At 39.8% G+C, this 57671-nt stretch carries 46 protein-coding genes, 1 other RNA gene and 1 pseudogene (1 of these 48 running past the window's edge); 5 read left to right on the forward strand and 43 right to left on the reverse strand.

Annotation, left to right across the window (positions count from 1 at the left end):
* Positions 1-210, forward strand: a pseudogene (locus G586_RS26775) (IS1634 family transposase); the annotation flags it as partial.
* Positions 211-377: 167 nt separating this feature from the next.
* Here G586_RS26775 and nspC read toward each other — a convergent pair.
* Positions 378-1562, reverse strand: coding sequence for a carboxynorspermidine decarboxylase (gene nspC / locus G586_RS0102805; RefSeq protein WP_035772328.1), 1185 nt, complete (start codon positions 1560-1562; stop codon positions 378-380).
* Between the two features lie 32 nt (positions 1563-1594).
* Positions 1595-2311, reverse strand: coding sequence for a tRNA threonylcarbamoyladenosine dehydratase (locus tag G586_RS0102810; protein ID WP_026526477.1), 717 nt, complete (start codon positions 2309-2311; stop codon positions 1595-1597).
* A 151-nt stretch (positions 2312-2462) separates the two neighbouring features.
* Here G586_RS0102810 and G586_RS0102815 point away from each other — a divergent pair, with 151 nt between their 5' ends.
* On the forward strand, positions 2463-2828 hold the full coding sequence (locus G586_RS0102815; protein WP_026526478.1) for a response regulator: 366 nt from the start codon (positions 2463-2465) through the stop codon (positions 2826-2828).
* 91 nt (positions 2829-2919) lie between these two features.
* Here G586_RS0102815 and G586_RS0102820 read toward each other — a convergent pair whose 3' ends face one another.
* The 16 genes from G586_RS0102820 to G586_RS24565 all read right to left on the reverse strand — a co-directional run bounded on the left by G586_RS0102820 (position 2920) and on the right by G586_RS24565 (position 24180).
* Complete coding sequence (locus tag G586_RS0102820) at positions 2920-4182, reverse strand: saccharopine dehydrogenase family protein (RefSeq protein WP_026526479.1); 1263 nt, start codon at positions 4180-4182, stop codon at positions 2920-2922.
* 296 nt (positions 4183-4478) lie between these two features.
* Positions 4479-5342: a polyamine aminopropyltransferase gene (speE, locus tag G586_RS0102825; protein ID WP_026526480.1), complete on the reverse strand. Its 864-nt coding sequence runs from the start codon at positions 5340-5342 to the stop codon at positions 4479-4481.
* Positions 5343-5393: 51 nt separating this feature from the next.
* The gene (locus G586_RS0102830) at positions 5394-6842 is read right to left on the reverse strand and encodes an aminotransferase class I/II-fold pyridoxal phosphate-dependent enzyme (RefSeq protein WP_026526481.1); all 1449 of its coding nucleotides are present in this window, start codon (positions 6840-6842) and stop codon (positions 5394-5396) included.
* Positions 6843-7007: 165 nt separating this feature from the next.
* Positions 7008-8684 (reverse strand): HlyD family efflux transporter periplasmic adaptor subunit, encoded by a 1677-nt coding sequence (locus tag G586_RS0102840; RefSeq protein ID WP_196811538.1) that lies wholly within the window; start codon positions 8682-8684, stop codon positions 7008-7010.
* A gap of 130 nt (positions 8685-8814) precedes the next feature.
* On the reverse strand, positions 8815-10056 hold the full coding sequence (locus G586_RS0102845) for a DUF1015 domain-containing protein (protein WP_026526483.1): 1242 nt from the start codon (positions 10054-10056) through the stop codon (positions 8815-8817).
* Positions 10057-10070: 14 nt separating this feature from the next.
* Complete coding sequence (locus G586_RS0102850; protein ID WP_026526484.1) at positions 10071-11240, reverse strand: phosphoglycerate dehydrogenase; 1170 nt, start codon at positions 11238-11240, stop codon at positions 10071-10073.
* Positions 11241-11330: 90 nt separating this feature from the next.
* Positions 11331-12413, reverse strand: coding sequence for a 3-phosphoserine/phosphohydroxythreonine transaminase (gene serC / locus G586_RS0102855; protein WP_026526485.1), 1083 nt, complete (start codon positions 12411-12413; stop codon positions 11331-11333).
* 178 nt (positions 12414-12591) lie between these two features.
* Positions 12592-13656 carry a bifunctional glycosyltransferase family 2/GtrA family protein gene (locus G586_RS0102860; protein WP_026526486.1) on the reverse strand — a complete coding sequence of 355 codons (1065 nt, stop codon included), beginning with the start codon at positions 13654-13656 and terminating at the stop codon, positions 12592-12594.
* A gap of 25 nt (positions 13657-13681) precedes the next feature.
* Complete coding sequence (locus G586_RS24560; RefSeq protein ID WP_081674153.1) at positions 13682-15175, reverse strand: L,D-transpeptidase; 1494 nt, start codon at positions 15173-15175, stop codon at positions 13682-13684.
* 19 nt (positions 15176-15194) lie between these two features.
* On the reverse strand, positions 15195-16880 hold the full coding sequence (gene ilvB, locus G586_RS0102870; RefSeq protein WP_026526488.1) for a biosynthetic-type acetolactate synthase large subunit: 1686 nt from the start codon (positions 16878-16880) through the stop codon (positions 15195-15197).
* 26 nt (positions 16881-16906) lie between these two features.
* Complete coding sequence (gene ilvD, locus G586_RS0102875; protein ID WP_026526489.1) at positions 16907-18571, reverse strand: dihydroxy-acid dehydratase; 1665 nt, start codon at positions 18569-18571, stop codon at positions 16907-16909.
* Positions 18572-18580: 9 nt separating this feature from the next.
* The gene (locus G586_RS0102880) at positions 18581-20221 is read right to left on the reverse strand and encodes a glycosyltransferase family 39 protein (RefSeq protein WP_026526490.1); all 1641 of its coding nucleotides are present in this window, start codon (positions 20219-20221) and stop codon (positions 18581-18583) included.
* A complete protein-coding gene (leuB, locus tag G586_RS0102885; RefSeq protein ID WP_026526491.1) occupies positions 20202-21302 on the reverse strand; it encodes a 3-isopropylmalate dehydrogenase in 1101 nt (366 codons plus the stop codon). Before leuB ends, G586_RS0102880 begins: the two co-directional genes overlap by 20 nt.
* Positions 21303-21392: 90 nt before the next feature.
* Positions 21393-21758, reverse strand: coding sequence for a preprotein translocase subunit YajC (gene yajC, locus G586_RS0102890; RefSeq protein WP_330363223.1), 366 nt, complete (start codon positions 21756-21758; stop codon positions 21393-21395).
* Positions 21759-21832: 74 nt separating this feature from the next.
* Positions 21833-23014, reverse strand: coding sequence for a tRNA guanosine(34) transglycosylase Tgt (gene tgt / locus G586_RS0102895; RefSeq protein ID WP_026526493.1), 1182 nt, complete (start codon positions 23012-23014; stop codon positions 21833-21835).
* Positions 23015-23088: 74 nt separating this feature from the next.
* A complete protein-coding gene (locus G586_RS24565; protein ID WP_051204456.1) occupies positions 23089-24180 on the reverse strand; it encodes a M15 family metallopeptidase in 1092 nt (363 codons plus the stop codon).
* Positions 24181-24373: 193 nt separating this feature from the next.
* Here G586_RS24565 and aroC point away from each other — a divergent pair, with 193 nt between their 5' ends.
* A complete protein-coding gene (gene aroC, locus G586_RS0102905; protein WP_026526494.1) occupies positions 24374-25483 on the forward strand; it encodes a chorismate synthase in 1110 nt (369 codons plus the stop codon).
* Positions 25484-25544: 61 nt separating this feature from the next.
* Here aroC and G586_RS0102910 read toward each other — a convergent pair whose 3' ends face one another.
* The 17 genes from G586_RS0102910 to G586_RS0102990 all read right to left on the reverse strand — a co-directional run bounded on the left by G586_RS0102910 (position 25545) and on the right by G586_RS0102990 (position 47600).
* Positions 25545-26633, reverse strand: coding sequence for a lactonase family protein (locus G586_RS0102910; protein WP_026526495.1), 1089 nt, complete (start codon positions 26631-26633; stop codon positions 25545-25547).
* 44 nt (positions 26634-26677) lie between these two features.
* Entirely contained in the window at positions 26678-27760 is a 1083-nt protein-coding gene (locus G586_RS24570; RefSeq protein WP_051204458.1) for a class II aldolase/adducin family protein, read from the reverse strand.
* A gap of 23 nt (positions 27761-27783) precedes the next feature.
* The gene (locus tag G586_RS0102920; RefSeq protein ID WP_242831959.1) at positions 27784-29055 is read right to left on the reverse strand and encodes a glutamate-5-semialdehyde dehydrogenase; all 1272 of its coding nucleotides are present in this window, start codon (positions 29053-29055) and stop codon (positions 27784-27786) included.
* The gene (locus tag G586_RS21575) at positions 29048-31327 is read right to left on the reverse strand and encodes a 5-formyltetrahydrofolate cyclo-ligase (RefSeq protein ID WP_081674155.1); all 2280 of its coding nucleotides are present in this window, start codon (positions 31325-31327) and stop codon (positions 29048-29050) included. Before G586_RS21575 ends, G586_RS0102920 begins: the two co-directional genes overlap by 8 nt.
* Positions 31324-32550 (reverse strand): aminoacetone oxidase family FAD-binding enzyme, encoded by a 1227-nt coding sequence (locus G586_RS0102930; protein WP_207640716.1) that lies wholly within the window; start codon positions 32548-32550, stop codon positions 31324-31326. Before G586_RS0102930 ends, G586_RS21575 begins: the two co-directional genes overlap by 4 nt.
* Positions 32551-32559: 9 nt before the next feature.
* Positions 32560-34182, reverse strand: coding sequence for a hypothetical protein (locus tag G586_RS0102935; RefSeq protein WP_026526498.1), 1623 nt, complete (start codon positions 34180-34182; stop codon positions 32560-32562).
* 19 nt (positions 34183-34201) lie between these two features.
* On the reverse strand, positions 34202-34705 hold the full coding sequence (gene ybeY, locus G586_RS0102940) for an rRNA maturation RNase YbeY (protein ID WP_026526499.1): 504 nt from the start codon (positions 34703-34705) through the stop codon (positions 34202-34204).
* On the reverse strand, positions 34689-35975 hold the full coding sequence (locus G586_RS0102945) for a hypothetical protein (RefSeq protein WP_026526500.1): 1287 nt from the start codon (positions 35973-35975) through the stop codon (positions 34689-34691). The genes ybeY and G586_RS0102945 overlap by 17 nt, the downstream gene beginning before the upstream one ends.
* 3 nt (positions 35976-35978) lie before the next feature.
* Positions 35979-37007, reverse strand: coding sequence for a PhoH family protein (locus tag G586_RS0102950; protein WP_026526501.1), 1029 nt, complete (start codon positions 37005-37007; stop codon positions 35979-35981).
* Positions 37004-37483: a 23S rRNA (pseudouridine(1915)-N(3))-methyltransferase RlmH gene (rlmH, locus tag G586_RS0102955; protein WP_026526502.1), complete on the reverse strand. Its 480-nt coding sequence runs from the start codon at positions 37481-37483 to the stop codon at positions 37004-37006. Before rlmH ends, G586_RS0102950 begins: the two co-directional genes overlap by 4 nt.
* The gene (locus G586_RS0102960; RefSeq protein ID WP_026526503.1) at positions 37483-37971 is read right to left on the reverse strand and encodes a hypothetical protein; all 489 of its coding nucleotides are present in this window, start codon (positions 37969-37971) and stop codon (positions 37483-37485) included. The genes rlmH and G586_RS0102960 overlap by 1 nt, the downstream gene beginning before the upstream one ends.
* Before the next feature lie 228 nt (positions 37972-38199).
* Complete coding sequence (gene gltA, locus G586_RS0102965) at positions 38200-39588, reverse strand: NADPH-dependent glutamate synthase (RefSeq protein ID WP_026526504.1); 1389 nt, start codon at positions 39586-39588, stop codon at positions 38200-38202.
* 113 nt (positions 39589-39701) lie between these two features.
* A complete protein-coding gene (locus G586_RS0102970) occupies positions 39702-40577 on the reverse strand; it encodes a sulfide/dihydroorotate dehydrogenase-like FAD/NAD-binding protein (protein ID WP_026526505.1) in 876 nt (291 codons plus the stop codon).
* A 129-nt stretch (positions 40578-40706) separates the two neighbouring features.
* Positions 40707-42161, reverse strand: coding sequence for a chitobiase/beta-hexosaminidase C-terminal domain-containing protein (locus G586_RS0102975; protein WP_026526506.1), 1455 nt, complete (start codon positions 42159-42161; stop codon positions 40707-40709).
* 4 nt (positions 42162-42165) lie between these two features.
* A complete protein-coding gene (gene folD / locus G586_RS0102980; protein WP_026526507.1) occupies positions 42166-43023 on the reverse strand; it encodes a bifunctional methylenetetrahydrofolate dehydrogenase/methenyltetrahydrofolate cyclohydrolase FolD in 858 nt (285 codons plus the stop codon).
* Between the two features lie 29 nt (positions 43024-43052).
* Positions 43053-44729: a formate--tetrahydrofolate ligase gene (locus G586_RS0102985; RefSeq protein ID WP_035772337.1), complete on the reverse strand. Its 1677-nt coding sequence runs from the start codon at positions 44727-44729 to the stop codon at positions 43053-43055.
* A gap of 36 nt (positions 44730-44765) precedes the next feature.
* Positions 44766-47600, reverse strand: coding sequence for an FtsK/SpoIIIE family DNA translocase (locus tag G586_RS0102990; RefSeq protein WP_026526509.1), 2835 nt, complete (start codon positions 47598-47600; stop codon positions 44766-44768).
* 149 nt (positions 47601-47749) lie between these two features.
* Here G586_RS0102990 and G586_RS0102995 point away from each other — a divergent pair, with 149 nt between their 5' ends.
* Positions 47750-48328, forward strand: a complete 579-nt coding sequence (locus G586_RS0102995; protein ID WP_026526510.1) for a hypothetical protein — start codon at positions 47750-47752, stop codon at positions 48326-48328.
* 311 nt (positions 48329-48639) lie between these two features.
* Entirely contained in the window at positions 48640-49842 is a 1203-nt protein-coding gene (locus G586_RS0103000; protein ID WP_026526511.1) for an IS110 family transposase, read from the forward strand.
* Positions 49843-49979: 137 nt separating this feature from the next.
* Here the strand turns inward: G586_RS0103000 and G586_RS0103005 are convergent, their stop codons facing one another.
* The 8 genes from G586_RS0103005 to gpmI all read right to left on the reverse strand — a co-directional run.
* On the reverse strand, positions 49980-50534 hold the full coding sequence (locus G586_RS0103005) for a GNAT family N-acetyltransferase (RefSeq protein WP_051204460.1): 555 nt from the start codon (positions 50532-50534) through the stop codon (positions 49980-49982).
* Between the two features lie 2 nt (positions 50535-50536).
* A complete protein-coding gene (gene proB / locus G586_RS0103010; protein WP_035772338.1) occupies positions 50537-51349 on the reverse strand; it encodes a glutamate 5-kinase in 813 nt (270 codons plus the stop codon).
* An 18-nt stretch (positions 51350-51367) separates the two neighbouring features.
* Positions 51368-52183 carry a hypothetical protein gene (locus tag G586_RS0103015; protein WP_026526514.1) on the reverse strand — a complete coding sequence of 272 codons (816 nt, stop codon included), beginning with the start codon at positions 52181-52183 and terminating at the stop codon, positions 51368-51370.
* A 148-nt stretch (positions 52184-52331) separates the two neighbouring features.
* Positions 52332-52679: a transfer-messenger RNA gene (gene ssrA / locus G586_RS25510) on the reverse strand.
* 121 nt (positions 52680-52800) lie between these two features.
* The gene (gene smpB / locus G586_RS0103020) at positions 52801-53265 is read right to left on the reverse strand and encodes an SsrA-binding protein SmpB (RefSeq protein WP_026526515.1); all 465 of its coding nucleotides are present in this window, start codon (positions 53263-53265) and stop codon (positions 52801-52803) included.
* Between the two features lie 18 nt (positions 53266-53283).
* Entirely contained in the window at positions 53284-55752 is a 2469-nt protein-coding gene (rnr, locus tag G586_RS21580; RefSeq protein ID WP_051204461.1) for a ribonuclease R, read from the reverse strand.
* Between the two features lie 89 nt (positions 55753-55841).
* Positions 55842-56084 (reverse strand): preprotein translocase subunit SecG, encoded by a 243-nt coding sequence (secG, locus tag G586_RS0103030; protein ID WP_026526516.1) that lies wholly within the window; start codon positions 56082-56084, stop codon positions 55842-55844.
* An 85-nt stretch (positions 56085-56169) separates the two neighbouring features.
* Positions 56170-57671, reverse strand: the 3' portion of a protein-coding gene (gene gpmI / locus G586_RS0103035; protein ID WP_026526517.1) for a 2,3-bisphosphoglycerate-independent phosphoglycerate mutase. It continues 46 nt past the right edge of the window; 1502 of the gene's 1548 nt are visible here — the last part of the coding sequence; its start codon lies beyond the right edge, outside the window — the gene reads right to left on this strand; the stop codon is at positions 56170-56172.

A 57671-nucleotide genomic window follows, 5' to 3' on the forward strand; every position in this document is an offset into this window, starting at 1 on the left:
ATATATGATCTTGGTGACAAGTATGGGACTGAAGAAATCTTTGATTTCATCAGAGATTTCAGAGTAGCTCAAATATCCGAAAGGAAATATATAAACCTTACAAGGAATTCTGAGTTTATTAATGCTCTGGCGTCAGAAACAAGTCTTCCATTGACATCATATTTTCTTAATAACGAAGAAATAAAAAAAGTACTAAACCACAGATTTTAACATGTGGTTTAGCACTATAATTTTGCTTCAACTCCGAAAGACAGGTATCAGATGTATCATATTTGATAATCAGGAAAAAAAATACCGCCAAAAGTAGGTAATTTTGAAAAAAATTTTCGCATACTTACTTTTGCGGTATTTTAAATATATTAATACTTCATATAGATTTATAATCTCATTTTAAAATCATTGTAGCCAAAGGTTTTGACTACTTCACATTTTCCATCCACGCGGCGAATTGCTATATCTGGAAGCGGCATACCGTTGAAGGTATTATTCTTTACCATACTGTAGATAGCCATATCCTCAAATGTGAGTCTGTCTCCTATTTTAATTTCCTTAGCAAAGCTGTAATCACCTATCACATCTCCTGCAAGGCAGGTTCTGGATGATAATCTGTAGTTATATGCTTTTTCATTTAGCTCGCCGCTATCCTTAAGTGGCGGTCTGTAGGGCATCTCCAGAACATCCGGCATATGACAGGCTGCAGAAGTGTCGAGAATAAGCACCGGTAATCTGTCGGTTTTCACTATATCCATTACCGTTGTTATGAGATATCCGGCATCCAGTGCGATTGCTTCTCCAGGTTCCAGATAAACCTCAACAGCGTATGTATCTTTGATATATTTTATAAGCTTTATTAGACCTTCCCTGTCATAGTCAGGCTTAGTAATATGATGCCCACCGCCAAGATTTATCCATTTTAAAGCTGATTTATTTTCATGATCATTCTTATCCGGAAGGAATCTTTCGAACTTTTTCTCAAAGAATTCAAAGGTTTCCTTTAATGGTTCAAAGCCCTGTTCACAGAGAGTATGAAAATGAATTCCCTCAACGCCTTCGGGAAGCCTATCCGGCATGTCACATAATCTAATACCAAGTCTTGATCCTGGAGCACAGGGATCGTAGATCTCATGACCATCCTGCGTAGAGAATTCAGGATTTACCCTAAGACCTACAGATAGCTGACCTTTTGATACAGCCTTCTCCCATGTATGTCTATGATGCTCAAGCTGATTAAGTGAATTAAAAACTATATGATCTGCAATTTCACACAGCTCTATCATCTCTTCATCATGAAAAGCAGGCTCAAAAACGTGTACTTCCGGCTTATTTGAAGCTTCATTTTTTCTATGGAACTCTTCATATGCAAGTTTTGCCTCGTACAATCCTGATGCAGTAGTACCCAAAAGATACTCAGCAATTAGTGGATATGTGCTGTATGCTGAAAAAGCTTTCTGAGCAAGTAAAATGCGTGCTCCTGATCTGTCCTGTACACTTTTTAAAATTTCACAGTTCTCCCGCAGTTTCTTTTCATCTATCACGTAAACAGGTGTTTTTAAGTTGTTCATTTTATGTATTCCTCATTAACTAAAAGATTAAATTATTCAGCGATCAAATCACGTACAACTTCGCTGGCAATAACAAGACCGCAGGCAGCAGGTGTAAATGCTGTACTTCCGGGTGTTGATCTTCGTGAAGAATCACCTGAAGTATTTACCATATTGTCATTTTTTATTGGTTCCTCCTCAGAGTAAACCACTTTCAGTTCATCGATATTTCTTTTTTTCAGTTCTCTTCGCATTACTCTGCACAAAGGGCAGACCTTAGTATCATAAATATCAGCTACGCTGAACTTTGAAGGATCAAGCTTATTACCTGCACCCATGGCACTAATTACAGGAATGCCTATTTCCTTCGCTCTCATTATGATTTCAATTTTGGCGGTTACTGTATCAACAGCGTCAACAATGTAGTCATACTGGCTAAAATCGAAGTCATCCGCATTCTCGGGAAGATAAAAGCATCGGTGAACATTAACTGACACCTCCGGATTTATATCAAGCATTCTATCCCTCATAACATCCACTTTATATTTATCAATTGTGCTGTGAAGAGCTATTATCTGCCTGTTAAGATTACTTGTTGCAACTGTGTCGCTGTCAACAATATCAAATGTACCTATTCCGCTTCTAACTAAAGCTTCACATACATATCCTCCAACGCCGCCAACACCAAAAATGGCAACTCGTGATTTCTTAAGTTTTTCTACTGCAGCTTCTCCTATCAAAAGCTCAGTTCTCGAGAATTGTTCTTCCATATTCCAGTTCTTTCTTCATAATTGATTTTATTTTTTATTTATAGAATTGTAAGTCTTTTTTATTGGATATTGCCCAAATTTATTGTCATAATATTTATGTGAAATAGTTTTTAATACTAAAACAATAAAGAATTCCTATGCGGGGGTTATTATGCGTAAACGAATCCTTATAGCAGATGATACTACATTTATGAGAGAAATGCTAAAGTCAGCTTTGGACAAAGAAAAATATGAAATTGTAGGTGAGGCTACAACAGGAAAACAGGCTGTAGATCAGTTCAAGGAGAAAAAGCCTGATCTTCTCATACTTGACATTAATATGCCGGTTATGAACGGTATAGATGCGCTTACAGAAGTAATTGAATTTGATCCGAAAGCTAATGTCATCATGTGCTCTGATCAGAAACAAGAACCGATGATCGTGCTTGCCCTAAAAAGGGGAGCAAAGGATTTTGTAGTTAAGCCTTTCATGGCAAGTGATGTTGTCAGAGCCCTGGCAAAGGTTTTCAAAGAATAATTCTTTCCAGAACATAATTAAATCCTTAATTATATTTATATAAAAACAGAGAGTTGGTAATTTTACCACTCTCTGTTTTTCTATGTCATATTCAGTCGATCAGAGTAGGATTCTCTTCCACAACCCAAGGAAGTCCATACTCATTAAGCATCTCCATATATGGATCGGGATCGAACTCATCTGTAGTAAATACTCCGGGCTTCTTCCACTGTCCTGTTACAACAAGAGCTGTTCCTATCATTGCAGGAACACCGGTTGTATAGCTTATTGCCTGACTTCCAAGCTCTTTATAGCATTCCTGATGATCACATACATTATAAATGTATATTGTTCTCTCTTTACCATCCTTGATTCCGCGGAAAATACATCCAATATTGGTTTTTCCTACAGTTCTGGGGCCAAGGCTTGCGGGATCCGGAAGCAGAGCCTTTAAGAACTGAATGGGAACAATCTCTCTTCCCTCAAACATTACAGGGCTTGTTGAGAGCATTCCAACATCTTCAAGACATCTCATATGATCAAGATAGCTCTGGCCGAAGGTCATAAAGAAACGAATTCTCTTTACCTCAGGGAAATTTCTGCCAAGAGCTTCGATTTCCTCGTGATGAAGAAGGTACATATCCTTCTTACCTACCTGCGCAAAATCGTACTCTCTCTTGATTTCCATGGGCTTTGTCTCAACCCAGTGTCCATCCTCCCAATAGCTTCCGTTTGCAGAAACCTCACGAAGATTGATTTCAGGATTAAAATTGGTTGCAAAAGCATAACCATGATCGCCACCATTACAATCCATGATATCTATGTAATGAATTTCATCAAAATAGTGCTTTTTAGCATAGGCTGTAAATACGGATGTTACTCCGGGATCAAAGCCTGTTCCAAGAAGAGCGGTAAGTCCTGCTTCCTTGAATTTATCGAAATAAGCCCACTGCCAACTGTAATCAAAGTATGCAGTAAAGCCCTTCTCCTTACAGCGCTTCTCATAAATTTTTCTCCATTCGGGATCATCTGTATCCTCAGGCTCATAGTTAGCTGTATCGATGTAATCTACCTTGCACTCAAGACAAGCATCCATGATAGTGAGGTCCTGATAAGGAAGTGCCACATTCAAAACAGCATCCGGCTTATAATTCTCAATTACTCTTTTGATGTCTGCAACATCATCAGCATTTACAGTATCAGTAGTGATTTTAACGGTAGTTCCGGCCTTCTCAAGCTTTTCCTTAAGTGCATCACACTTGCTTACTGTTCGCGATGCTATGCACATCTCTGTGAAAACCTTATTGTTCTGTGCACACTTCTGAATTGCAACCTGTGCTACGCCACCGCAGCCAATTACTAATAATCTGCTCATTTTTTATCCTCCTTTAACCCTCATCCGTCAGCTTCGCTGACACCTTCCCCCTAAGGGGGAAGGCTTTAATATACTTGACTTCCCCCAGAGAAGGAAGACTTTAATTTACTTGCCTTCCCCCAGAGAAGGAAGACTTTAATTTACTTGCCTTCCCCCAAGAGAAGGAAGACTTTAATTTTCTTGCCTTCCCCCAGAGAAGGAAGACTTTAATTTTCTTGCCTTCCCCCAGAGAAGGAAGACTTTAATTTACTTGCCTTCCCCCTCTGGGGGAAGGTGCCCGAAGGGCGGATGAGGGGTTACCTCGACATTGCTTCTTCTTCCTGCAACAAATCCTCAACATACTTAGGAAGCATAAATGCTCCTTTGTGAAGGTGTGTTGTATAATACCAGGTTTTTATATTTCTCTCATCCCATCTGTCAGGATTAAAGTCCTTAAGCGGGTGATATTTCTTACTTGCAAATCCAAAGAGCCAATAACCGGCAGGACATGTAGGAATATGTGCCTGGTAAACTCTGTTTATAGGGAAAACCCTATAAGCCTTACGATGCATTGCTCTGCAGCTCTCTTCGTCCTCATCGTAGAAAGGACTACCATGCTGGTAAACCATGATTCCGTCATCATGAAGGGCCTTGTAGCAGCTGCCATAAAATTCCTTAGTGAAAAGTCCGGCCTCGTGTCCTAAAGGCTCAGTAACATCATTGATTATGAGGTCATACATATCATCACATTTACGGAGATATTTAAGTCCGTCCTGATAATAAATATGAACTCTGTCATCATCAAGACCACATGCATTGTCCGGAAAATACTGTTTGCAGACTTCCACAAACATGCTATCCGGCTCTACTACATCAATAACCTTAATCTCATCATAGTGGCTTAGCTCTCTGGCAACACCGCCATCGCCACCGCCAAGGACAAGTACTCTTTGTACCTTGGGATGAACAGCCATGGGAACATGAACTATCATCTCATCATATGTGAACTCATCCTTCTCGGAAAATATAATATTACCGTCTGAAGCAAGAAATTTACCAAACTCAGGAGAATCAAAAACATCAATCCTCTGAAACTCACTTGACCCTGAAAACAACTGCTTAGAAAGACGAATGCTTATCTTAACATTCTTGGTGTGCATATCACTGAACCAATAATCCATTTCAGCCATATCAAACCTCCTATTTTCAGATGGCTAATCCGCCATAATAATTTATTTAAGTACCTGAAGCTCTGATATATCCTCACTTTCAGGGCCCTGCATGGAGCAGCCCTTTTCCTTGGCTGTCTGGATATAATCAAGTATCTCTTTGGTAACTACTTCACCTGGAGAAATAATCGGTATTCCCGGAGGATAGCACATTACGGATTCAGCAGATATTCTTCCTACTGTTTCAATAATAGGAAGTGATTCCTTCTCGGCATAAAAAGCTTCCTGCGGCGTAGCTTTAACTATAGGAGTCACATATTCTGCTGAGAAAAAGCTCTGCTCAGGCTTTGCATAAAGTCTTCTGATATCTGCAAGAGCACCTGCAAGTCTCTCTATATCCTGAAGTCTGTCACCTATTGAAATATATGCCATGACATTTGACAGGTCCCCGAACTCCATCTGAATATCATATTCATCTCTTAAAAGATCATATACTTCTATTCCGGTGAGTCCTACACCTCTTACATTGACAACAAGCTTCGTCTCATCAAAATCGTAAATGCTACCGCCATTAATAAGTTCATGTCCGTATGCATAGTAACCGGGAATCTCATTTATCTCTTCTCTGGCATACTTGGCCATTCCTGTGACCTTCTCAAAGCTGTCTTTTCCGTGAAGAGCAAGATTCCTTCTGGAGATATCAAGGCTTGCTATAAGCAGATAGCTTGCACTTGTAGTCTGAGTCAGATTAACAATTCTGCTGATATATCCTATATTAGCATTTTTACCACAAAGCAGGATGGAGCTTTGTGTAAGGCTTCCACCTGATTTATGCATACTGATTGCAGCCATATCCGCTCCGGCCTTCATGCCGCAAAGGGGCAAATTGGGTCCGAAATACAGATGCGTACCATGAGCCTCATCAACCAAAGCCTTCATTCCATTCGCATGGGCAAGATCGACTATTGCCTGCAGATTTGAACAAATTCCATAATACGAAGGATTATTTATTAAAATTGCCTTCGCATCAGGATTCTCTTTTATAGCGGCTTCAACATCCGAAAGCTCCATGCCAAGTGGTATTCCAAGCTTTGTATCAACCTTAGGATCAATATATACAGGAACAGCTCCGCAAAGAATAAGAGCATTTATAGCACTTTTATGGACATTTCTTGGCATAATGATCTTCTCACCGTGCTTAACCGATGACAAAACCATAGCCTGAACGGCACTGGTAGTACCATTGACCATTAAAAACGCATGCTCGGCACCAAAGGCATCAGCCGTAAGTTCCTCCGCTTCCTTAATAACAGATACCGGATGACACAAATTATCAAGCGGCTTCATGGAATTAACATCTATTCCGACACATTGCTCCCCAAGAAAACGCACTAGTTCTGCATTTCCGCGTCCTCTCTTATGTCCGGGCACGTCAAAGGGCACAACTCTTTGTTTTCTAAATCTTTCAAGCGCCTCATAAACCGGCGCCTTTCTCTGACGATCCAGATCCAATTATCCATCCTCCGAATAAATATATAATGATAATAAAAGGGTGGTATGCTCATTCAGCATACTACCCTCTTTTCCATGCTTTTCAGGCACAATTATCTTATCATTAATGGGGGCAAAGTCAAGCAAAACACCACATGTATTTGCAACACTTTTTAAGCCCAAAACTTATTTTTTAACTCTAAGTTTTTTGCCCTCGTCATCACTGTTTATTTCTGTTGTTATTATTGTGTCATTTTCAGTAATTCCGTTTGTAATTATTGTATATCCGTTATCGGTTGTACCGGTTGTTACTATTCTCTTTTCTGCCATCCCATCATTTAAGACATAAACATATTCACTTTTATCATCTGAATGAACAGCCTTCTCTGATATGCTCAGTGTTGTCTTTTTAATATTGGACATAATTTCAATCTGTGCACCAATTCCGATTGTAGGATTTGCATTTTCATCATCAAGCGAGACAACAACCCTGACTCTAGGCTCGCCTTCCGAATCTGAGCTTGCAATCTGACCTATATCAGAAACCTGTCCATTGTAGGATTTATCTCCTATTTTTACCTTTGCTTTCTGTCCTGCCTTTACTCTGTCGAGTTCTTCTCTTGATAATAGAATTGAAGCTTTATATCCACTACTTGGCTGAATGACGAACAGAGGTGTTCCCATCTCGGTCACAGCTCCTTTATCAACCAATTTATCAATAATAGTCCCGCTAATCGAAGCCTTTATACCCTGTCTTGCTATTTCAAGATCTTTTTGTGCTGATTCCTGTTCTGCTTTTGCAAGAGCAGCTGAATCTTCATACTGCTTAAGCTTTGTATCACTAAGTATTTTATCTTCAGCAGCCTTCTGCTCTTCAAGGCTGGCATCCCATTCATTGTTAATTACATCAAGCTCCTTAGAGAGCTTCATATACTCTTCATATTGCTGACTCATGGTAGCTTGAAGCGACGTCGATGAAAGCACCTTCTTTTTATCAGCAAGATCGGTCTCAAGGCCTTCAACAGAACCTTCTGTTGTTTCTTTATTAGCTATCGTCTGATCAATTTGAAGTTCAAGATTTTCTTTTTCTCCCTTTTTCTCGTCCCTTTCATTCTTCAGTGATGTAAGGTTCTTCTTTTCACTCTCCATCAAAACCTTATAGCTTGAATATGCAGGAGAATCGGATCCGCATTTAGCCATCTCATCCTGATAGGATTCAATAAGTTCCTTTGATTCTTCAATTTTTACATTAAGGGAATCAATATCAGTTCCTAAATTTTCAAGCTTTTTCTGAGACTCCTCATAGTTTGTTGCTTCATTTGCAAGCTTTGAAGACTCAGAAGAAAGATTTTTTTCGATATTGCTAATCTCGCCTTCAATCTTTTGAATGCTCTGATTAAGGGTGCTTCTGTTAGCATTATAGGCTGCACTGATTTCATTCATTCTGTCAACAATCTCATCATATTTTACATTAAGACTGTTCGACTCACTTTTGGCATTCTCTGCTTTTTCTATATAATCTTCATTTTCCTTTAAAGCAGCAATATAACCGTCTTCATAATATGCTGCATTTAATTCGGCTTTATTATATCTTTCCTCAGCATCAGCAAGATCATACATTGCAAGAATATCTCCGGTATTAATAACATCATTTACACCGGATGTCACCTGTGCCAATTTACCTGAAATAGGCGCATAAACAGTTACAGGTTCATCTGCTTCGATCAAACCTGACTCTGTAATATTCTGACTTATTTCTTTTTTTACTACTTGTTCTACTTCAACGGGATTTGGCAGCATACTCAAGCCAAGAACACTTCCGGCAGCTGCAAGAACTATTGCCCCAGCAATTATATTTTTCATTACCCTCTTCATAAGCTTAATTCCCCATATCTCAAAAGATAAAAAAATTTTATCACAACAGACTGATATTGCAATAGATAAAAGGCTGTTATCCTTGAAATAACAGCCTTTTTATTGATGCCAATATAAATTATTCAGCTATAGCGTGAATGAATAAACCACTTAGAAGTTTAGGTTCAAACCAGGTGGATTTCGGAGGCATAAGCCTTCCCGCATCCGCAACCGCAAATAATTCATGAATATCTGTCGGATACATCGAAAAAGCCAGGACGCAATCTTTGCCACATCTCTTTTCAAGCTCTGAAAGTCCACGGATTCCACCGACAAAGTCTATTCTGGGATCATTCTTGGGATCACTGATATTAAGCAGCGGAGTAAGTACCTGATTCTGAAGTATGCTTACATCAAGACCATCTACCGCATCATTGCTGATAATATCATCATGGGCATTTAGTCTGTACCATTTATTGCCAAGAAGCATACCTATTTCGCATTTCTTCGAAGGCTTTACTGCTTCGGTTTCTTTAGCAACATCGAACTTCTCGGATATCTTTTGAAGGAATTCGTCCTCGCTCATCCCACCAAGATCCTTAATCACACGGTTATAATCCATGATCATAAGCTCACTATCAGGGAAAAGTACAGATAAGAAGAAATCATACTCCTTATTACCTGTTGCAGAAGGATCCTCAGCTCTTCTCTTCTTTGCTACCTTAACAGCTGAAGCGCATCTGTGATGACCATCAGCAATATAAATGCTGTCCATAGTACCGAAAGCATCAGCAATTGCTTTTATCTCATCGTCTCTGTTAACAACGAAAACTCTGCTCTTAATGCCTTCCTTTGTAACAAAGTCATATACAGGCTTCTCTTCTGCCTTAACTCTGTTTATGACACTTCTTATTGCATCATTTTCTCTATAGCAAAGGAAAATCGGTCCTGTCTGTGCATCACAGGAATCGACATGATGAATTCTGTCAGCTTCCTTCTTGGCAAGGGTGTTCTCATGCTTTTTTATTATGTTATTGTCATAGTCATCTACAGAGCTGCAAGCTACAATACCGGTCTGAACTCTGCCATCCATTGTCTGCTCATAAAGATAGTAACAAGGCTTATCTTCATGAATAAAGGTGCCGTTCTCAATTTTCTCCCAGAGCATATCATGTGCCTTCTGATAAACTTCCTCGGCGTACATGTCATAATCCTCAGGAAACTGCGTCTCCGGTCTGTCTATTGCAAGGAATGATAAAGGTTCACGTAAAACCTCGACCCTTGCCTCCTCTCTGTTATATACATCATAGGGAAGCGCAGCCACCCTTGATGCGACATCACTACCCGGACGATAGGCAGCAAAAGCCCTCACATCAGCCATAAATATTAACCTCTTTATACGTCTTTTCTTACTACGCGGACTCTGATTACACCATCGATCTTGCTTACATTTGAAACCAGCTCATCTGAAATTGCTGTTTCAACGTCGATGATTGTATAAGCATAGTCACCTCTTGATTTATTTGTCATGTTAGAAATATTGTAACCTGCATTTGCAAGAACCTGAGTAAACTGGCCGATCATACCTGAAACATTCTTGTGAATGATAGCAAGACGAGGTCCTGTGCAGATTCCCTGCTCGCAGCGAGGCATATTTACAGAGTTAACAATGTTACCATTCTCAAGGAAGTCCTTCATCTGAAGAACAGCCTTAACAGCACAGTTGTCCTCTGACTCCTCTGTTGATGCACCAAGGTGAGGAATTACGATACATCCGTCGTGACCTGCTGTTACAGTATTCGGGAAGTCAGTAACATACTTTCTGATCTTGCCGGAGTTAATTCCTGAAAGAACATCAGCCTCATTGCAAAGGATGTCTCTTGCAAGGTTGATAAGGATAACACCCTTCTTCATCTTAGCGATTGCTTCAGCATTAACCATGCCCTTTGTGCTGTCAAGAGCAGGAACATGGATTGTGATAATGTCACACTTTGAGAAGATATCATCAACATTAGTTACATGCTTAACATCAGAAGAGAGGCTCCAAGCAGCATCAACTGAAAGGTAAGGATCATATCCGTATACATCCATACCAAGATTTCTTGCAGCATTAGCAACTCTTACACCTATTGCTCCAAGACCGATGATACCAAGCTTCTTACCTGCAATCTCAGTACCTGCAAACTTCTTTTTTGTCTTCTCTGTGAGCTTTGCAATCTCAGGATCACCTGCATTTGCACTTACCCACTGAACACCACCGATGATGTCACGGGATGCGATAAGCATAGCAGCGATAACCATCTCCTTAACACCATTAGCATTAGCACCGGGAGTATTGAATACAACAATACCTTCATCTGCACATCTATCTACGGGGATGTTGTTTACACCGGCACCTGCTCTTGCAATTGCAAGAAGGTTATCTGAAAACTCCATCTCGTTCATGTTTGCACTTCTTACAAGAACACCATCAGCATCATCGATATTCTCAACTGCTTCGTAATCCTTTGTGAAATTATTAAGACCAACCTTTGCGATAGGGTTGAGGCACTTGTATTTAAACATTTTTATTCTCCTTATATATTCCCCTCATCAGTCAGCTTCGCTGACACCTTCTCCCCAAGGAGAAGGCTTGGATGTCAGTAATCTTTTTTATCAACCGTTAGTTTTCTCAAAGCTCTCCATGAAATCAACAAGCTTCTGAACGCCTTCCTTAGGCATAGCGTTGTAAATGCTTGCGCGCATACCGCCTACTGATCTGTGTCCCTTAAGGCTTACAAGACCATTTGCTGTCGCCTCAGCTATGAACTTAGCATTGAGCTCATCACTGTCAGTTACAAAAGGAACGTTCATAAGTGATCTGTCCTCAGGTCTTACAGTACCCTTGAACATCTTGCTGTTATCAAGGAAATCGTAAAGGATTGCAGCCTTCTCCTCATTTCTCTTCTTCATTTCTACAAGGCCGCCCTGCTCCTTAAGCCACTTAAATACAAGACCACACATGTAGATAGCCCAGCAGTTAGGTGTATTGTAAAGAGAACCGTTGTCAGCCTGAGTCTTCCACTTGAGCATGGTAGGAACGAAATCAGGAACATCATCTCTTATAAGGTCTTCTCTGATGATGCTGATTACAAGGCCTGCAGGACCTACGTTCTTCTGAACACCACCGTAGATTACGCCATAATCATTTACATTAACGGGCTCGGATAAGAAGCATGAAGAAACGTCTGATACAAGAATATGTCCCTTAGTATTGGGAAGCTTCTTAAACTTTGTTCCATAAATTGTATTGTTCTCACAGATGTATACATAATCTGCATCCTCAGGGATATCAAGATCAGAACAATCAGGAATATATGAGAAAGTTTTATCTGCACTTGATGCAACTTCTACAGCATCTCCGTACTTTTTAGCCTCAGCAAGAGCCTTCTTAGCCCACTGACCGGTAACAATATAAGCTGCCTTTTTATTCTGCATAAGGTTCATGGGAACTGCTGCAAACTGCTGACTTGCGCCTCCCTGAAGGAATAAAACTTTATAATTATCAGGAATATTCATAAGATCTCTGATATCCTGCTCAGCTGTCTGGATAACCTGATCGAATGTTTTTGATCTGTGACTCATCTCATTGATAGACATTCCGCAGCCGTTATAATCAAGCATTTCTGCTGCAGCCTGCTTTAAAACCTCTTCCGGAAGTACTGCCGGACCAGCACTAAAATTGTAAACTCTAGACACCACTTTTTCCTCCTGAACTTTTTCAAAAACCTCAAAAATATTTTTCCAGTTTTTGAATTTCGATTTTCAAATTGTTAATACCATTCTAACTACAAAATATTTTTTGTCAACTATATATTCCATAATTGATGTTATTTAATTATTTTACAAAAAAAATTGATGTTCTAAGACATCAATTTTATCTTTTAAAAACGAATCTCCTATTAAACTGATAAGCAACAAAAAATAGTACAAAGTCAGTAGGTATCTTGATTAGCACCTCTTCTCCGCCGACATATCTATGTATTGTGGAAACCAGAATCGCACTTATAAGCATTTGACAACCGGCCACAATAACGAACCTTTTAAATGTCTCTTTTTTACCATGTTTCTTTTTAAAAACAAAGCGATAATTAAAATTATACGACATTGTTGCTGATATTATTCTGGCAATTATAGTTGATATGTATATATAAATTTGGTGTCTGCCAAGTAAACTAAATCGTCCCAAAACAGTACACAGCAATGTGAATAAAATTATATCAACCAGTGTGGCCCATATTGATATCAGCATATATGTAGCGAAATTCACATATATGAAAAAGCTTTCACGCAAGGTTCTGTACTTTTCGGTCTTTTTGCGACTAGAAAAGGATGTCTCAAGGTCCGTTTCAATGACATCAATATGATAATTCTTTGTATATACAATTATATTTGTATCAAAGGAATAACCTTCTCCTATTACCTTAAGAAGCTTCTTCATGTATTTGGCGGGTATTCCTTTTAATATTGATTGAGAATCATTGACAGTGAGACCAAAAAGAAATCTGTATGAATATGTAAAAATAGTATTCGTGATCTTATTGGAAAGTTTAATTTCACTTTGAGATTTATCTCTGTTGGTTAATATCAAAGATTCCGGATTATCAGCAAGTAGTCTTGCACATTTACATATATCAGAAATCTTATAGATACCATTACAGTCACTTATAATGCATCCCTTTAAATCATCACAATTCAGAAGCGCATGATTAAAAGCTGTCTTTAAGCTTCTACCATAACCAAGATTGACGCTGTGATGGAGTATGGTGGCATTGAATTTTTGCTCAATATGCTCAAAAAAGCCTGCCATTTGCGGTCCATTACCATCATCAACAATAATAATCTTACTAAATCCATTTTCACTTAGATCACTTACCAGATTTATCAGATTATCATTTGGTTTATAAGCCGGTATTATTACCGGAATATCATTAAATATCATTCTATAGCTTTCCCGCATAAAAAAATTAATAATATAAAAGAACCGGTACCCCAACGTCTACAAGTTCGTAAAGGCGCTCCATCAGATCCAGAGGAGAATTGATACATCCATGGGAACCGGAGTGTTTATATATCTCGCCACCGAATTCCTTCCTCCAGGTTGCATCATGTATGCCAATGCCCTTGTTAACGCCAAGCCAGTAGTTTACATAAGAAGCATAATCAACACCTCTCAATATTGTGTGATATCTCTTATTGTAAACATGATAAAGGCCAACAGGTGTACCACGACCAAGAGATGTGTTGCCCGTAACAATATCGTACTGAATTGTAAGCTTACCATTCTTGTAATATCTGAGTTTTTGATTTCCCATGTCTACAAGAATGTACTCATCTCCAAGTTCATTTCCATCTACTGTAAACGACTTATTTGGTAATGCAATCTCATTCTCGGATGGTCCGATTCCTTCGATTGAATTGATAAAATCCTCGAACTCTTTCTTCTCATCAGCAAGCTTTCCATCTTTGCTTCCGCTTACGTAGATTGTCGCCTCTCCATCTTTCTGAAACTTTTCGATACAATTATTCGTATCAAGCTCTTCAAGACAGCCGTTTACAAAATCATATATTTGGGAACAGCTAAGGAGAATATTACCATCCTTATCCGTTACAAAGTTTTCTTCAATTTTATAATCTTTTGGAAATTGTATAGTCTTATTACCGGCAAGAAATAATCCTTCTCCAGGATTTTCTTCAGATAATTCCTCATCTTGTGCTTCACCAAGCTCATCTAAAGTGACCATCCATTCAGCAAAATCCTCAGATGCAGCAGCGAATTTCTTTTCGCCAATAACAAGAGCTGCCTGTATATTCTGAACTTCATCCACCTTATCATATACAGCTTTAAGCTCTTTATCACTTTCTGTAAGTGTCCTTATGTCATAGAACTGAATATCCTGGCTTAAATCAATCTCATACTCTTTATTTGATATAGCATTTTTGGCACAATCAAGGAATTTATTAAAATTTGGGATGGTTCGATCATCAACCTCAAGATAATATCCTTCTTCATTTCTCTTTAGCTCATAACAGTCACTGTTATCTTCATCGAATATTTTCCATTCCGCAAGAAGATTTCCGAGCTTTTCTTCATTAAAGGTAGGATTTCCCTGTATCTGTCGACTTCGCGAAGTCAAAAGATTGAGTCCCCATGCAAATGGGTTCTGTGACTCAAGCATATCCTTTAATTCATCATAATAATCGACTTTGAAATCGATATCATTGGCATCGATGAAACACTTTTGACCTTCCGCAGCAGTAATGAGCAAACCGCTGTAATATGAGTTTTTAACAAGGTCTCTATTAGCTTCTTCCGCTGTTTTACCTGTGCAGTAAATGTTATTGATCCAGGTTCCATAGGCAAAAGTGCCATTGTAATAAAAGCCCAGCATCAGATAAACTGCTACAAGCATACAGACGGAAAACGCCAATATAAGATATAGAATTCCCCTCTTTTTCATACCATTCCTCGGACAAATATTAAGCTCTGTCCTTACCCTCTAAATCTTTCTCATCAAAAGCTTCACTTATGGATCCACCGGGTGAAACCATAGGGAATACCTTTTCATCAGGATCCACGGCTATATCTATAAGAACCGGTCCTTTTGCAGCGAGCGCTTTCTTAAGCGCAGGTTCAACCTCATCTCTCTTCTTCACTCTGATTGCCGTACATCCAAGACCTTCAGCAACCTTACAATAATCAACCTTATCAGTAAGCACTGTATTTGAATAATGCTGATTATAATAAAGATTCTGCCACTGTCTTACCATTCCCAGAACCTGGTTGTTTATAACAATTTCTATTACATGAATATTATACCTGCTGGCTGTAGCAAGTTCATTCATATTCATTCTAAAGCATCCATCTCCGGCAATATTAACGACAGTTTTATCAGGCATACCAACCTTAGCACCGATTGCAGCTCCAAGTCCGTAACCCATAGTTCCAAGGCCACCGGAGGTAAGGAACATTCTAGGGCGCTTAAATCTGTAAAACTGAGCTGTCCACATCTGATGCTGTCCTACGTCGGTAGAAACAATAGCCTCACCATTTGTCAGCTTATCAAGAGTTTCGATAACATAAGGGCAGGTAAGTCCCTTCTTATCATAGCTCAGAGGGAACTTCTTCTCATATTCCTTTATATGAGCAATCCATTCTGAATGATTCTGCTGGGTAAGCTTATCATTGATCTTTGAAAGAACCTCTTTCAGATCACCAACTATAGAATAATCTGTTCTGATATTCTTGTTGATTTCAGCTGCATCAATATCAATCTGAAGGATTTTAGCCTTCTTAGCGAATGTCTTTGCATTACCGATAACTCTGTCTGAGAATCTTGCTCCAAGAGTAATAAGAAGGTCACACTCGCTGACACCGAAATTAGAAGTCTTAGTTCCATGCATACCGATCATGCCGGTGTAAAGACTGTGATGTCCGTTAAAAGCACCCTTTCCCATAAGTGTATCGCAAACAGGTGCCTGTATTCTCTCTGCAAGTGTAAGAAGTTCTTCATCAGCACCTGAAATAACTGCGCCGCCACCAACATAAATAAATGGCTTTTTAGCGTGCTCAATCATCTTTACAGCTGTTTTTATATCATCCTCTGTATACTTTACAGGCTTTTCCTTATGAATGGGCTTCTGTGGCTTATAATCGCATTTATTAGCGGTAACATCCTTTGTAATATCAACGATTACAGGGCCGGGTCTTCCGCTTCTTGCAATATCAAATGCTTTTCTAATAGTATCAGCAAGAGTCTTAACGTCCTTTACGATATAACCATGCTTTGTAATAGGCATAGTAATACCAGCAATATCGACCTCCTGGAAAGTGTCTTTTCCTAAAAGAGGCAGATTTACGTTACAGGTAATTGCTACCATCGGTACTGAATCCATATAGGCCGTAGCAATTCCGGTAACAAGATTAGTTGAACCGGGACCACTTGTTGCAAGACATACTCCAACCTTGCCTGTAGCTCTTGCATAGCCATCGGCTGCGTGCGAAGCGCCCTGTTCATGTGAGGTCAGAATGTGCTTAATCTGATCCTGCTGTTTGTAAAGTTCATCATATACGTTAAGGATTGTTCCTCCCGGATATCCAAAGACAGTATCTACTCCCTGCTCTTTAAGACACTCAAGAACAATCTGTGCTCCTGTAAGCTGCATAAAAAACTCCTTCTAACCCTTTTTAATTATTTTATTTCAAGTATTGCTCCCGTATTTCCGCTTGTAACCATCTTTTCATATCTTGCAAGATATCCTGTTGTTACCTTCGGCTGTCTGGGCTTCCATTCTGCCTTTCTCTTAGCAAGCTCCTCATCAGAAACCTTCATATCGAGCTTGTTGTTATTGATATCAATTGAGATGATATCTCCCTCTTTTACAAGTGCGATAGGTCCACCTACAGCTGCCTCAGGTGATACATGGCCTATAGAAGCACCACGGCTCGCTCCTGAAAAACGGCCGTCTGTAATAAGAGCAACTGAAGAACCAAGTCCCATACCGGCTATTGCAGATGTAGGATTAAGCATCTCTCTCATACCGGGGCCACCCTTAGGACCTTCATATCTGATAACAACAACGTCTCCTGAAACGATCTTACCGCCAAGAATAGCTGCGATAGCATCCTCTTCACAATCAAAGACTCTTGCAGGGCCTTCATGAACCATCATCTCAGGCACAACTGCTGATCTCTTTACAATACCTGTATCAGGTGCAAGATTTCCCTTAAGAACAGCAATACCACCATTAGGCATGTAAGGATTCTCAATAGGTCTTATAACCTCAGGATCAAGGTTATGAACACCTGCGATATTCTCTCCTACAGTCTTACCTGTGCATGTTATAAGATCTGTATGAAGAAGATTTTTCTTGGAAAGCTCGTTCATAACGGCATAGATACCGCCAGCTTCATTGAGATCCTCCATGTATGTAGGACCTGCAGGTGCAAGGTGGCAAAGGTTAGGAGTACGATCTGAAATCTCGTTTGCCATTTCCATATTTATCTCTATACCTGCTTCATGGGCAATTGCCGGAATATGAAGCATTGTATTAGTTGAGCATCCAAGAGCCATGTCCATAGCAAGGGCATTTTCAAATGCCTTCTCTGTCATGATATCTCTGGGACGAATGTTATTCTTAATAAGCTCCATTATCTGGTAGCCGGCTTTCTTGGCAAGTCTGATTCTTGCTGAATAAACAGCCGGAATAGTTCCGTTACCTCTAAGACCCATTCCGATTGCCTCTGTCAGACAGTTCATTGAATTAGCTGTGTACATACCTGAGCATGATCCACAGGTAGGACAAACCTTCTCCTCAAATTCAATAAGCTCATCATCAGTCATTTTTCCTGCAGATACGCTTCCTACTGCCTCGAACATTGAACTAAGTGAGCGCTTTTTACCATTAACGCGTCCTGCCATCATAGGACCACCGGAACAGAAAATGGTAGGAATATTAATTCTTGCGGCAGCCATAAGCATACCGGGAACACTCTTATCACAGTTAGGTATCATTACCATACCGTCAAAAGCGTGTGCCATAGCAAGACACTCTGTGCTGTCAGCAACAAGGTCTCTCGTTACGAGTGAATACTTCATTCCAATATGTCCCATAGCAATTCCATCGCAAACTGCAATTGCAGGAACAATAACGGGCATACCGCCGGCTTCAGCAACACCAAGCTTTACTGCCTGAGCAATTCTATCAAGTTCCATATGTCCGGGAACAATATCACTCTGTGAGCTAATAATACCAATAAGAGGCTTTTTCCTCTCCTCGGCTGTAAATCCAAGAGCATTAAAAAGGCTTCTGTGAGGGGCCTGTTGAAGTCCTTCCATTACGCGATCACTGTTCATAATAACCTCCTATCTTTTGTATAGAACAAAGTCTTCATTTTCATAAAAAATGTAGTAATTTGAATTTATATAATCCCAAGGGATTGTTTCATAAGTTACGTAAAATTTCCAACTGTCTTCTCCCGCAAAATCATCTGACATCATATCTCTGTCAACAAGAATATAATCACAGTCGGTCACATCTGTATTTTCACACTCAATATTCCAGCCAAATTTAAGCAAATACTGTTGATCACAATCCAGAACACATAAATGCTTCTTAGGCGAAGGATGGGCAATATAGAGAGCATTATAACAATTGGTCTCACGCTGTCCATATTGACTGTGATAATCAGGTCTTATCATCATAGAAGCTGAAAATATCAAAACAAATATGATAGGTACCCATTTTAAAAACATCAATAAAAAAGAGGCTTTTTCATGTCTTCTAAGCAAAAATCTTATCATTGCACTTACATGCCCGATGACATATGCATATGATATTGCAATAAGTACTCCCACATAAGAAAAAACTTTATAATATGGGAGTTTTGCCTGAATGATCATCATTATGGGATATCCCATTATGCTAAGGATCATCATTAAATTAAATATCGTTCTGCTATTTTCAAAGTGCCTTATACATTCGGTAATAAATAAAATAAGTACACTGATTGTAACAAATAAGGAAAGCGGAGCAAAACCCGGATACATCAGTCCGCTAAGGGCTTTTGCCCAGGAAACAAAATCAGCCAGATATGAAGTTCTGTTTACACCCTGAGCTGTTGACTTTGTAATCATATATGTGAAGCCTTTTGATAACGCCATGAATGGATGCGATATAATCAGCTTCAAATGTGGCATACCATAAAACGCACCTGCTTCATCCTTAACAATAAGATTTGCTCCTATAGCAAACCATATTATCAGGTATAAGCCAAGAAGAATAACCCCCGAAATGATTGCCGTTACAATGCAATTCTTCAGTCTTTTGAAATATCTGGTTTTCCAGATTGAATCACGGAAATCATAGGTTCTGTATCCATTTACCAAAAGGAATATAGCTGCTGCGAGGCATGCAGGAAATACCCAGTAAATGCTTGACGGTAATGTATATAATCCTAGAATAACTGCAACGCTTAAAGCGATATAATCATTAAGCTTGAAATCTTCTGATCTGCAAATGATTATCAGCTGCCTGAAAGTGATAATAAAGCATGTACATGCGAGGGTATAACCTCGTCCCTGAATTGACAGGTCATTTACAAGCATGCAGGAAAAATATAGCAGCATCGCACAATAGGCATACAAATCCTCAAGGAATCTCCTGCTCAATCTGTAAACAAGAAAAGGATTGAAAACAGCGCAAAGGAATGAGATTCCGCGAAGCCCAACATACGAATTGCCAAATGAATTGATAAGCGAGGATAAAACCGAATATCCTACATGATTATTTGCAAGCGGCCAGTGAATAGCTGAATATATCGGTCCCCTACTGATGAAATAGTAGTAAGTATATAATTCATCATACCAGGGTGTAAGATATGTCGCTCTCCAGATATAGTAAAACGCCATTGCTATGACCGTTAGCACGACAATCATATCTATCGGTTCCTGCGGCAGATAATCATATAAAGTTTTGTCTTCCGATTCAGTTGATTCTCGATGCAATTATATCTCCCATCTTAGAGCATCCGCATTTTTTATCTTCATCAATGCTCTCACTGGGGCGGATGAGATCTGTTGTGCGGTAGCCATCTTCAAGAGCTTTCTTTACAGCATTCTCAATACTGTCAGCTTCTTTTTCAAGCTTAAAGGTATATCTGAGCATCATAGCAGCAGAAAGAATTGTAGCAATAGGATTAGCTATATCCATTCCGGCTATATCAGGTGCACTTCCATGACTTGGCTCATATAGTCCAAAGGTTGATTCATTGAGAGAAGCACTGGGTAGCATACCAATTGAACCTGTGACCATGCTTGCTTCATCAGAAAGAATATCACCAAACATATTTTCAGTGAGAACCACATCAAATTGAGAAGGGTCCTTCACAAGCTGCATTGCACAGTTATCAACCAGCATATGTGAAAGCTCTACTTCAGGATAATCGGCAGCCACTTCCTCAACCACTTTTCTCCATAATCTTGAAGAATCAAGAACATTAGCCTTATCAACACTGATCACCTTCTTGGATCTTAACATTGCTACATCGAAGGCTTTAATTGCAATTCTTCTGATCTCACTCTCTTTATAAACAAGTGTATCAGTTGCAACAAGCTCACCATCTACTTCTTTAGTAAATCTGTCTCCAAAATAGAGACCACCGGTAAGTTCACGCATTATTAAGAGATCAAAGCCCTTTTCAGAGGTCTCTGATTTAAGAGGACATGCATCGCGAAGTTCCGGATACAAAAAAGCAGGTCTTAAATTAGCAAATAAATTCAAGGATTTACGGAGCCTAAGAAGTCCGGCCTCCGGTCTAAGAGATGGCTCAAGCTTATACCATGGTGAAGTGGAAGTATTTCCTCCTATTGAACCCATGAGAACAGCGTCAGCCTTTTTACACATTTCGATAGTTTCGTCAGTAAGTGGCGTGCCATAAGCATCGATAGAAGCACCACCCATTAAGACATCTGTGAATACAAATTCATGACCATATACAGAAGAAACCTTATTCAGAACCTTTTTAGCTTCTGCAACGATCTCCGGGCCTATTCCATCACCCGGAATACATGTGATCCCCATTTTCATAATTTTCTCCTCATATAATGATAGCCGGCAAAAATTAATGTTCCGCCGGCTGCCACTTTATAATGCAGACTTTAACAACAGTCTTCTTGTTTACTTGGACTTTTCTTCCTTAGTATTGTCCTTTACAGCATCCTCAGGCTTCTCAACTTCAACGATTGCTTCCTTAACCATGGGAATGCGGCAATTCTTGTTGTTACCGAACTCAACGATAACTGTTGATGACTCGTCATCAATATCGATAACTGTTCCGATAAAACCACCTGTTGTGCGAACGCTATCGCCAACAGCAAGCTGTGCGAGAAGCTGAGCTTTCTGCTTCTGCTCCTTTCTCTGAGGACGGAGCATAATAAAATACAGAACCGCAAAAATAGCAACATAAACGAGTATGATTAACATACCGCTTCCTCCGGTTGCTGCCCCAGTACTTTCAAGAGCCATAGTGTTAGCAAAACTCATATCAACCTCCAAATTTCCTTTTTAAACATATGAATAATCTTACAATTAATACAACTTTAAAACAAGTACAGTTTTTAACCCTTTTTCCATCCTTTAGCGATATCATAGCGCTCTATGGGCTCGTCCTTGTCAAATTCCTTCATGGAATCAAGCATTTCTTCTTTGAATTTCTTAAATCTGCCCTCATCCAGAGCTGTTCTGATATCCTCCATAAGATGATTGTAAAAATACAGATTATGAAGTACGCAAAGTCTCATTCCAAGCATCTCTCCTGACTTAAGAAGATGCCTTATGTAGCTTCGTGAATATCTTCTGCAGGCAGGACACTGACAGCCTTCTTCAATCGGTCTGTCATCAAGCTCATATCTGGCATTTAAAAGATTTATATGTCCGCGCTTTGTATAAAGATGACCATGTCTTCCGTTTCTGCTTGGATAAACGCAATCAAAGAAATCTATTCCTCTGTCTACAGCCTCGAGAATGTTGGCAGGTGTTCCAACCCCCATGAGATACGTAGGCTTATCCTTCGGAAGATGCTCTGTAACTATATCAAGAACATGATACATCTCTTCATGAGTCTCACCTACGGCAAGTCCACCTACAGCATAGCCGTCAAGATTCATTTCTGATATTCTCTTTGCATGCTCTATTCTCAGATCATCAAAAATAGCTCCCTGATTTATTCCGAACAGAAGCTGATTTTTATTAATAGTATCCGGAAGTGAATTAAGTCTGTTCATCTCCTTCTGGCATCTTTCAAGCCATCTAGTTGTTCTGTCAACAGACATCTTCACGTAATCATGATCTGCACGAGCAGAAGGACATTCATCAAAAGCCATTGCTATTGTGGATGCAATATGAGATTGAATTCTCATACTCTCCTCAGGTCCCATGAAAAGCTTATGTCCATCTATATGGGATCTGAAATATACGCCCTCTTCCTTAATTCTTCTGTTTTCAGAAAGTGAAAATACCTGAAATCCACCGGAATCAGTCAAAATAGGCTTATTGCAATTCATAAACTTATGAAGGCCGCCCATCTTATAAATAATATCATCACCGGGACGCAGATGAAGGTGATAGGTGTTTGATAAAACCACCTGAGTTCCTATCTGTTCAAGATCCTCTGTAGAAACAGCCCCCTTTATTGCAGCCACCGTAGCAACATTCATAAAAACCGGTGTTTCAATTTTTCCATGAACGGTTTCAAATGTGGCTCTTTTAGCCATTCCTTCCTGTTTTAATAATTTATACATTTAAATCCTCTCCAAATATTCTTAGATAACAAAAATGTGCTGTTGCATAATAATAATGCAACAGCACCAAATAATCAATCATATAAATACATATCCCAGAATTCTTCCAGACAAAGATTCTGTTCATACATTACTGTAGCTGCATCGATTCCTACAAATCTAAAATGCCAGGGCTCGTATTCAATTCCGGTAATATTTTCCTTACCTGCAAGATATCTGACAACAAAGCCATATTTGTAGCTATTCTCTGCAAGCCACTTACCTGCCTTAGTATCTCCAAAGCCCTCATCAAGACTGTAGTAAGAGCCACAGACAATATCAAAAGCAAGGCCTATCTGATGCTCTGAAGCACCGGGAACAGTAACAGCCTGAGAAGTAATATTATAAGCATCCTTATAGGAAAGTCCTGCATCCAGATAATTTTTTATCTTTCTGGAGAATAATCCCTCCTGACGCTCATCATTTCTATAAGGTGAGCAAATAGCAAGATTTATGCCATTATCGGCTGCATCCTTAAGCATAGTTTTTAAAGGTGCAAGCACCCTCTTATCGCAACGCATCGATTCATTTATATCACCAAAAGGAAATTCATATCCTTCGGGAATCGGATGCTGTTTGTTTACAAGAATAAGTTTCCAGTCCGTTTTATCAAAAGTTATGTCGCTTGATTCTTCGGTCTCATTATCTTCATCAACAGACTCACCAATATCTTCAATATCATCTGCGAGAACGAAACCTTCAGCAAGCTCCTGGTCTTCCGATACGCCTGTCTCTTCCTCTTCAATAATCTTATTCTTATCTACAGGAGTTATAGTAGCAAGCTGAGCCTCGGATGCGGTTGAAACAGCTTCGAGTGAATCTGAGGTATAATACTCTTCTGGCTCTTCTGATTTTTCAAAATCAGACACAAAGCTGACATTTAAAGTCAATGCCTCAGGATATGTAAAACTGCTACTTGAAATAAAGAAGAATAGTATGCTTGCAAGACATGTATACCTCTTAACATTGTGACAGAAATGCAGTCCGATGTTATAGAAGAACAAAACAACCATTGCATATAGCATTCCAAAAAACTTCAACTTCTTGTGCTTCCTGTTGAAAGAACGAACCCTATCCATCAGTTTGTCTCTGAAGGTGGGACCCATCTGCAAACTATTTGCACGCATTACAACTTAACCTCATAAAAAAAAATTTCATTTATATTTTATCACTTTTGAACTATTATTGCACAAAAAATTAAGAATAAATTAAGAATTACACATTTTTGTAATAAAATCAAGGTTTTTCGTTTGTAAACTTACGGAATCTGTGTAAAAATAGTGCTTAACATATTGACAAAATTAGAAAGGCATTAACTATATGAGCGGATCAGTATTTGGCAAGAACATTACCATGACAACCTGGGGAGAATCTCACGGAGCGGCTTTAGGAGTTGTCTTAGACGGCTTCCCTGCTGGACTTGAGCTTTCCGAATGTGACATTCAGATTTTTCTAGATAGAAGAAAACCGGGCTCCTCAAAAGTAACTACTCCCAGAAAAGAAGATGATTCAGTCAGAATTCTTTCCGGAGTATTTGAAGGGAAAACAACCGGAACTCCTATTTCACTTCTTGTTGAAAACACTTCACAGATTTCTTCGGATTATTCGGAAATCGCATCCTATTACAGACCGGGACACGCAGATTTCGGTTTTGATGAAAAATATGGTTTCAGAGATTACCGCGGTGGTGGCAGATCCTCAGGCCGTGAAACTATCGGCAGAGTTGCTGCCGGTGCTATCTGTCACAAGCTCCTTTCTCAGATGGGCATTGAGGTATGCGCTTATACAAGATCCATCGGAGATATAACCATTGATGATTCAAAATTTGATAATGATCAGATTCTGTCTTCAATAACAGCAATGCCCGATGCCGAGGCAGATAAAAAAGCAACTGATCTTATTGTTAAATGCCGTGAAAACGGTGATTCGATAGGCGGCGTTATAGAATGTAAGGTAACAGGTATGCCTGCAGGAATTGGCGAGCCTGTATTTGATAAGCTTGATGCTGTTCTTTCACAGGCCATCATGAGTATTGGAGCTGTAAAAGCTGTAGAAATAGGTGATGGAATTAAAGCCTCCACCTCGCTTGGTTCTGAAAACAATGATGCATTCGTAATGAGCGATGATAAAACTGTTTCCAAAAAGACAAATCACTCAGGCGGTATATTGGGCGGCATGAGTGACGGCTCAAAAATTGTTTTAAGAGCGCATGTTAAGCCAACACCGAGCATTTCTTCTACTCAGCAGACTGTAAACAAAAACGGCGAGAATATTGATATTAACATAAAGGGAAGACATGACCCTGTTGTAGTTCCCAGAGCTGTCGTAGTAGTTGAGTGCATGACTGCTTTTACAATTCTTGATCTCCTGATCTCGAATATGTCTGCTCGCGCGTCATACATAATGGATTTCTATAGTGAAAAACACTGAGTAATATAAAAAAGATCCCCGCTCATTTATTTGAGCGGGGATTTTTGTATGACATATTTTATTATCTTACTTTAATTCTTTCTCCAAGCTTATGGAAGACGATACAGTTAGGTCTGTCCACCTTCATCTCCGGTCCATTCATTACCAGAGTATTATTATCGAAGTTAATGTTGAAGAATGTCATTGTGCTTGATTCCTGGTTCAATGAAACAAGGTGCTTATTGTCAGGGAAAAGGCAGGCATCCTTCGGATATTCTCCGGAAATAGGAAGCTCAATCTTCTTAGTAAGAAGTCCGGTCTCCTTATCAACCTTATAAACAATAACGTTGTTCTCGCCTGCAACTGAGCTTACGAGATAATTGTAGTCATCTGAGAATTTTAAAGCACTACTTGCAACACCGATAGTATCCTGCTCATCGGAGTTCTGAACAGACTGGATTTCCTCAAATGAAGGAAGTCCCTTCTCCTCATTGTACTGATAAACATTGATACTGCACTGCTGCTCGAATACTACATAGAGGAATTTTCCGTCCTCGGAAAACTGCATATGTCTGGGAGAAGATTCCTGATCGCAATGAATCACATCAATATCGGAAATCTTACCATTCTCAGTATCAAACCTGTAAACATTTACGCGGTCCATACCAAGATCAGCTGCCAGAAGGTACTTGTTGTCCTTAGTAACCTTGATGCACTGAACATGAGGAGTATGGTTTCTTCCTGCTATGGTGCCAAGTCCCTTATGGAACTTTTCATCAGTTATGTCACCAATACTTCCATCCTTATTGAGCCTTAAGATAGTAACCTTACCATCATGATATCCGGCACATACAAGGAACTTGTCATGCTGATCCATATTTATATAACAACCACGCATGCCGTTGATTGATGCCTTATTAAGAATTGTAAGACTACCATCATCTTCTATATGATAAGCCTCAACACCTGCATCAGTGATTGAATATAATGTCTCTCTGCTGTGTGACAGAACAATATAAGAGGAGTTAGTTATTTTAACTTTTTCCTTCTCTGTCAGCCTACCGTTCTTCATATCTACATCGTAGATACGAATTCCGTAATTGTCTTTAGAACCTGAAGTATAACTCGCAACGTAAGCTACGTACGAATTACTTTTTGTTTCCTTCGCCATAACCTGTCACCTCGTGAATTTTTTATATATTAATATAATACATATCACTTTACCGATTTTGCAAGGACACTATAATTCTTTCTGTAGTTTCTGTTCATCTTGAAACAATCCTTCAAAGAGATGAATCTTCCTTCACCAAAACGTGTCACGGCAAGGTGAGCAATGCATCCCTTATCGAGCACGATAGCCGCTGATTTAGCGTCTTCTTCGGTATCTCCGAGACAATATGCTCCATCATTATATGCAAAAACAGTATTGATTTTTTTCTTCACAACAAGAGGTGCACCCTCCGCAGTTGGAATTCTGACACTGGTTCCGATTATCTGAGCAAAGTCATCAAGAAGTGGTCTCATATGATTTACTCTTCTGGAAATCGTCATGACTGCTTCCGACTTATTGTGGAAAATGCAGTGTACATCAGGCCTTTTGGCATATATCGTCTGATGAATAAGCTTAACTCTCTCCGGAGTATCGTTTCTTAGGTAAACTATTTTACCCTCTTCCAGTTTACTGCTAAATCCTTCTAAAATTTCATTTGAAGCATCAGTTTTGCATATATTGAAAATATATTTCTTTGCAGCCTTTTCAAGTTTAATGGCTTCCTTGACTGCCTCCTCGGCATTATGACCAAAGCATACAGCACCGTGATTGGCCATTATGATGCTTCGAGTCTCACTGTTCTTAGCTGCTGCACTCTTAACATTATCAGCAAGTGCTTTTGTTCCGGGGAGTGCATAATCAGCAACAGGGAAAATTATCTTTTTCTCCTTGTGTTCTGCCTTTAGCCTCTTTTTGCCAAGTGCACCGACACAAGTAGCATAAACCTGATGCGTATGAACAATAAACTCAGCATCATTTCTGGTTTTATATATTGCAGTATGAACCATAAACTCACTTGAGGGCTTATATTCACCCTCATATGAACCATCCTCTATAGAAACCAGAGGCAGCATATCTGGTTTTAAGTCCTCGTAACGAATACCGCTTGGTGTTATTAGATAATGTTTATCATCAATTTTTGCACTAATATTTCCCCAGGTTCTGACGATCAGCCCACTTTCCAACAGTGAAAGTGATACATCAATTATCTCTTCTCTAAGTTTCTGAATTTCTTCCTTTGTTTTCATTTCAGGTTATTCTTTCTATTATTTTATTTTCTTATCTGACCATCACCTGTGATATTGAATTTGTATGATGTCAGCTCCTTTAGTCCCATCGGGCCTCTTGCATGCAGCTTCTGTGTGCTTATTCCGATTTCTGCGCCAAATCCGAACTGGAAACCATCAGTAAATCTAGTTGAAGCATTGAGATAAACGCAAGCAGCATCAACACCTTTAAGGAATTTATCCGCAGCTTCCTTATCCTCAGTTATGATTGCTTCCGAGTGCTTTGTATTATATTTGTTAATATGCGCAATGGCTTCTTCCACGCTTTTTACTGTTTTTACAGAAAGAATATAATCAAGATATTCAGTGCCGAAATCTTCCTCAGTTGCGCTCTTAGCACCGGGTAAAAGCTTTATTGAAGCCTCATCAGCCCTGAGCTCAACACTGTTTTCTTTCATCGCTTCACTTAATCTTGGCAAAAAAGCATCCTTTATATCCTCATGAACAACCAGTGATTCGGCAGCATTACAAACTCCGATTCTCTGAGTTTTTGCATTTATGATAATGGTAATTGCCTTTTCAATGTCAGCGGCTTTATCTACATAAATGTGACAATTTCCACTGCCAGTTTCAATCACAGGGATTCTACTGTTTTCACAGACCATTCTGATAAGTCCGGCACTTCCTCTGGGAATCACAACATCGATGTACTCACGAAGAGAAAGCATCTCCTTAACAGCACTTCTGTCCGTAAAAGGAATAAGCTGAATAGCATTAGGATCAATGCCCTCATTTTCAAGTGCTTCTCTTATGACATCAGTAATTACCATATTGGAATTAATAGCATCGGAACCGCCTTTTAGAATAACGGCATTACCGGTTTTAAAAGTAAGACTGAATGCATCAGCTGTCACGTTCGGTCTTGACTCATAAATGATTCCTATTACGCCAAGAGGAACGCTTATTTTCTTTATATTAAGGCCATTCTCAAGATTCCAGTCATCAAGAACGGTTCCTATGGGATCAGGTAATGACGCAACCTGTCTGATTCCCTCAGCCATATCATTAATTCTTCCGGTCGTAAGACGAAGCCTGTCAAGAAGCCCTTCATGCATTCCTTTTTCTTCACCGCTTTTTATGTCTATGTCATTCGCTTTAAGAATTCTTTCAGCGGATGAAGTAAGTGCATCAGCAACCTTTAAGAGTACTTCATTTTTCTTATTCTCAGAGAGGCTTTGCAAATCAAACTTAACATTGTATGCATTTTGCCCCATTGCCCTAATAGTTTCACCTATGTTCATGTTGTCGTTAGTCATAATCTCTCCTGCCCTTGTCAGTAATAATACTGGACACTTTTCTATCCATGCCGTTCATATACTCCGACAAATCTTCTGAAATTATCTGTAAATCAAATCCAATTGCTACAGATTTAATAGTATCATCCAAAAGCTCTTTTTTAAAGTCCTCCATGAATCTGTCATAGAAGCCTCCGCCGTAACCTATTCTGTTGCCGGTCTTGTCAAAAATAAGCCCCGGAAGAATTAGCAACGTATTGCCATTACCTCCTTCATATATTTTCGAAGAAGGATCTATAACAGGCTCTAAAATTCCAAATTTACCAGGTTTTAATTCTCTTTTAGATTCTATCTTTACGAATTTCATTACTCTGTTCTTTGTATCTGTAACGACAGGGCAGAAAACTTCCTTTTTATCTTCAAGTGCTCTATTGATTATGCCGTCTGTAGAAGCTTCACTTCCCATGCTGCAATATATAAGTAGCTTGTCTGATTTCTGATATTCAATAGATGAAAACAGATTCTCCGCGATCTTTTCAGAAAGCTGTTCTCTTTCCGCCTCAGATATCAAGTCTCTTTTTTCCAGCATCAGCTTTCGATAAAAAGCTTTCGGGCTTCTATAATGAATAGCTATCTGTTCAGCTACCCTTATTCCATCCATGGCAGCCGAAGTTATTCCACCTGCATAGCCTGCGCCTTCACCGCATGGATAAAGCCCCTTTATCCCGATTGCTTCCAGTTCATCATCACGGTTAATTCTTACAGGGGAAGAAGTCCTTGCTTCTACACCTGAAAAAATGACTTCGTCATTATCAAAGCCCTTAATCATCCTTCCAAACTGTTCCATTCCCTGAACGATTGAATTGTTTATATCATCAGGAAGGATTTCATGAACGGGCGCAAACTGCCAAAGCCCTTTAATGCAGGGAGTATTTCTGTTTTCTTTCTTTTTACTTTTGACAGGTTCCTTTAATACAGCACTTTTAAAATCATCAAAATATTCTACAGGAACTTTACCGTCGCCAACTTCATAAGCCTTCTCTTCTAACCTTCTCTGGAATTCGACACCTGATAAAACGTCTGAGCCTCCAAAATCCTTAGGCTCGACAGACACAACAATTGCGCTGTTAGCATTTTTTCCGTCACGTCCGGAATAGCTCATTCCATTAACGCAAAGTCTGTTGTCTTCAGATGAAGCATTAACAACATATCCGCCGGGGCACATACAGAAGGAATAAACACCTCTTCCGTCAGAGCTTCTCGCGGTAACCTTGTAGGGTGACGGCGGAAGCGACTTAGGATTCTCAATGCCATACTGAGACTTGTTTATCAAAGCCTGCGGATGTTCGACGCGAAGTCCTACAGCAAATGCTTTAGGTTCCATATCAAGTCCCTGGTCCTTTAAGGCATAAAATGTATCTCTTGCACTATGTCCTATGGCAAGAACAACCACATCTGATGAAAAGGTTTTACCATCCTCACATTTTACGCCCTTAATACTTCCATCTGAAACTATCAGCTCAGTGACTTTTGTCTCAAAATAAAAACTGCCGCCAAGCCTTATTATCTCATTTCGAATATTTTTAATTACTTTTCTAAGTACATCTGTCCCTATATGCGGTTTTGATTCATAGAGGATATCCTCATCTGCCCCAAATTCATAAAAAATATTGAGGCATTCATAGCCAAGTCCTTTTTTGTCCTTGACCATGGTATTAAGCTTTCCGTCAGAAAAAGTACCCGCACCGCCTTCTCCAAATTGGACATTACCCTTAGGCATGAGTTCTCCACCCTTCCAAAAGGCAGAAACTGCATCATGTCTTTTATCAATGTCCATGCCTCGCTCAAGTACGATAGGGCAATATCCGGCTTTTGCCAGTTCATATGCGCAAAAAAGACCGGCCGGACCCGAACCAATGATTATCGGTCTCCTTGGAGTCATGCCATGATCTCTTTTTAATTCTTCATCTTCTTTTCTGTTATTTGGAAATCTGTATTTCTTTTCTGAAACCAGAGCAGCCGTCTTACAGCCTGATTTTTTAATTACTGCCTCTTCTGATATCCTTTTTTCAAGTAGAATATCAACTACAAAAACATCAAATATCTCAGGCTTTTTTCTGGCATCGATAGAATGCTTTCTTATAATGACTTCTGAAATCTGTGAAGGATTTATTCGTAAAAGCTTAGCCGCCTTATTTTTCAGCTTCGCTTTTAGGACATTTATTCTATTGTCCCCACATAATTCATCAACAAAACCATTATTTATAATTTTTATGGAATTCAATCTAATCATAAGGAACCTGCAGCCTCCCCTGCAATATAGCCGCTAGTCCAAGCCCACTGAAGATTATAGCCGCCGCATCTGCCGTCCACATCGCATAGTTCACCAACTACAAAAACACCCTCGGCACTTTTAGCTTCAAGCTTATCGGTTAAATCCCCAAGGCTTATTCCGCCTCTTGTAACCTGAGCCTTTTTATAATCAGCTGTCCCGGAAATCTCAACCCTTATATCTCTGTATTTATACAGAATACATGAAAGCATAGAGCTTCCTACATTCTTAAGCTTCATTCCTCTGCTGATCTTCATTCTCTTTAAGACCATCTCATTAATGTGAGAATTACAAAATCCATCGAGAAGTTCTCCGAGCTTTCTATCATCAGAAAGATTCATCAGTCTGTTAACCAGCTCTTCAAATTCGTTTTCACTGTATCCGGGGAAGAAATCGATTGAGCAGGTAATAGGTCTTCCTTTCGCCAGGTGCTCAGCCACAACGCCTGAAGCCTGCATTACAGGAATTCCCGAAATACCATTTCGAGTTATCTGGACCTCTCCATATTCTGTCGCAATCTCACCTTCACCGATCATAAATGTAATTCTTGCGATAGACCTTACTCCACTCTCCGAAGGAAGAGTCTCATCTTCTGAAAGAAGTGGCACAAGCGCAGGAAAAGTATCCTTCTTTGACATCCCAAGCTGCTCGCAGATATAGTATCCATCACCGGTTGAGCCTGTTGTTTTAGGACCTGCCAATCCGCCTGTAGCAAGGATCACTGCTTTGCAGTTATATTCATTCTTATCCGTTTTAACAGTGTATGCGCGGTCATCATTTTTTATTATTCTCTTTACCTGTTCATTATAGGTAAACTCAACACCAAGTCTCTGGCATTCATTCATAAGAACCGATACCACAGAACCTGCCTGCCCTGAGATAGGATAAAGATATCCGTCCTCACTTACTATAACCAAACCTAATGAAGCAAAGAATTCGGCTACCCTATCAACACCGAATTCTTCAAGCCAATTCTTCATTCTGTTTCTTGAACGTTCATTATAATCGTCAGAAGATACATTCAGATTAGCAAGATTACATCTGCCGTTTCCAGTCATGGAAAGCTTTTTTCCACATGTATCATTTTTCTCAATAACATTTACTGTTGCACCTTTTCTTGCAGCTGCTATGGCAGCACACAAACCGGAAGCACCGCCACCGGCAACTATTACATGATTATTCAAAGACACTTTTTAATCCCTTCCACCGTTAACCTTGTCGGATACAAGCGCAAAATAGTCTCCGAGAGGCATTTTCTCAACCTCGTAACGGTTAACACTTCTTAATAATATCAAAAGAATCATGTAAATTACAAAAGCAACAATAATGCATATCAAAAAAGTCAATATTTCGCCTATCAAATTCACAAAAATCTTATTGAGCAATAATGCAACGAGCCCTGATAAAACCGCAGCGACAAGTGGCATCAAAATATTCCTGATCATCTGCAGCTTTACATCCAACATAACCTTTATTTCAAATAAGCCAAGTATAGCCTGAACAATAAACATTGCTGCAAAAGCGGCAATAGAAGCATGTATACCATAGCCACCAATATACGACATAGCAAGCAGCACTGCGATATGCGTTATTACTCCAACCACCAGATTCATTCCCATAATAAGCTTGTTCTTTAACTGCTTTAACAGGAATGATTGGAACACTATAACAGCTCCGGGGATAACTACCGGTATAGCCAGAATAACCATATCAACTCCTGCTTCATTGCTTTTACCAAATACTACAGTATTAAATGTATTTGCAAGCAGCATCAGCCATATTACCACAGGAAAAATAAGCATAGCCTCAAAATGAACAAGACTCTGCAATCTCATTCTTGCTGACTTGAAATCCTTTTTTACAATGCTTACGTGAACTCCATACCATGACTTGATAAAAGGTAGTGAAGTTATAAACACGAAGAACACAACCACCGCAACGCATTGTCCTATATAAATCCCCCAGTTATCGATGTTATCTTCCATTGGATGTATCTTATGTGCCACGTCAAGGTAAACACACTCATCTATGAAAACAAGAATCCCGCAGGTTGCTGCAATCAGGCAATTGATTACCAGGTCCTGAACACATTCATTCTTATGAGTATTGTTAACCGGGATACTCTCATCAGCAATTTCCTGAAGCTCATTTTTCTTTATAAGAAACATGATTGTTACAAAAATAAAACTGATTAGCGAGCTTACTGTTATTCCAAGCGCTGCTCCCAAAGCTCCGTAAGCGGGCGCAATGTCATCAACATGCATCAGTTTATCGACCTTTTTTCCATAATCATATACGGCATTTGATAAAACAACTGTTGAAATAACGGTAATAAGTGTGAGAATTGCATCAGATATTATTGAAACAACGGCATATCCCGAACCACTTAAATATCCTCTAAGTACTCCCTGTATGCTCAGAAACAGAAATACAGGAGAAACAAGCAAAAGAACATAAAAGCTTCTGGGAGAATGAAAAACAAAATTAGCGAGAATTATTGAAGCACCTGCGCAAAGAAGTGAACAGAATAATCCTATACAGAAGCTTATTATCATCAACTGTCTTACATTTTTCTTTGCTGATAGCATCTGACTTCTGTGAATTCTATTCTTAACCATCTCTCTTGTGGTGGTTTCAAATGCACATATAAATACACAATATGCGATCATAAAAAGAGCAATCGGAGCTGCAAGAAAACCAACTCCGTCAGCACCAGTCATATCGAAGAAAACAACAAGCAGAGCCATAATGGCCATAATAAAGATCATTCCGGATGACAGTACAACATCCGGCCTTATTCTTAACTTTTTACTCATACCACTCACCCTCTGTCACTTAATCTCTTGTAATATTAAGAAACTGCAAAACCTTTTCCTGTTTTTCCTCCATAACCGCAGCTTCATCCGGCTCCATATGGTCATACCCGCATAAGTGAAGCATAGAATGTGCTATCAGGAAAGCAAATTCTCTAAGCTCACTATGTCCAAATTCCTTGGCCTGACTTCTGACACGGTTCTCATTTATAACAATATCACCGAAAACGATAAGTCCGCTCTCCGGATCCGTTACATCTATTTTCTGTTCTCCAAGAGCAGCTGAAAAGTCTCCCGGTGTTTCGTAGCTGATATTTGGGAAAGACAAAACATCCGTGGGAGAATCAATCTCTCTGAATTCGGAATTAATTTGTCTTATTCCTTCATCATCAGTTATAAGGAGACTTAACTGAACATCAAATGGACAATTCTCGCTTTCAAGAACTGCCTCTGCAACCTTTTTTGCAGTTTCCTCAATATCAAATGAAAAACTAGCCTCAACTTCATTATCAACGAAGAAAATCATAATATAGCTTCTCCTTTTTCATAAGCTGTTTCATTCTATCTATTTCATATAGCGAAATATCGTAATTATAAAGCTCTTTATTATCTATCTTATGCATGAAAATCTTATCAATAAGATCATCATAATTTATCTTGGTATTACTATCCTTTTCAAAAAGATATGTTATTGAATCAATAAGCGTCTCGCACATGTAAATAATGGCAGCTTCCTTCGACTGATGCTTAGACCTGTCGTTTGAAATATACTCCTTAAGGTATTCAATAGCTTCACCCGGGAAGTTGTTCTCAATATAAAAATGTTTTACCTCATCCCATGTCTTGGAGCCATCAATTAATCCGATTTTGTAATAGTATGACATGGTCTTAACGGCTCTTGCATTTAGTCCTAAATCAAGTGCAATTCTCTCAGCCAGATATGCTATATGAATTGCTCTGAAATATGCAGCTTTATCCTTCTCCTTAAGCTGCACAAGAAGCGGAAACTCCGTATCATTAATATCCATGTACCTGTCATTACTCTTTCTGATAACATAGAGTCCGAAAATATTCAGAAGGATCATCATAAGTATCAGGTTTATTATGATATTTACGAGAGGTACAATAAACATTGTCGGCACAAGATTCTTGTTCTGGAAAAGAATGTCATATGCAACAATCAAAGCAAACAGGAGTGATAGCGATATAAAAATCGGAACTCCTATCTTTGTTGTCTCGTTAAGGTCGCGCAAAAGAACAAGTACTACTGCTCCTGCAATGAAATATATAAAGAATTCGGAATAGCTTCCCTCTTTTTCAAGCAGAACCGAGAACATAACAAGCATGGAGCCTGAAAAAAGCCCGATCTCGTTTGTCGAAAAAAGTCCAAGTAATAAGAATATAAATACATAAGGCCATACTTCAACCGTTACCATAGGAAGGGCAACGGAAATAGCAAGGCCCGCATAATATGCCACAACAAACCGGTTTCTTTTTTGACCATTATCGTATGCAAAAAGGCCTCTGGTACTGGCATCACTTATCATGTAGATTAAAATACCTCCACAGAGAAAGCCTGTGAAAGTATTTCTAATTATATCCTCAACTTTTAAATCATAAACAATTGAAAACGCAAGAAGTATCAGACCGGTTACAAAAAATATCGAACCGAAGAGAAATCTGATAGGCCCCTCACCCTTATCAAATACAGAAGTCAAAACTGCATTATCATTACTGACATGCTTTGACTTGTCTGTTGTCTCTTTTGTTTCTGTTATTCCATTTGTTGCTGCCATAATTTAGTGTCTTTCCCGCCTCTTAATTGCTCTTTTTTTATCTTCATTGGCTTTTGATTTTTCAAAATCCTCATAAGCCTTAACGATCTGCTGAACCAAAGGATGTCTGACAACATCTCTGCTGGTAAGATTACAGAATTCAATGTCATCTATCTTCTTAAGAACAGCAGATGCCACATCAAGTCCGGATTTGGTATCAGCCGGAAGGTCCTTTTGTGTGGAATCTCCCGTTATAATAACCTTTGATCCAAAGCCTATTCGTGTAAGGAACATCTTCATCTGTGCAGGAGTCGTATTTTGCGCTTCATCAAGAATAATAAAAGAATTATCAAGTGTTCTGCCTCGCATATAAGCAAGAGGTGCCACCTCAATAAGTCCCTTTTCCATATTTTTTACAAAATTATCTGCACCCATAATCTGATATAAAGCATCATATAAAGGTCTAAGATAAGGATCAACCTTGCTCTGAAGATCTCCAGGCAAAAATCCAAGCTTTTCACCTGCTTCAATGGCCGGTCTTGTAAGAATTATGCGTTCAACCTCTCCCTTTTGGAATGCGGTTATAGCCATAGCCATTCCAAGATAGGTCTTACCGGTACCTGCAGGTCCAAGTCCGAAAACTATCATATTCTTTCTGATAGCATCTACATATTTTTTCTGTCCAAGAGTCTTAGGCTTAATGGGCTTACCGTTAATAGTATGGCATATAACGTCACCATCTATTTTCGTAAGTACATTTCCCTCAGCATTAGCTTCATCCTCAGTGGGATCATTACTTATCTGTATAGCATAATTGACGCTCTGCTCCTCGATTTCAGCACCGGTTACGGATAATCCTGCAAGCTCACTTATTATATCGTAAGCCTTTTTGACGCTGTCGCTAGTACCAATAATGTGAAGCTCACCACTTCTGTCAATTATTTCAACCTTCAGATTATCTTCAATTTTCCTGATATATTTATCATGCTGACCAAATATGCTCTGCATCTCCTCAATTCCAAGATGCATGGTCTTTTCAGTAATAGTACTCATTTATGGTATGGTTCTCCATTAATTATTCTGTGTGCGCGATATATCTGTTCAAGCAAAATAACGCGCATCATCTGATGAGGAAAAGTCATATCCGAAAAACTGATTTTCCTGTCACAGTTTCTCAAAACCTCATCAGAAAGTCCAAGGGACCCACCAATTATAAACTGTATTCTGCTTACTCCCATGGTGCTCTCATCCTTTATTACATCTGCAAATCCGGTGGATGAATATCTTTTGCCGTCAATCGCAAGTGCAAATTTGAGCGCCTTAGGATCCATATACTTTAGAAGCTTTTCGCCCTCTTTGTTTTTTATCTGCATTTCTATCGCAGGAGGGGCATTATCAGGTGTTTTTTCATCCTGTACTTCTATAATATCAAGCTTACAGTATCTTGAAAGTCTCTTGGCATATTCTGAAATAGCATCATTCCAATATTTCTCTTTAATCTTTCCAACACAGAGAATATCTATAGCTATCAATTTTCATCTCCAAATATCTTGTCGTAAAATCCGTCAATAAAGGTATCAATAAGTTCTTCACTGACATTTACGTATTTTTTCAATATTACTTTTTTAATAAATTCTGTTCTCTTAAAAAACAGACTTTCCTTATCTGTTAAAGTCTCATATTCTTCGTCATCATCATACATATGAGCATCGATATACTCGGCTGTCAGCTCAGCTTCGCAAAACTCTCTGATTTTCTCAAGAACAGTATCCTCTTCAGCTGCCTTCTCACTGAAAATTTTGTAGCTTCTTACTGCAAGAATGCCCATAACAAAAAACAGCACAAAAAGAGCGCCCATGACACCGCAGGTAAGATATTTATTAAACATAGGCATGTTAAGTGGATTTTTTACAAGAAAGAATATATCCCCAATTAGACCTATTGCTCCCACGGTAATGAGCATGACTCCTGATGACTGATTGTCCTCAGCTTTCTGTGCACTGCTCTGATATACCATATGAAATCCCCCAAATATCCCTCATCCGTCAGCTTCGCTGACACCTTCCCCCTAAAGGGGGAAGGCTTTATATTAGGACGTCTCCCTTTAGCGGGAAGACTTTATATTAGGCCGTCTCCCTTTAGCGGGAAGACTTTATATTAAGCCGTCTCCCTTTAGCGGGAAGGCTTTATATTAAGCCTTCTCCCTTGGGAGAAGGTGGCACGAAGTGCCGGATGAGGGTAATAATTACTTACTTAAATATTCATCAATGCCCTTAGCTGCAGCCTTACCTGCACCCATAGCAAGAATAACAGTAGCTGCACCGGTAACAGCGTCACCACCGGCAAATACGCCATCCTTAGATGTCTTACCGTTCTCTTCATCAGCTACGATACATTTTCTTCTGTTTACCTCAAGTCCCTCTGTAGTACTTGAAATAAGCGGATTCGGGCTTGTTCCGAGAGACATGATAACTGCATCACACTCAATCTCGAACTCAGAGCCAGCAACCTCTACAGGGCTTCTTCTTCCACTCTCATCAGGCTCGCCAAGTTCCATTCTGATGCACTTGCAGCCCTTAACCCATCCATCCTCATTCTCAAGGATTTCAACAGGATTGCAGAGAAGATCAAAGATGATACCCTCCTGCTTAGCATGCTCAACTTCTTCTCTTCTTGCAGGAAGCTCTTCCTCGCCTCTTCTGTAGACGATATGAACCTCAGCGCCAAGACGAAGTGCTGTACGTGCGGCATCCATTGCAACGTTACCACCACCAACTACTACGCACTTCTTAGGTCTCATGATAGGTGTTGTGCTATCCTCAGAGAAAGCCTTCATAAGATTGCTTCTTGTAAGGAACTCGTTAGCAGAGAATACACCAAGAGCCTGCTCACCGGGGATATTCATGAATCTGGGAAGACCTGCACCTGAACCTACAAATACAGCTTCAAATCCCTCATCCTTCATAAGAGAATCAATTGTTACGGACTTACCGATAACAACGTCCTTCTCGATCTTAACACCAAGAGACTCAACGTTCTCGATTTCTTTCTTAACTACAGCTTCCTTAGGAAGACGGAATTCAGGAATACCATAAACAAGTACACCGCCTGCCTCATGAAGTGCTTCAAAAATGGTTACATCATAACCCATTCTTGCAAGATCACCTGCGCATGTAAGACCTGCAGGACCTGAACCGATAACAGCAACCTTCTTGCCCTTCTTCTCCTTTGCGCCCTGGGGCTTAATGCCTCTTTCTCTGGCTGTATCAGCAACAAATCTCTCGAGCTTGCCGATAGAAACTGCGTCGCCCTTAACTCCGCGAACACACTTACCTTCACACTGGCTCTCCTGAGGGCATACACGTCCACATACTGCGGGAAGCGCGCTGGACTCACTAATTGTCTGATAAGCCTTCTCTACATCGCCTTCCTTAAGCTCCTGAATGAACTTAGGAATGTTAATTGAAACAGGACAGCCCTTTACACACTGGGGATTAGGGCAATTAAGGCATCTCTCAGCCTCAGCTATAGCTTCCTGTTCGTTGTATCCCAAACAAACTTCTTCAAAATTGGTTGCACGAACCTTTGCGTCCTGCTCGCGAACCGGGACTCTTGTCCAAACATCTTGTGCCATCTTTATCTCCATTCTCTAATTATCGTTAGTTTTCACAATGAAGTTATTACTCACTCCGTTCGTAGTAACACGCTCGAACCAGGTTCAAAAGTACTTCACCAAGTTCTCGCAGCTTAGTTGCAGTGGCCGCAACCGCCGTGATGAGTATCACCTTCCTGCTCCTTAAGTGCAAGGCGGCCTTCTTCAGTCTGATATAGTCTCATGCGCTTCATAGCCTGATCGAAATCAACCTCATGTCCGTCAAACTCAGGTCCGTCTACACATGCAAACTTAACCTGTCCCCCAACAGTAAGACGACATGCTCCACACATACCTGTTCCATCTACCATGATTGTATTCATGCTGACAATTGTGGGAATTCCAAGCTCTTTTGTAAGCTTGCAAACGAATTTCATCATGATCATGGGTCCAATGGCAACGCAGTGATCATAGCGCTTTCCTTCATCATAAAGGTCCTGGAGACACTTAGTTACCATACCTTCTCTGCCATATGATCCATCATCAGTTGTTACATAAAGATTGCAAACAGATTTGAATCTCTCCTCAAGAATAACAAGATCCTTGTTCTTTGCACCGATAATTACATCGCACTCAACACCCTGTTCCTTGAGCCATTTAGCCTGAGGATAAACAGGAGCAGTACCAACGCCACCTGCGATAAAAACTATCTTCTTCTTTTTGAGATCTTCGATGCTTTCGCTGCAAAGATCAGATGCATTTCCAAGCGGTCCTACTACATCTGCAAGACAGTCGCCTGCTTTCTTGCGACAAATTTTTCTTGACTCAGCACCAAGAGCCTGAACAACAAGCTCTACTGTTCCCTTTTCTCTGTCATAATCACAGATGGTAAGCGGAATACGCTCTCCATCCTCTTCGGCACGGACAATAAGGAACTGTCCGGGCAAACAAGTGCCGGCCACGCGGGGAGCTTCTACGATAAGCTGATGAATATTCGTAGCGAGCTCATTAGCCTCCAATACTTTAAACATTGCTCTCCTCCTGAATTATATAGTTAAAATATTGTTTCAATGATAATTGATGCGCTTAATATTTTCAAGCTTTAATCCTTTAAAGTATTAAAATAATTTATCAGATACAATTATCACCACATTAAACACTTATCTATTCGAAATAGTTATAAGTGTATAATTTCCACTTGAATCATATCCAAGCCTGTTAACCTTACCATCATGGGTATTTACTGCATATAACAGACCTGTATCACTAGTATGTCCGTCATTATATACATGTGTTTCAACGAATTTATAGTAGACTCCGGAACCGGCAATCTCTATGTCTCCGTCGTAAACATAGTCATAATGGCCTTCTTCACCCCTGACACTTCCATTTGCATCAAGCAGTATATCGAGCTTAAGTAAAATCGAAATAATACTCTGCTTTGCCTGATCAACAGATACCATTGTTGTGTAAGAGAGGTGATAATTTTTTTCAACTACAGGACTCATCTTACCCTCAGAATCAATGGTGATAAATTTGTAGGTACTCGTTCCGACGGGCATCGGTATCGGAGCCGTGTATTCATTGGACTCCTCAGTTGGATCAGTACCATCAGAAGTATATAATATCCTGCATCCCGGATCACAGACTGCCACAATCATTGTGGCCTGCGAATAATCTCCGCTATCCTCCATTATTACAGGTTCTTCAGGTCCAATGTTTTCCAAGTGAAAAAAGCTTTTTGAAATTTCACTCTTTAATCCGTATTTATTTATAAAAACCGCTCTGATGTTATAGTCTCCCTCTTCTTCAAGAACGAGCTCATCATCATAATGAATGCTGTTTTCATCAGGATCATTGCCATTAATCGTATAGTAAATATCACCTGATTCGGCATCGGTAATCCTCACATAAACTGTTTCGTCGAAATCGCCTCCGTCGGGAGCTATTTCAGGCGCATAAGGAATATACATTGAATACTTATCCTTCACGGATTGTATTGAAGTTTTCTTTAAAAGCTCATATATCCCGTTATAGTCCTCGGATTCCTCATAATATAGTATCATCTGCTCGGTAGCAGTAGCTACTGTTACTTCATCAAAAGTATCCGCATCTGTGAGCTCATTTAAAGTAGCTATAGCATCCTCAGATAATCCTGCTTCCTTCTGATATCCATATTTTTTAAAAAGAAGCTCAGACTTCTTTTCAGAATCACCCTCCTGAAGATTCAGTATCGCGCTATCAATAGCAGAAATCGCCTCCGGCAATTTTCCTTGAACATAATAGCTTTCAGCCTGCTCCTCAAGATTAAGCGTAGAATTTCTTCCATCCTTCATAAAGAGGAGAACAACGATAACAGCTACAATTATGCCTATACCGGTAATAAGAGGCAAAACAAACGGCTTAAGTTCAGCCTTATTTGCAACCATTCCCGGAAGCTTTTTTGTATAAAAGATGCTCTCATCCTTCAGATCATCTGCAACTCCGGATAGAGATTCATTTATTTTGTTTTCAACTTCAGGGTCAAACTCCGGTACGAAGTTAATCTCTTTGCCACAAATTCCACAGTAAAGATGTCCCTCCGGAATTTTGTTCCCACAATTAGGACACTTCATATTTTTATTCACCGGCCTTACGTAAAGCTGACTCCAGACAATTGTTCATTAGCATTGCGATAGTCATAGGACCAACGCCACCCGGAACAGGTGTTATAGCGCTGCATTTAGGCGCTACATTATCATAATCCACATCGCCGCAGAGTTTATTTGTCTCCGCATTTCTGTTAATACCTACATCAATAACCACTGCACCGTCTTTTACATAGTCTTCAGTGATCATCTTTGCCTTACCCACTGCAGCAATTAAAATATCTGCTCTTCTGCATACTTCAGCTAAATCCTTTGTTCGTGAGTGAGCCACAGTAACTGTAGCATTCTCTCGAAGCATCAAAAGAGCCATCGGTTTACCAACTATATTACTTCTTCCGACTATAACGCACTCTTTACCATTAATATCAATGTCAGAACGCTTCAAAAGCTGAATAATACCCGCCGGTGTACATGAAACAAAGCCGGGTTCACCAATACAGAGCGCACCTACATTCATAGGATGGAAACCATCAACATCCTTCTCAGGTGAGATGGCATCTATTACAGTTTTCTCATCAATCTGCTTTGGTACAGGCATTTGAACAAGAATACCGTGAACCGAATCGTCTTTATTTAATTTATCGATCAGCTCAAGAAGTTCCTCCTGCGAAGTATCACCCGGAAGTTCATAAGACAATGATTTAAATCCGACATATTCGCATGCCTTTTTCTTATTTCGTACATAAACCTGTGAAGCCGGATCCTCTCCAACAAGTATAACAGCAAGACATACTTCAATACCTTTTTCAGCCTTGAGCTTTGCTGTTTTTTCCTTTACTTCTTCTTTAACCTGCGCGGAAATAACTTTTCCATCAATGATTTTCATTATCTCTGATTCCTTCCAGTGTAATAGTATATTTAGAATAGTCCGATTATATTTCCATTATCATCAACGTCAATATCAAAAGCAGCGGGCTTTTTAGGAAGTCCGGGCATAGTCATAATATTTCCGGTAAGAGCAACTATAAAGCCTGCTCCCGCTGAAACATATGCATCGCGTACTGTTATCTCAAATCCTGTCGGTCTGCCGAGAAGAGACGGATCATCGGAAAGTGAATACTGAGTTTTAGCCATGCATACAGGAAGCTTACCATAACCCATATCAACAATCTTCTTAAGCTGCTTCTTAGCTGCAGGTGCATAAATTACACCATCCGCTCCATATATTTTCTTCGCTACTGTTTCGATCTTCTCTTCAGGAGATAGATCGTCGCTATATATTGGAGCATAGTTTGATGTTTTATTTTCCAGAGTATTAAGCACAGCTTTAGCCAGGTCCTCTCCTCCCTTGCCGCCATTTGCCCACACATCGGAAATAGCAAAATCACAGTTTTTGCTCTCACAGAAGTCCTTAACAACCTTAATTTCAGCCTCTGTGTCTGTAATGAAACCGTTGAGAGTCACAACAACAGGCACGCCGTACTGCTGGAGATTTTCAATATGCTTTTCAAGATTTACCATTCCTTTTTTAAGAGCATCTACATTCTCCTCGGAAAGGCTATCCTTTGCAATTCCTCCGTTATATTTAAGAGCTCTGATAGTAGCTACAAGTACAATTGCATCAGGCTTAAGACCATGCATTCTGCATTTGATATCGAGGAATTTCTCAGCGCCAAGGTCTGCGCCAAAGCCTGCCTCAGTTATCGTAATATCTGACATGTGAAGTGCTGCTTCTGTGGCTCTTATAGAGTTACAGCCATGCGCGATATTAGCGAAAGGTCCACCATGAACAATTGCAGGTGTATGTTCTAATGTCTGAACAAGATTAGGCTTCATGGCGTCCTTAAGCAGTGCAGCCATAGCTCCTACAGCTTTAAGGTCACCTGCTGTGACCGGATCTCCATTGTAATTATAGGCAACTACTATTCTGGAGAGGCGATCCTTCAAATCCTTCATATCCTTTGCAAGGCAGAGGATAGCCATAATTTCTGTAGCAACAGTAATAACAAAGTGATCTTCCCTTACTACGCCGTCCATCTTGCTTCCAAGACCGATAACGATATTTCGAAGTGCTCTGTCATTCATATCTTCACATCTCTTGAAGATAACCTGTCTGGTATCAATCTGCAGTTCATTCCCCTGCTGGATATGATTATCCAAAAGTGCTGCAAGCAGGTTATTAGCAGATGTTATTGCATGGAAATCTCCCGTAAAATGGAGATTCATATCATCCATAGGAACAACCTGTGCGTAACCGCCACCTGCGGCTCCACCCTTAATGCCAAAGCATGGTCCGAGTGAAGGCTCACGCAGAGCAATAACAGTCTTTTTGCCAAGTCTTTTAAGAGCATCTCCAAGGCCGATACTTGTTGTGGTCTTTCCTTCGCCTGCAGGTGTAGGATTGATTGCTGTTACGAGGACAAGCTTTGCCTTTTTATTGTTCTTAATCTTTTGCAGATATTCCTCGGATAGTTTAGCCTTATACTTTCCATAAAGCTCAAGATCATCCTCTTCGATGCCAATGCTTTCAGCGACCTTCTTTATAGGCCACAGCTCGGCTTCTCTTGCAATTTCAATATCAGATTTTACTGCCATAATCTTTACCTCCAGAATTGAAGTGCTCCTATAAGTTTAAGAAGCGTTATCTATCAACTGTTCAAATTCCTCTTTTGTCATAAGAATGCGTCTTGGCTTTGTTCCTTCTTCAGGGCCAACAACACCGGCATCACTTAATTGATCCATGATCCTTGCCGCTCTGTTGAAGCCTATCTTGTATAATCTCTGAAGCATTCCTATGGATGCCTTCTCTTTTTCAATAATTGCAGCACCTGCCTGTGCAAACAGAGGATCAAGATCAGATGCACCATCCGATGAATCGCCCACAGAAGCGCTCTGTGATGACTTCGTAGCAACCTCCATGCTTGATATCTCCTCTGATACGTTATGTCCGTATCCTGTTTCAACACCCTGCGTCTTAACAAAATCCGTAACAGACTGAACTTCATCATCAGATACAAAGCATCCCTGAACTCTGGCAGGCTTGTTGTATCCTCTGGGGAAGAACAACATGTCGCCCTTTCCGATAAGCTTCTCTGCACCGTAACTGTCAAGTATAGTTCTTGAATCAACACCACTTGAAACCGCAAAAGCAATTCGGCTTGGTATGTTGGCCTTAATTAGTCCTGTTATAACATCTACAGAGGGCCTTTGTGTAGCAATAATCAGATAAATACCTGCTGCTCTTGCAAGCTGTGTAAGTCTTACAATCGAATCCTCAACCTCATTTTTAAACTGCATCATGAGATCAGCAAGCTCATCGACGATTACAACTATCTCAGGCATCTTCTGATAATCAGGATCATCATTATGTTCGCAAAGAGCATTGTAACCCTTAAGATCACGAACCTTTGCATTAGCAAACTTCTTATATCTTGTAGTCATTTCTGATACAGCCCAGTTAAGCGCTGCAGCAGCCTTCTTGGGATCTGTCACTACAGGTATTAGCAAATGCGGTATGCCATTGTAGACCGAAAGCTCAACAATTTTGGGATCTATCATTATAAGTCTTACATCCTCAGGAGAAGCCTTATAAATGATGCTCATGATTATTGTGTTTATGCAAACCGATTTACCGGAGCCTGTAGCACCTGCAATAAGAAGGTGAGGCATCTTAGAAATATCAGTTATTACGAGCTTACCTGCGATGTCCTTACCGATTGCAACAGAAAGCTTTGATTTCGATTTCTGGAATTCCTCACTCTCAATGAGGTCACGCAGTGCAACTGTTGAGTTTTCCTTATTCGGAACTTCAATTCCGACCGCGGATTTTCCGGGTATAGGAGCCTCTATTCTTATGTCAGTAGCTGCAAGATGCATCTTTATATCATCTGCAAGATCTACAATTTTTCTTACTTTAACTCCTGCCTCCGGCTGAAGCTCATAACGAGTAACAGATGGTCCCTGGCTGATATCTGTTACTGTCGCATTAACATGGAACATCTGAAGGGTATCCTGAAGTGTTCTTGCTGTATCCTTAAGATGTTTTGCAGAATCTCCCTTACCCTTTGTTCCCTTTTTAAGCAGATTAAAAGGAGGAAACTCATATTCCATAACAGGTCTCTTTACAATTGCCTGTTCCTGTTTCTTCTCAGCTGCTACGCGATTCTTACTGGTTGTAATGTAATCGGTACTGTGAACAGCGTATTCTCCGTTATAGTCAGGAGCTATGTTCTCGGAATGAATCGGAATATCATCCAAATCATCCATAGGAGCTTCCTCTTTAAGCCTTGCTACAGGCCTGTGATTCTTGACAGCCATAAGTGCCTCTAGTGCAGCACTGTCGTCTTCATCCTCTGAATAAGTATCATCCACGGGAGAATAATCATCACTTAATGTAATATGATGATTGTCATTTGAAGGCTCCTGCTTCTTCTCAGTCTTCATTACGTACTGGCCATCAGGCTGCGGCTCTGTTGTAAGAGACGGCTTGAATCTGATCTCATGAATATCATCACGAATATTCTCTTCCGGAATATAAGCATTGATATCATCAGCATCATCTTCCTCGAAATCGAGTCCGTGAATTCGAAATTCCTGATCCTTTACTTCTTCGATTATTTCTTCTTTTATCTCATCATCCGGATTCTCATCGGAATCATCAGCATCAAGAAGCGTATCCATGCTGACACCCGAAACCTTTTTATCCATTCTGAGTATCTTGGCATCTTCCTTCTGCTCAAGCAAAAGCTGACGTTCCTCTTCGATTCGCGCCCTCTCTTCCTCACGATACCTTGCTCGCTCATCCATGCGTTCTCTGTAAAGCTCAGCTTCCTGTCTTGTTCTCTCAAGGACCTGCTTACCGCCTTTTTTCACTCCCTTGAGCATTGATTTCTGAGTAAACAGAGATATTCCGGTAAATCCGGCAACCATCATGACAATTAATGTTCCGGCCAAAGAGAGATTATGATATATAGCATAAGTCACGCTTCCGGCAATAAAGCCTCCACCATTACGCGCATCCCTGGCTCCGCTATAGATATCAGCTGCCTTATAAACATCCATTGCCTGAACACGGCCCGTTATAAGTTCAAACAGCATTGATAAAACAAGCAGAATAAGAAGTCCGGAAAAAATCTTCCTAAGTGCTGCCGGGCTCGGTCCGTTTGACAAAAGCAGTGCGCCTGCCGCAAAAAACACAAGTGGCATAACATAAGCAGCCAGCCCGAAAATACCGAATAAAATATCACTTACTGCGTTGCCTATCGTTCCACAGATTTTAAAATTGCATAAAAATAAAAAGATCGCTAGCGCCGCAAAGAGAATAAGAGAAATCTCGCTCTTTACTGCATAATCAAGTGTATCCTCCTCATATCTCGTGGAAGGTCTTCTTTGTGCTGATGCCGATCTTTTCCTTGTATTAGTTGTTCTGCTCCCTGAGGAGCGTTTTCTTGAATTACTTGTAGCCATAATCACCCATTACTTTTTTCAAAACTCATCCCGATATGCGCTTCTGATAAAGGGCGCACACCTTGAAATAGTATACCATTTTTGAAGTCTTTGTGCTATACTTAACACGCTTAGTTAACGCTTTTCTATTTTTGGAGGAAATTAAATATATGGAATTCAAACAGGAACTTGAAACCGGTATACTTAAACAGATTGGTAATACCGAAACTGAACTCAAAATCAGAGATGTTGCTTCAAAATGTCGTCTTTTAAAAACTGAGAACGGACTTAAAGTTGAGCTCTCATATACCGGCCCCAATGCCAGCAAATATCTTCAGTATGTTGAAAAACACCGCGAGGAGCTTACAAACTATCTCCAGCATCCCGATGATGCTGATTTATATGAATGGATGGAGGAAAGTCATCAGACAAGCCTTACTCTTAAAAAGCACGAGAAGGAAAAACTCATCATCTATGTTAATTATGATCCCGAAACAATGGTTCTTAAAACCGGTATCGCTGATGAGAACGTAACCATGAAGCTTGGTACTCCTCTTATGAAAATCAACATTAAAAACATGACTCGTAATGAATTCAAGCTTGCTATTTTTGATATGCTTCTTCTTGCTGATGAGATTGCAATTGCAATGGATAATCCGGAGCTCAAGAAAATGGCTAATATCGAAATGGTAAAAGTATACCTCAAAGAGATCTATGATAAGTTCCATGAAGGTACACCTGATTTCTGATTATCCTGATTTTTACGTAAAATAATTAACAGCCCTTAGAATTTTTCTTAGGGCTGTTTAGTACCATAAAAGTGTAGTTGTTAGAGAGTAATTAACTCTGACATCTGCACTTATTTTTTTATAATAAGGGGAGTAATTGGTCTGACGTGGGCTTTTTTGGATCATTGCATCCGTCAATAAAACTGTTAACCACCCCCTTATTATAAGCATTCGCTTAAGCAGGTAGGGAGAAACACCCGTGTAACCAACTAAACTGAATGGTAATAAGTGTGGCTGGAACAATTACTATTTACAGTTGGAGGAGGTTCAGAATGATTAGTGTTGGAATTGATGTATCAAAAGGAAAAAGCACTGTCTGCATACTTAAGCCGTATGGAGAAATAGTGTGCAGTCCTTTTGAAATGCAACATGTAGAGAAGGGGCTAGACGGGCTCGATAGTATTCTCCAGAAGTTAGATGGTGAAATACGTATAGTCATGGAAGCAACGGGCGTCTATCACTTGCCAGTATTGACTTATCTTACAGAGAAAGGCTATTTCGTATCTGTAGTAAATCCTTTTGTGATGAAGTCATTCGCAAAGGATAACAACTTTAGGGGTGTAAAAACTGACAAACTTGATTCGATCATGATTGCTAATTATGGAATTGAAAAGTGGTTTAAGCTCCAAAAGTATGAAGGTGCCGAAGAGGTATATGCTGAGTTGAAGCTGCTAGGGCGCAGATATAGGTACTATATGGAACTCCATGTTAAGGCTTTACAAGAATTAACTCATATCCTCGATTATGTCATGCCTGGAATCAAGAAAAAGTTTAATAGCTGGAACGAATCAAGCAACAAGGACAAGTTAAGCGATTTTGTGGAAAAGTTCTGGCATTATGATGTAATTACTTCCATGAGTCTTGAAAAGTTCACAGATGAGTACCTTCTCTGGGCAGAAGAAAAGAAATATCACCGGAGCAGATCCAAAGCTGAAGAAGTCTATGAATTAGCATCCGGTGGTATTCCTACACTATCTTCCAGTACCCCATCGACCAAAATGTTAGTACAGGAAGCAGTATCAGTATTAAGGGCTATAGATAGCTCCTTGGCTACTATATTAGCACGAATGCAGATTCTTGCTAAGTCCTTACCAGAATACTCTACAGTTAGAGAAATGGGTGGTGTTGGAGATGTGCTAGCGCCAAAACTAATTGCAGAAATAGGAGATGTAAGAAAACTTCATAGTGCAAAAGCTCTCATTGCCTGTGCCGGTATAGATCCACCACCTTACGAGTCAGGACAATTTGTGGGCACAAATCGAAGGATGACAAAGAGAGGGTCATCAACTTTACGAAAAGTAGGATATGAAGTAATGAGGGTACTTAAGAGTCATCCGGCGCCCAAAGATGCTGCTGTATATAATTATATAATCAAGAAAGAAAATGAGGGAAAGTGCAAAAAACACGCTAAAATAGCGGGATTGAATAAATTTCTACGTATATATTATGCAAGAGTAACCGCGGTCTACAAATAAGTATCCACAGGTTATAAGAAGGCTGGACTATTCATCCAGCCCTTTTGTGATGCTTAAAATGGTGAAATTGAAAACACTTAAAAATAAGCCGTTTCTCTATTGACATTTGTTAGCAGGTTTTATTTTAAAAAATCAAATTAATGATCAGCAAAATATTCCTCAGCGCTGATAGCCATCATGTTTTCGTTGTAGTATTCCTTAAGCATAGAATTAAAAAGGTTCTCATTTCTATGATGAAATGTGAGACCGCATTTTTCAATTACACGCTTAGATTTCTCATTCCCATCAAAAAAACCGCACCATACTTTACTGAGACCGATTTCAACAAAACTATATCTGATAAGCTCAGAAAGTGCTTCAGGCGCATAACCATGCCCCCAATAATCCTTTCCTATCCAGTAGCCTATCTCAGCCTCGTCCTCCCGAAATATCCCACGCTTTTTCGAACTTCCGATTTCCATTCCGATACTTCCAATCGGTATATCCAAACCATTTGCAAGCGTTATTGCATAGTCACATTCACCTGAAAGTACCGTTCGTATTATCGCCTTGGAATAATCAGAATCCTTGTGAGGAATCCAACCGGCTCCCTTCCCAATTTCAGGGTCTCTTGCAAGCTTATATAAAATATCAGCGTCTTTCTCCTTCCATTTACGAAGGATAAGACGCTCAGTTTTTAGTATCTGATTCAAAGTCAGTTGCTCTCCTTTGCAACAAACAATGTTCCTACATGCTTTTTGTCGATAATATCGTATAAATTATCGGTATTGCTTCCATTTGTTATAAGAACATCAACACCTCTGGCTGTAGCAAATTCAGCAGCCTGAAGTTTTGTGACCATACCGCCTGTTCCTCTGTTTGAGCCGCTGCCATCCGCAAGATCATAAAGTGTATCATCTATATGTTCTACTCTGCTTATAAGCTTGGCATCAGGATATTTTGCAGGGTTCTTATCATAAAAGCCATCTATATCAGACAAAATGATAAGTTTGCATGCCCCACAAAAGGCAGCAACCAATGCCGAAAGCATATCATTATCTGAAAAAAGCTTCTGATCAGATTCAATCTCTGCATGGCTGACAGAGTCATTCTCATTAACAATAGGAATAATATGGTTTTCCAGCAGCGCATCAAATGTATTCTTTAGATTCTCTCTTCTGATGGGATTCTCAATATCATCATTGTCGAGAAGAATCTGGCCACACAGTCTACCATATTCTCCAAAAAGCTTGTCATAAAGATGCATCAGTTCACTCTGACCCACAGCAGCAGCTGCCTGCTTTAGCCTTAAATCCTTGGGCTTTTGCTTAAGACGCATCTTGTTTGCTCCGACGGCAATAGCGCCGGAGCTTACAAGTACAAGATCATATCCTTGATTTTCAATTGCTGAAAGTGCTCTGCATAGGAGGTCAATCTGACGTATATTGATCCCACCATTATCATTAGTGATAGTAGAAGTACCAACCTTTACAACTATGCGCTCTTTTCTGATTTTCTTAGGGCTCATGGTCATTTCCTTTTTTAATTAGTTGTCGTCATCTACTATTCTGTTAAGATAATAATCAACGCAACCTGTTGTGTTGTTCTTAAGATACTTATAATTTACACGAAGGATTGTTGTAGAATACATGCTATCCTCTGTAACGTCGCCGTCTTCATATACAGTAACCTGCTTCTCGCCACTAAGCTGAACCTTCTTGTTATTCTTAACATTTGTCCAGTAAAGAACAGGCTCAACCTTGTTACCGGAACCGCTATTCTTGTACTTTCCAACCTGAATAGATTCAAGAGCATAGTTCTTTGACATTTTTACGTTAAACTTACCGCTCTTAAGATCTGTTACATAATTTGAAGTACCAAGACCGCTCTTTGTAGAGAGATCAATTCCTGCAAAGGTTGCCTTCTCAACAGGTGTTGTGGCATTTATATAAACACTATAGTCCTGTCCATCAACATTGAATTTGAACTTGTAGAGTTTGCTTTCCTTTGTGAAGAAAGAAAATCTGTAGATTGTCTTTCCATTCTCATCATCATATTTTCTATATGATTTCTTATATCTGAGTTTCTTGTTGCACTTAATGTTTTTAATCCTGCCATCTTCATCATTGATTGCAACTGTAAGAACATTCTTAGCAAATGTTCCGGGAGTGATGGTAACCATGCTGTTACCTGTCTCCTTGTAGATAAGAGCACCTCTCTTGTTGATAGCCTGTGTAGTTTCGCTGATATCCACCTTTGCAGCATTAGCTGAAATAGAACTTACGGGAACTGCAGTTACAATAAAAGTTGCAGCCAGAACCGAAGCTAAAATCCCCTTTAAGTTTTTAATACCTCTTTTCATGTAAACCTCCTTATGTATATACATTTTGTACATAATGAATATTCTAACCACAATAATTTGTAATTGCAACACAATTTGACCTATTTAATAAAAGATGTCGTTCGACTCCCCTCTAACCCATAAAAAAAAGACCTATATAGGTCTTTTTTTATGGATTAGAGGGGAGTCGAACCCCTGTCCAAAAACCCGTCCCCTGTCCTTCTACTGTCATAGCTGGCTATTGTGGCAAAGCCATTTCCCTCCCATAACCGGAAGCCCGCGCCCTAATATGAGAAGTAGCTCCTTATACGGCCATGACTACGGAGCAATCATCACGTCGTTTCCTGCATAGTCGACGCAGGTTACTGAATGTGCAGGTGCACTCAGGCCTACGCGCTGCACTTAGGCAGCGAGTGCTAAATTATCTTCAGCGTTTATATTTAATTTGAGGTTTAACGCACCATCCTACGGACAGCTTCTCCAGCTTCAGAATCCCTGTCGAAACCTTTACTAACCCTTATTTAATTTGAAATGTGCTTTATTAGTATAAATACATTTTATAATAAAATCAACTGATCTTAAATAAACCGGTAGTTTAATTTTCGTTTTTTATTTTCAATCAAACTACCGGTACCTTACTATCTAAGACTTACCTTGTAGTCCCTCATTGCCTCTCTTTGCTGATCGCGCTTCGCGGTGGTTTCCCTCTTATCATAGAGTTTTTTACCCTTTGCAAGTCCGATCTGAACCTTAACCTTACCGCGCTTAAAGTACACCTCCAAAGGAACAAGTGTATATCCCTGAACCTGAGATGCCTGATCAAGTTTTCTTATTTCTGTCTTATGCAAAAGGAGCTTACGAACGCGAAGCGGATCCTTGTTAAAAATATTACCCTTTTCATAAGGACTAATATTCATTCCGCAAATATAAGCTTCGCCCTTATCTATACTCACCCACGCTTCTTTAATGCTGCATTTGCCTTGTCTGAGAGACTTTACTTCTGTTCCTGCCAGAGAGATTCCGGCTTCATACTTCTCCTCTATGAAATAATCATGAAAAGCTTTTTTATTATTTGCTATTAATTTTATGCTATCTTCAGCCACAATTATTAACCCCTATCCTTATTTTTTGCGTCTTTTGCCCTGGCTGCTTCTTGCCGCCTTGGAAGTTGCGGATTTTTTATACTTATGTACTTTATATACTTTTCTTCCGCTTTCTTTTTCTTCCCCTTCACCGGACTTTTTGCCGGACTTTTTAGCCTTAAGCTTACTGATTTTCTTAAGCTTGGAGGCCTCCTTTAAAATCTCCTTTTTCTTCTTATCGGAAACCTTGCTCTTTTTCTTATCAGATTTATCCTTATGAGTCTTTTTTCTAGAAGACTTCTTATCAAAATCATCTGCTTCAGATGACTCTGTATCAAGTGAAAGTCTGGAAATCTTTGCAGCTCGCAGCTTTGCGGGAGTTTTCCTCTCAGTCTTATCTTTCTTTAATTTCTTTGCTGATACTTTTTTACCTGCTTTACTCTTTTTCTTTTTTCCGCTTACAAATTGAAGATGCCCATTCTCATCCTCTTCATAATAGTCTTCTTCATAATCATCATATTCATCGTAACTAGAGAAATTAAGCCCATCATCTTCTGAAACAATTCTAAAGTCGATTGTTTTTGCAAGCCTGTCAGTATCATGAACCTTTACTTTAACAGTTTGTCCAAGGGAATAAACCTTTCCGGTTCTTTCGCCTACCAGTCTGTAATTATTTTCATCAAATATATAATAATCATCTTCCATTGTAACAGCAGGCACCATACCTTCACAGGTATTAGGAAGTTCTACAAACATTCCCCAGCCTGTAACACCTGAAACAACGCCTTCAAAGGTTTCGCCAATGTGAGATTCCATAAACTGGGCTTTCTTTAGCTTTTCTGTCTCACGTTCTGCTTCTTCAGCCCTTCTCTCGGTATCTGATGAATGCTTTGCTACATCTTCAAGAATGTCTCTGTAATGCTTAAGCTTATCATCATCCATTCTTCCCCTTAAGTAATCCTTGATTATTCTATGAATCTGTAAATCAGGATATCTTCTTATAGGTGATGTGAAATGACAATAATATTTGCATGCAAGGCCATAATGCCCGAGGCACTCCGTGCTGTACTTAGCCTGCATCATACTCCTAAGAGCAATTCTGCTGATAACAGCTTCTTCCTCAGTTCCTTCGATTTTCTCAAGGAGTCTTTGGATTTCAGCCGGCTTAATCTCTTCAGACTTAATATTCAGATGAAGTCCCAGTCTTGAAATGAATGCGTTAAGATTAGCTATTTTTTCAAGATCCGGCTGCTCATGTACACGATATACAAAGGGAGCCTGCATCCAGAAAAAGTGCTCCGCAACTGTCTCGTTGGCAGCAAGCATAAAGCTCTCTATAAGAGTAGTTGCTGTATTAGCTACTCTTACATTAATTTCCAAAGGATTGCCATCTTTATCAAGACTGATCTTTGCCTCAGGAAAATCGAAATCGATAGCACCTCTTGTCTTTCTCTTTTTCTTGAGTATTTCAGAAAGCTCTGCCATCTTTTCGAACATGGGCACAAGATCACTGTATCTTTCTATTTCTTTAGTATCATGGTCCTCCAAAATCGCAGCAACAGAAGTATATGTCATTCTTTCATTAACGTTAATTACCGTTTCAGCGATCTGATGTGATAAAACAGCTCCATTGCAGTCAATATCCATAAGACAACTGAGTGCAAGTCTGTCCTCACCATGATTTAACGAGCATATTCCGTTACTAAGCTTATGAGGAAGCATTGGAATAACTCTATCTACAAGATATACACTGGTCCCGCGTTTTAAAGCCTCTCGGTCTAGTGCAGAGCCTTCCTGCACATAATTGGTGACATCAGCGATATGTACTCCGAGATGATAGATTCCATCTTCATATGTAAGTGAAACAGCATCATCCAAGTCTTTAGCATCTTCGCCATCAATTGTTACCATAGTGACATCTCTAAGGTCTAAACGTCCCTGAAAATCGCCTTCTATAAGATGGTCCTTACATTTTTCCGCCTGATTCATAACCTTCTCAGGGAAAACGCTTGGTATATCGTAACCTTCAACAATAGACAGAATATCCACACCGGGATCATTGATATTACCGATGATCTCAGTGACTTTACCTTCCGGTTTTCTTCCCTTCTTAGAATCGCCATAGTCCGTGATAGCGACAACTACCTTATCACCGGACACAGCTCCCCTTGTATGCTCCTTAAGCACAAATATATCCTGTGTAAATCTAAGGTTATCCGGAATAACAAAGCCATATGTATGACCATCCTGAAAAGTACCGACAACCTTTTCAACTGCTCTTACGAGGACTCCGGTAACTCTTCCTTCATCTCGCATTCCACCGTTCTTATTTTTGTCCGAAGTAATTACTACCTCAACGGTATCGCCTTGAAAAGCACCGCCGGTATATTCCTCAGGAATAAATATATCTTCATCCCTACCTTCAACCTCGACAAAGCCAAAACCTCTTTGATTTGAAATGAAAGTACCTACAATATTCTCTTTTTTACGAAGTATCTTTTTAGCCATGAATAATCCTTTTTAAAGAGCTGTTTTGAAAAAATAAGTTTAAACAAAAAGGGCACTCATTAACGAGTGCCCTTTTAAATCAATTCTGATTAAAATACAGTCATGTTAAGTACGATGCTGAGAACTATAAAAAGCACTGAAAGCGCAACCGTAACCTTCTTGAGAACTCCCTCTCTTGAGCGTCCCTTTATCTGGCCCCAGTAAGTAGTCTCTGCAAATCCCTGGATTGAACCAAGTCCCTGAGTCTTACCTTCCTGTGCAAGAACAAGTGTTACAAGTGCGATACAATCAATAATAAAAATAATTGCCAAAACAATTTTTAATGCTGCCACGAAATAATCCCTCCTAAATATTTCACAAATACTTGTCTAAGATACCATAAATATCATTAAAAATCAACAAGTTTGTGAGAACAGCTTACTTCTTGATAAGAAGTGATTTTCCTGTCATCTCAGCAGGCTGCTCATATCCCATACACTCAATAAGTGTGGGAATGATATCTGCAAGACATCCACCCTCACGAAGAGTATATGCAGGATCATAGTTAACAAGAATGAAAGGAACAGGGTTTGTTGTATGAGCTGTGAAAGGCTCGCCTGTCTCGTAATCGATCATCATATCAGCGTTACCGTGATCTGCGCAGATGAACATTGTTCCATTCTTGGCCTTAACAGCTTCTACGATCTTGCCAACGCAGGAATCAACAGTCTCAACAGCCTTAACAGCAGCATCGATAACACCTGTGTGTCCAACCATGTCAGGGTTAGCAAAGTTTGTAACAACAACATCATACTTATCTGAATTGATAGCTTCAAGAACTCTGTCACATACTTCAGGAGCGCTCATCTGAGGCTTAAGGTCATATGTAGGAACATCCTTAGGGCTGTTTACAAGGATTCTGTCCTCGCCCTCATTGGGTTCCTCAACACCACCATTGAAGAAGAATGTAACATGAGCATACTTCTCTGTCTCTGCAATACGAGCCTGCTTCATTCCCTTAGCTGCAAGCCACTCACCAAATGTGTTGTTAAGAAGAACCTTCTTGAATGCGATCTCCTTGTTAGGAATAAGCGGATCATAATCAGTGAAGCAAACATATGTAGTCTTGATACGTGCTCCTCTGTCAAACTTATCAAAATCATCATCACAGAAGCAGTGTGTAATTTCTCTTGCTCTGTCAGGACGGAAGTTATAGAAAATGATTGAATCATTGTCCTTGATAGTAGCTGTGGGAGCGCCATCCTTCATGATAACTGTAGGGATAACGAACTCATCTGTCTTGCCATCCTTGTATGTCTGAACCATGCACTCATGAGCACTGTCTGCCTTGTTGCCTTCGCCCTTGGTCATTGCATCATAAGCAATCTTAACGCGGTCATAGTTGTTATCTCTGTCCATCGCATAGTATCTGCCGGAAATAGTAGCAACTTCACCTACGCCAAGCTCCTTCATCTTATCCTCGAGCTGCTGAACAAAATCAATTCCTGATTCCGGAGGTGTGTCACGACCATCAAGGAAGCAGTGAACATATACCTTGGAGAGGCCATTTCTCTTAGCAAGCTCAAGAAGGCCATAGATATGTGTGATGTGACTGTGTACACCACCATCACTAACAAGACCATACATGTGAAGTGCTGAATCATTCTTCTTGCAGTTATCAATTGCAGCCATAAGGCCTTCGTTTGTGAAGAAATCGCCATCCTCAATTGACTTAGTGATTCTTGTAAGCTCCTGGTAAACGATACGGCCGGCACCCATATTCATGTGTCCAACCTCGGAGTTACCCATCTGTCCGTCAGGAAGACCTACAGCAAGACCACTTGCATTACCTCTAACATAAGGATAGTCCTTCATAAGACCATCAAGAACGGGTGTGTTTGCCATAGCAATGGCATTTCCCTTCGGATTATCGTTAATTC

Source organism: Butyrivibrio sp. VCD2006 (assembly GCF_000423925.1).
GTDB lineage: Bacteria > Bacillota > Clostridia > Lachnospirales > Lachnospiraceae > Butyrivibrio.

Excerpts from the sequence above, each read along its gene's own strand:
- nspC (WP_035772328.1), bottom strand. The coding sequence starts at position 1,562 with ATGAACAACTTAAAAACACCTGTTTACGTGATAGATGAAAAGAAACTG.
- G586_RS0102810 (WP_026526477.1), bottom strand. The coding sequence starts at position 2,311 with ATGGAAGAACAATTCTCGAGAACTGAGCTTTTGATAGGAGAAGCTGCA.
- G586_RS0102815 (WP_026526478.1), top strand. The coding sequence starts at position 2,463 with ATGCGTAAACGAATCCTTATAGCAGATGATACTACATTTATGAGAGAA.
- G586_RS0102820 (WP_026526479.1), bottom strand. The coding sequence starts at position 4,182 with ATGAGCAGATTATTAGTAATTGGCTGCGGTGGCGTAGCACAGGTTGCA.
- speE (WP_026526480.1), bottom strand. The coding sequence starts at position 5,342 with ATGGATTATTGGTTCAGTGATATGCACACCAAGAATGTTAAGATAAGC.
- G586_RS0102840 (WP_196811538.1), bottom strand. The coding sequence starts at position 8,684 with ATGAAAAATATAATTGCTGGGGCAATAGTTCTTGCAGCTGCCGGAAGT.
- G586_RS0102845 (WP_026526483.1), bottom strand. The coding sequence starts at position 10,056 with ATGGCTGATGTGAGGGCTTTTGCTGCCTATCGTCCGGGTAGTGATGTC.
- G586_RS0102850 (WP_026526484.1), bottom strand. The coding sequence starts at position 11,240 with ATGTTTAAATACAAGTGCCTCAACCCTATCGCAAAGGTTGGTCTTAAT.
- G586_RS0102860 (WP_026526486.1), bottom strand. The coding sequence starts at position 13,656 with ATGATATTTAATGATATTCCGGTAATAATACCGGCTTATAAACCAAAT.
- G586_RS24560 (WP_081674153.1), bottom strand. The coding sequence starts at position 15,175 with ATGAAAAAGAGGGGAATTCTATATCTTATATTGGCGTTTTCCGTCTGT.
- ilvB (WP_026526488.1), bottom strand. The coding sequence starts at position 16,880 with ATGCAGCTTACAGGAGCACAGATTGTTCTTGAGTGTCTTAAAGAGCAG.
- ilvD (WP_026526489.1), bottom strand. The coding sequence starts at position 18,571 with ATGAACAGTGATCGCGTAATGGAAGGACTTCAACAGGCCCCTCACAGA.
- leuB (WP_026526491.1), bottom strand. The coding sequence starts at position 21,302 with ATGAAAATGGGGATCACATGTATTCCGGGTGATGGAATAGGCCCGGAG.
- yajC (WP_330363223.1), bottom strand. The coding sequence starts at position 21,758 with ATGAGTTTTGCTAACACTATGGCTCTTGAAAGTACTGGGGCAGCAACC.
- tgt (WP_026526493.1), bottom strand. The coding sequence starts at position 23,014 with ATGTATAAATTATTAAAACAGGAAGGAATGGCTAAAAGAGCCACATTT.
- G586_RS24565 (WP_051204456.1), bottom strand. The coding sequence starts at position 24,180 with ATGCGTGCAAATAGTTTGCAGATGGGTCCCACCTTCAGAGACAAACTG.
- aroC (WP_026526494.1), top strand. The coding sequence starts at position 24,374 with ATGAGCGGATCAGTATTTGGCAAGAACATTACCATGACAACCTGGGGA.
- G586_RS0102910 (WP_026526495.1), bottom strand. The coding sequence starts at position 26,633 with ATGGCGAAGGAAACAAAAAGTAATTCGTACGTAGCTTACGTTGCGAGT.
- G586_RS24570 (WP_051204458.1), bottom strand. The coding sequence starts at position 27,760 with ATGAAAACAAAGGAAGAAATTCAGAAACTTAGAGAAGAGATAATTGAT.
- G586_RS0102920 (WP_242831959.1), bottom strand. The coding sequence starts at position 29,055 with ATGACTAACGACAACATGAACATAGGTGAAACTATTAGGGCAATGGGG.
- G586_RS21575 (WP_081674155.1), bottom strand. The coding sequence starts at position 31,327 with ATGATTAGATTGAATTCCATAAAAATTATAAATAATGGTTTTGTTGAT.
- G586_RS0102935 (WP_026526498.1), bottom strand. The coding sequence starts at position 34,182 with ATGAGTAAAAAGTTAAGAATAAGGCCGGATGTTGTACTGTCATCCGGA.
- ybeY (WP_026526499.1), bottom strand. The coding sequence starts at position 34,705 with ATGATTTTCTTCGTTGATAATGAAGTTGAGGCTAGTTTTTCATTTGAT.
- G586_RS0102945 (WP_026526500.1), bottom strand. The coding sequence starts at position 35,975 with ATGGCAGCAACAAATGGAATAACAGAAACAAAAGAGACAACAGACAAG.
- G586_RS0102950 (WP_026526501.1), bottom strand. The coding sequence starts at position 37,007 with ATGAGTACTATTACTGAAAAGACCATGCATCTTGGAATTGAGGAGATG.
- G586_RS0102960 (WP_026526503.1), bottom strand. The coding sequence starts at position 37,971 with ATGGTATATCAGAGCAGTGCACAGAAAGCTGAGGACAATCAGTCATCA.
- gltA (WP_026526504.1), bottom strand. The coding sequence starts at position 39,588 with ATGGCACAAGATGTTTGGACAAGAGTCCCGGTTCGCGAGCAGGACGCA.
- G586_RS0102970 (WP_026526505.1), bottom strand. The coding sequence starts at position 40,577 with ATGTTTAAAGTATTGGAGGCTAATGAGCTCGCTACGAATATTCATCAG.
- G586_RS0102975 (WP_026526506.1), bottom strand. The coding sequence starts at position 42,161 with ATGAAGTGTCCTAATTGTGGGAACAAAATTCCGGAGGGACATCTTTAC.
- G586_RS0102985 (WP_035772337.1), bottom strand. The coding sequence starts at position 44,729 with ATGGCAGTAAAATCTGATATTGAAATTGCAAGAGAAGCCGAGCTGTGG.
- G586_RS0102990 (WP_026526509.1), bottom strand. The coding sequence starts at position 47,600 with ATGGCTACAAGTAATTCAAGAAAACGCTCCTCAGGGAGCAGAACAACT.
- G586_RS0102995 (WP_026526510.1), top strand. The coding sequence starts at position 47,750 with ATGGAATTCAAACAGGAACTTGAAACCGGTATACTTAAACAGATTGGT.
- G586_RS0103000 (WP_026526511.1), top strand. The coding sequence starts at position 48,640 with ATGATTAGTGTTGGAATTGATGTATCAAAAGGAAAAAGCACTGTCTGC.
- proB (WP_035772338.1), bottom strand. The coding sequence starts at position 51,349 with ATGAGCCCTAAGAAAATCAGAAAAGAGCGCATAGTTGTAAAGGTTGGT.
- G586_RS0103015 (WP_026526514.1), bottom strand. The coding sequence starts at position 52,183 with ATGAAAAGAGGTATTAAAAACTTAAAGGGGATTTTAGCTTCGGTTCTG.
- rnr (WP_051204461.1), bottom strand. The coding sequence starts at position 55,752 with ATGGCTAAAAAGATACTTCGTAAAAAAGAGAATATTGTAGGTACTTTC.